This window comes from Streptomyces fradiae ATCC 10745 = DSM 40063, assembly GCF_008704425.1.
In the GTDB taxonomy this organism is placed as follows: domain Bacteria; phylum Actinomycetota; class Actinomycetes; order Streptomycetales; family Streptomycetaceae; genus Streptomyces; species Streptomyces fradiae.
In genome coordinates, this window is sequence record NZ_CP023696.1 from 5,949,571 (window position 1) to 6,005,749 (window position 56,179).

Consider the following 56,179-nt stretch of genomic DNA (forward strand, 5'->3'; position numbering starts at 1 on the left):
ACCCGCCGTCCCGGTCCTTGCCGAACCCGCCCCCGCCGAACACCGCGCCCGTCGGCACATCCGGTCCCGACGGCGGCCCGGCCCGTCACGTCCGGAGCCTCGACGCCCGCCGAGGCGCCGCCCCAGCCGCGGCCCCCGCCCCCACCGGAGCCCGTGCCCCCGCCAGGGCCCCGGCCCCGTCTGGGCACCGGCCCCCTCCGATGCCCCCGCTCCCACCGGGCCCGCCCCCACCGCTGCCCCGCCCCCATCCGGGTAACGCGCCCGTCGGAGCCGGGTCCCGCCGTGCCGGAAGCCCACCGGCCCGCCGGTGGCCCGCCCGAGCGACAGGGCCACGGACACCCCGCCGTGCCCGACCCGCCGCCTTCCGGGGACCCGGGCCCGCCCGGCCGGGCAGGATGGGGGCATGAAGCTGACCAAGAAAGCACACGCCTGCGTGCGGCTGGAGAAGGACGGACAGACCCTCGTCATCGACCCGGGCGGGTTCAGCGAGCAGGACGCGGCGCTCGGCGCCGACGCGATCCTCGTCACCCACGAGCACCCCGACCACTTCGACGAGGACCGCCTGCGCGCCGGGATGGAGGCGAATCCCGCCGCGGAGATCTGGACCCTGCGCAGTGTCGCCGACCAGCTCTCCGCCGCCTTCCCCGGCCGCGTCCACACCGTCGGCCACGGCGACACCTTCACCGCCGCCGGTTTCGAGGTCGAGGTCCACGGCGAGCTGCACGCCGTGATCCACCCGGACATCCCCCGCGTCACCAACATCGGCTTCCTGGTCGACGGCTCCGTCTTCCACCCCGGCGACGCCCTCACCGTCCCCGGCCGCCCCGTGGAGACCCTCTTCCTGCCGGTCATGGCCCCCTGGAACAAGATCTCCGAGGTGATCGACTACGTCCGCGAGGTGAAGCCGCTGCGGGCCGTCGACGTGCACGACGCGCTGCTCACCCCGCTGGCCCGGCCCATCTACGACCGGCACGTGGGCACCCTCGGCGGCACCGACCACCGCAGGCTCGCGCCGGGGGCGTACACCGAGCTGTGAGGGCCGCTGTCGGACCCCGCCGTTAGGCTGTCCGACATGCGCATCGCGACCTGGAACGTCAACTCGATCACCGCTCGGCTGCCCCGCCTCCTGGCCTGGCTGGAGAGCAGCGGCACGGACGTGCTGTGCGTCCAGGAGACCAAGTGCACCGCCGAGCAGTTCCCCGCCGCCGAGCTCCGCGAGCTGGGCTACGAGTCGGTGGTGAACGCCACGGGCCGGTGGAACGGCGTGGCCCTAATCTCCCGGGTCGGCCTGGACGACGTCGTCACGGGCCTGCCCGGGGGGCCGGAGTACGAGGGCGTGGAGGAGCCGCGCGCCCTCTCCGCGACCTGCGGCCCCGTCCGTGTCTGGTCGGTGTACGTGCCGAACGGCCGCGAGGTCGCCCACGACCACTACGCCTACAAGCTGCGCTGGCTGGAGGCGCTGCGGGCGGCCGTCGCCGACGACGCGGCGGGCCCCCGCCCCTTCGCCGTGCTCGGCGACTTCAACATCGCGCCCACCGACGACGACGTGTGGGACCGCTCCGCCTTCGAGGGCTCCACGCACGTCACGGCCCCCGAGCGGGCCGCGCTGGAGGGCCTGCGCGGGGCGGGCCTGAGCGACGTCGTGCCGCGCCCCCTCAAGTACGACCACCCGTTCACGTACTGGGACTACCGCCAGCTCTGCTTCCCGAAGAACCGCGGCATGCGCATCGACCTGGTGTACGGGAACAAGCCCTTCGCCGACGCCGTGCGGGACGGCTACGTCGACCGCGAGGAGCGCAAGGGCAAGGGCGCCTCCGACCACGCCCCCGTCGTGGTGGACCTGGAGGTCTGACGACGCCTCCCGGTCGTCCGGTGGGCCCGCGCGGCGGTGCCGGGCGGCGGACCGCCGCCGGTGCGCGAGCCCGGTGCGCGAGCCCGGTGGGCGGCCGGCCCGCGCACCGGGGCGCGGCCGGCCCGCGCGCCCTGTAGTACGGCGCCCCGACCGGTGTCACGCTGGGCCGTATGAAACTGCCTTTCCTGGACTCCTGGCGCAAGCGGCGCGACGGCGGGGCTCACCCCGCGCCCCTCGCCTCCGCCTTCGAGCGGGACCCGGAGGGCGTGGCGGAACTGCTCTCCGAGTGCTCCCTGCTGCGCGCCCGGGCCGAGGAGGCAGGGGTGCCGCTGGACGACACGCCGGGCTCCCTGGTGGCGCTGGACCAGCTGCCGCCGCGCTGGCGCGAGGACCCCGAGGAGCTGCCGTGGTTCGGCAACGACGCGGGGCTGTACCTGGGCACCGTGGTCGTCCGTACCGTGCCCGGTGCCGCGTGGGACGTGCTGCCCGGCGGGCGGGCCGTGGTGCGGCTGGCCTCGGGGCGGGAGATCGACGTCGTCGGCGCCGGCCTGGACTGGGCGATCACCGGATCGCCGCAGCTCTCCCAGACGTACGGCGAGGCGGCCGAGGGGCGTTGACGCCGTCGGCCCGGCGCGCGTCCGCGGGGACCGGTACCACCGGGCCCCGCGGACGTGACGCTTCATCATGAAATACCGCTATTGCCCCGTTTCCGTGTCGGGGTGTGAAGTGCCGTTCCGCGCTGGATAGTTTGCGCAGGCCCAGGCATTCGCGCGGGGCAGGAGGGCTCCCAGCACGGTCCGGCGGCGGCCGGAGATCACTCCGCGCGCAGCGGCACCGACAGGTACGAGGGGTCGGACGGCGGCGAGGAGAAGGTCAGCCGCGCGCCGGCCGGGTTGTGCTCGGTGTAGAGCGGGTCCGCCGCGTCGACCACCAGGGCGAGCCGGTGCCCCGCGGGAACGTCGTACGCGGTCGAGAACAGCTCCAGGTCCACCGTGAACGGCTCGCCCGGCACCCTCCCGTGGAAGGTGTACGGGGCGTGGCTCACCAGCTTGCCGACGCCGAGCGGCCCCACGTCGTACAGGTACGCCACCAGGGTGCCGCCGGCCGCCGTCGGCGTGACCGTGGTGTGCAGCCTCGCCGTGCCGCGCACCCGCTGCGCGGTGGGGTACCGCTCCGACTGCCAGACGGCGGCGTACGAGCGGGGGAGCAGCGGCACGGAGACGGTCGGGGGCAGCCCCAGGAACTGGTCGAGGGCGTTGGAGAGCAGGACCACGCCGCCGTTGGCGCCGGAGTCGAGGCCCGTGCGGATGCCCCGCTCGCCGCCGAGGGCGAGGCGCCGCTCGCGGGTGCCGACGGAGGCCCAGTCGGGGTAGTCCTCGTAGCCGCCGGAGGTGCGGGACCTGAGCCGCACGGGCTGTTCGCGGTCGACGCCGTTGTCGACGCCCCGCAGGTGGTGGTCGAGCCAGCGCCGGGCGCTGGTCCAGGTGTCGTTGGGCAGGCCGAGCAGGCCGGTGGCCTCGGCGGTGGCGTGGTCGCCGGGGCGCAGCTCCAGCCGCTTGGGGCCGGTGAGCTTCTCGTAGAACGAGGCGTACTGGTTGGGCGGGAAGAAGGTGTCGCCCCAGGCGTTGCCGAGCATGACGGCGGTGCCGTTGGCGTTGAGGCGGTCCACGTGGGTGGCGGGGGAGCGCTTGCGGCCCCAGTCGATCATCTCCTGCTCGCGGGAGAGGTCGGAGGAGAGGAACCCGTCCAGGACGCGCCGCAGTTCGGCCCCGGGGCGGCCGGTGAGCTGCCCCGTGCCGCCGAGGAAGGCGGCGGCCTGGCGGTGCTGGGTGCGGCCGCTGTAGATGGAGTCGATCAGGTCGGCCCAGCCGCTGAGCGCCACGACGGCCTTGATCCGCCGGTCGTGCGCGGCGGCGAGGAGGCTGATGCCGGCGCCGTACGAGACGCCGGCCATGCCGACGCGGTCGGGGTCGGCGGGGGTGTGGGCGAGGGCCCAGTCGATGACCGCGGAGGCGTCGGCGATGTCGGGCGGGCCGGCGACCTCGATCTCCCCGCCGGACTGCCAGAAGCCGCGCGAGTTGTACGTGACGACGACGTACCCGGTGCCGGCGAGGGCGCGGGCCTGGGCGAGGTACTCGATCTGCGGCGTCGCCCAGCTCGTGGGCAGCACGACGAGCGGGTGGCGGTCGGCCGGGCCGGTCCCGGCGGGGGTGACGACATTGGCCTTGAGCACGGTGCCGCCGTCCCCGGCGATGTCGACGAACCGGACGCCGGCGGTCGCGGAGGTCGCGGAGGTCGCGGCGGGCCCTGCGGTGTCGGCGACCGCGGCGGTTGCGGCGGCATCGGGGGCTTGGGGCGCCTGGGCTGCTCGGGCTGCCTGGGCGGAGGCGGCGGGGGCGGGCCCGAAGGCCGCCCCCGTCGCCAGGACGGCCGCGGCCGTGCCGACGGCCGCCGTCCGCACGGCGGTGCGCGTGTGTCCCACGGGTCACTCCTCACTCGCGTGTCAGCGGTGGTGGAAGGTGACCCGACGGTAACCGCCATGACTTACCGAAGGTAACACCCTGGATGATCACGTCGCGGTAACGATGGCCGCGGGCTGCGTGCCGTCACGCCGCACCGCCCGGCCGGGCCCCCGGAAGGGACCCGGCCGGGCGGCGGCGGGGGCGTCGCGGCGGCGCGGGGAGGGGCGGCGGCTCAGCGCAGGGCGCTCTTCGCCTGCCACTCGCTCCAGGAGACGTTCCACGCGCCGTAGCCGTTGTTCACGGCCTGGGTGCCCTTGGCGTCGTCGCCCTCGATCTCGAACGGGTCGCCGACCTGGACCTGGCCGTACACCCACGCGGCGTCCGCGTCGGTCATGCCGATGCACCCCGAGCTGCGGTTCGCGTTGCCCATGTACCGGGCGTTCCACGGCGCCGCGTGGGCGTACATCCCCGACCAGGTGAGCCGCATCGAGTAGTCGACCATCTTGTCGTACGCGTCGCCGAGGCCGACGGTCTCGGAGCGCATGTTGATCGTGCCCTCCTTCGACATCAGCACCGTACGGCCGCGCCAGGAGGCCTTCTGGCCGCCGGGCGTGCCGCCCGACATGGGGACGTCCCGGACGACCTGCCCGTCGCGGACGAGCTTCAGCCGGTGGCCGTCCAGGTCGACCTTGACGACCTGGTTCTTCCCGACGGTGAAGCCGGTCAGGTAGTCGCGGACGAACCAGCCGCCGCCCGGCCCGGAGTCGACGCCGTTGAGGCGGGCGTCGAGCGTCACCTCGGTGCCCGCCTTCCAGTACTCCCTGGGCCGCCAGTCGACGCGGTCCTTGCCGGACCAGTCCTGCATCCAGCCCCAGGAGCCCTCGGTGTTGTCCGAGGTGGTGACCTTCAGGGCCTTCTCGACGGCGGCCTTGTTCTTGACCGGGTGGTCGAAGACGATCGACAGCGGCTGGGCTATGCCGACGGTGCTGTTCTTCCCGGGGGCGAGGCTCAGCTTGTTGACCTTCTCCGGCGGGGCGGTCGCGAAGCCGGCCTTCGCGGTGCCGCCGTCCGCGTCGCGCGCCTCCACCGTGTAGCCGGTGCCGGGGGCGGCGTTGCGGGCGGACGTCCAGGTGCGGCCGTCCGCGGACACCTTGCCCTCCAGGGTGGCGCCCTTGGAGTCGGTGACGGTGACCTGCGCCAGCCTGCCCTCCGCCAGGGTGACCTGGACGGGGGTGCCGGGCTTGGCCCGCTCGCCCGTGAGGTTCACGGTGATGCGGGTCTCGGGCTTGGCCTTGCCGTCCCCGGCGGCGTCGCCGGCCGAGGAGCCGCCGCCACCGCCCGAGCACGCGGTCAGCGCCGCGGTCAGAACCGCGGTACCGGCGAGGGCGGTGGTGCGGAGCAGGATACGGGCGTGTGTGCGGCTCAAGGGGACGACCTCCGTTGCGTTCTCTCGTCGCAGGGAGAGAGGGGGAACGGGGGCGCGGGGTTGCGAGGGACGTGAGAATTTCGCGGAAGTCGCGCGCGGCCCCCTCGCCGTGCGCTCTCTCGTGCACGGAGGTCCCGAACGCACCACGGCAAGAACTCGGCCGGGTAACGGATTTGAGGTGGCACCCCGGCATGCGGTTGAGTGGACATGATCAACAACATGGCCGAGGAAAGGAAGACCGGTGGCTGGTGCACAACGGGGGATCGTGGGGGCCGCGGCGCTGATGCTGGCCCTGACCGCGTGCGGTGGCGGGGGCGGCGACTGGACGGACGAGGACGGCAGGCCGCTGACCCTCGACGGGAGCCGGATGCTGATGGCGCTGCCGGGCAGGCTGTCCGCACCGGAGGGCTGGAAGGGGCGCGACCCCGAGGCCCTCACCGGGGAGCGGGCCCTGGACGCCTGCCAGGACGTGACGGCGTCCAACTGCGCCGGGCTCGCCGCGGCGGGCGGCGGCCGCTTTTCCAGCCAGGGCGGCACGGACCAGCGGATCCGGTACTACGTCTTCGCCTTCGACACCGTGGACAACGCCTCCGTCGCGATGAAGGGCACGCTCGCGGAGGACCGCGGGGACGCCGGGACGGTCCGGGAGCTGAAGGTCGACACCGGCGCCGAAGCGGCCGAGGCGTTCGCCGACACCGACGGGGACGCCGAGGTCGTGATGCGCGCCGGTGCCGTGGTCATCCGGATGCAGGGGTACGAGGTGGCCGACGAGAAGACCCTCGGCTCGTTCGCACGGCTCCAGGTGGAACGCGTCCGCGCCGCCGCGAACGGCCGGAACCCGGACGCCTGACGCCCCACCGGTCGAAGCCGGAGCGCCCCGGCACCCGCCCGGCCCCCGGTGTCACCGGGCCCGCGGGACCCCACCGCCCCTCCCGCCCCGGGGAGGAACCGGATCGCGGAGCGCCTTGCGCGCCTCGACCCGGTGGGCCTGGCCCCGAAGTCGTCGAGACGGCCGCAGAAGCCCCCGTGCGGAGCCCCGATCGCGAGCGGTGAATCCCCGGACGTCCGGCCGGGCGGGCCTGCCCGGCGCCGTGGGGGCCCGGGTGGCGGGAGGTCAGCGGCGGGGGCGGGGGCGGGGCGAGGCGCCTCTGGCGGGTGGCCGGGCGCTGCCCGCGGTGTCCGGCGCCTCGCGCCCGTCGGCTGCCGCGGCGGTGTCCGCGGCGGTGTCCGCGGCGGTGTCCGCGGCGGTGGCCGGGGCGTCCGCCGCGCCCGTCCCCTCCGCTCCGGGTGCCGCCGCGCCCGGAGCGGCTTCCGTCGTCCGCGCGTCGTCCGCCGGGGCGGCCGGGCGCGGGACGGGAGCGGGGGCCGGGCGGGTGGCGGCGTCGGTGACGTCGGCCACCAGCTCGACCACGTCCGGCCCGTACGCCTCCGAGTTCACCACCTTGAGCAGCAGCGCGAACGACCCGCGCTTGTGCCGGCGGGCCAGCTCCTCGTGGTGGCGGACCAGGTAGCGGGTGGCCGCCTGGTTGGTGATCGCCTTCTGCCCGCAGAAGAGGAACACCGGGCGCCGCCCCTCGCCCGCGGTGAGCCGCGCCAGCACCGCGTACTCGCTGACGCCGTGCTCCGCGCGGTAGGTCTCGCCGCCGATCCGGTACAGGTCCGGGCTGGTGCCGGGGCCCCGCTCCAGCACCAGCCCCGGCAGGAGGGTGCGCAGGTGCGCGGCCATCCGCTGGTTGGACATCGGCCCGCCCAGGCAGAACTCCGTACGGTCCCCGAAGCCCTCCACGGCCTGGTCGTGCCGGACGATCCGGGGCCTGGCGCCGCAGTCGCGGATCAGCGCGGACAGCTCCAGCAGGGCGAACACGTCGTGGCGGTGCACGCCCTCGCCGCCCGCCTCCCGGTTGACCACCAGCAGGCAGTCGGAGTCGTCGGGGAGCCCGAAGAACCCCTGCCTGCGGCGGAGCCTGCGGCGGGACAGCGCCGTACGGGCGAGCCATCCGAGTGACGCGCTGAGCCCACTGGCGGCCACGCCGAGCACGATGTTCCACAGGTCCTGGTCCATGGGCGCGCATGCTAGCGGTCCTGACGCGCCGCGTGCCGCGAAGTTACGCTGCGCGGACGGCCGTTGACTGGAGGTACCCGGATGCGTCGCCCCACCGTACGGAACGTCTCCCTCGCCGTCGTCGCCGCCGCGGCCGTCACCGCGGTGGCCGCCGCCCCGCCGTCCGCCGCCCCGCCCCACACCGTTCCGCCGTCCGCCGTCGAGCGGACGCGGACCGCCCCGGCCGCCCCGGCGGGCCCGCTCGCCGGGTCCGCCCCGGTGCCCGCCGCCCCCGCCAAGGTGCCGGTCGCCGCCGGGTACGGGGGCGCCGTCGCGAGCGTCGACCCGGACGCCTCGGCGGCCGGCGTCCAGGTCCTCCGCGCGGGCGGCAACGCCGTCGACGCCGCCGTCGCCACGGCCGCCGCGCTCGGCGTCACCGAGCCGTACTCGGCGGGCATCGGCGGAGGCGGCTACCTGGTCCACTACGACGCCCGCACCCGCACCGTCCACACCGTCGACGGCCGCGAGACCGCGCCCCGCACCGCGGACGCCTCCCTCTTCCTGGAGGACGGCGAGCCCGTCCCGTTCGCGCAGGCCATGACCAGCGGCCTCTCCGTCGGCACGCCCGGCACCCCCGCCACCTGGGATGCCGCGCTGCGGGCCTGGGGCACCAGGCCGCTCGGGGAACTGCTGGCGCCGGCCGTCCGGCTCGCCCGGGACGGCTTCGTCGTCGACGAGACGTTCCGCGCGCAGACCCGCGCCAACGAGGAGCGGTTCCGCGACTTCCCGGCCAGCGCCGCGCTCTTCCTCCCGGACGGCGCCCCACCCGCCGTCGGCACCGTCCTGAAGAACCCCGACCTGGCCCGCACCTACGAGGAGCTCGCCCGCCACGGCGCCGGAGCCCTCTACCGGGGCGCCCTCGCCCGCGACATCGTCCGCACCGTGCGCAGGCCCCCCGTCCGCCCCGGCGCCGACCGCATCGTCCGCCCCGGCGACCTGACGGTCCGGGACCTCGCGCGGTACGAGACGGTGGACCGGCGCCCCACGAAGGTCACCTACCGGGGCCTGGACGTCTACGGCATGGCGCCCTCCTCGTCGGGCGGCACCACCGTGGGCGAGGCGCTCAACATCCTGGAGGGCACCGACCTGCGGCGCGCCACCCCGAGGACGTACCTCCACCGGCTGATCGAGGCGAGCCGCGTCGCCTTCGCCGACCGGGGCCGCTGGGTCGGCGACCCGGCCTTCGAGGACGTGCCGGTGCGGGGCCTGCTCGCCCAGCGGTTCGCGGACGCGCGGGCCTGCCTCATCCGCGACGACCGCGCGCTGACCAGCCCGCTCGCCCCCGGCGACCCGCGCGCACCGCGGCCGTGCGGCACGTCGGGCCGGGCGGCGCCGACGACGTACGAGGGCGAGAACACCACCCATCTGACGACCGCCGACCGGTGGGGCAACGTCGTCTCGTACACCCTCACCATCGAGTCGACCGGCGGCAGCGGCATCACCGTGCCCGGCCGGGGCTTCCTCCTCAACAACGAGCTGACCGACTTCTCCTTCGCCCCGGCCGACCCGGCGGTCCACGACCCGAACCTCCCCGGCCCCGGCAAGCGCCCCCGCTCCTCCATGTCCCCGACGATCGTCCTCGACCGGCACGCCCGGCCCGTGCTCGCGCTCGGCTCGCCCGGCGGCGCCACGATCATCACGACCGTCCTGCAGACCCTCACCGGGGTCGTCGACCGGGGCCTGCCGCTGGTCGACGCCATCGCCGCGCCCCGCGCCAGCCAGCGCAACCAGCCCGTCACCGACCTCGAACCGGCCCTGTACGACAGCCCCTTGCGCGCCCGCCTCGCCGCCCTGGGCCACACGTTCCGCGAGACCCCGGAGATCGGCGCCGCGACGGGCGTCCAGCGGCTTCCGGACGGCCGCTGGCTCGCCGCGGCCGAGACGGTACGGCGGGGCGGCGGCTCCGCGATGGTGGTCCGCCCGGCGGGCTGAGGCCGGGCGGGCCCTTCCCCGGGCCCGCCCGGCGCCGGGGCCCGCACCCGGGCGCGGCCCTTCCCGGGGCGCGGCCCCGTACCCCCGGCGCGGCCCCCGCGACCCCGGCGTGCGGGCGCCGCATACGCGCCCGCCCGCCCGCACGCCCGCGTCGCGCGCCGGGCAACCGCGCGCCGGGCAACCGCGCGCCGGGCAGCGGTGAGCCGGGCAGCCTCGTGCACACCCGGTCCCCGCGGCGCACCTTGTGGACCAGTCGGGTGTGAAACGTGATCGAGTCCGGCGGCAGGCGGCGGCGATCTCGGCTTCCGGGGTGTGACGGGGCGTACCTTCTCCTCCTACTCACCGCTCTCCATGCGCACAGGCTCTCCGCCGCCGAGCCGAAGGAGCACCCGCATGCCCCCGATCGTGCGTGCCGCGCTGGTCCAGGCGACCTGGACCGGCGACACCGAATCGATGATCGCCAAGCATGAGCAGCACGCCCGCGACGCCGCCGAGCGGGGCGCGCGGATCATCGGCTTCCAGGAGGTGTTCAACGCCCCGTACTTCTGCCAGGTCCAGGACGCCGCGCACCACCTCTGGGCCGAGCCGGTCCCCGACGGTCCCACCGTGACCCGCATGCGCCGGCTGGCCCGCGAGACGGGCATGGTCGTCGTCGCCCCCGTCTTCGAGAGCGAGGGGCCCGGCTTCGCCTACAACACCGCGGCGGTCATCGACGCCGACGGCACCTACCTCGGCAAGTACCGCAAGCACCACATCCCCCAGCTCGACGGCTTCTACGAGAAGTTCTACTTCCGACCCGGCAACCTCGGCTGGCCCGTCTTCGACACCGCCGTCGGCCGCGTCGGCGTCTACATCTGCTACGACCGCCACTTCCCGGAGGGCTGGCGCCAGCTCGGCCTCAACGGCGCCCAGCTCGTCTACAACCCGTCCGCCACCCACCGCAGCCTCTCCGCCCACCTGTGGCGGCTGGAGCAGCCGGCCGCCGCCGTCGCCAACGCCTACTTCGTCGCCGCCATCAACCGGGTGGGCCGCGAGGAGTACGGGACCAACGACTTCTACGGCACCAGCTACTTCGTCGACCCGCGCGGACACCTCGTCGGCGACCCCGCCTCCGACCGCGAGGAGGAACTCCTCGTGCGGGACCTCGACTTCGGGCTGATCGACGAGGTGCGCAGGCAGTGGGCCTTCTACCGGGACCGGCGCCCCGACGCGTACGAAGGGCTGGTACGACCGTGACCGGACAGCACCATCTCCACGCCCACCGCCACCTCCACGACCGCCACCGCGCCGTCCTGCCCGACTGGCTCTCCCTCTACTACGACGAGCCCATCGAGATCACCCACGGCGAGGGCCGCCACGTGTGGGACGCCGAGGGCAACCGGTACCTGGACTTCTTCGGCGGCATCCTCACCACCATGACCGCCCACGCCCTCCCCGAGGTCACCAAGGCCGTCACCGAGCAGGCCGGGCGCGTCATCCACACCTCGACGCTCTACCTCGACCGCCCCATGGTCGACCTGGCCGAGCGGATCGCCGCGCTCTCCGGCATCCGCGACGCGCGGGTCTTCTTCACCACCTCCGGCACCGAGGCCAACGACACGGCGCTCCTGCTCGCCACCGCCTACCGCCGCAGCAACCAGGTCCTGGCGATGCGCAACAGCTACCACGGCCGGTCCTTCTCCGCCGTCTCCGTCACCGGCAACCGCTCCTGGACCACCACGGGCCTGTCCGGTCTGCACACGCTGTACGTCCACGGGGCCGTGCGCCGCCGGGGGCCCTTCGCGCACCTGCCCGACGCCGAGTTCACCGCCGCGTGCGTCGCCGACCTGGAGGACCTGATCGGCCACACCGGGGACGTCGCCGCACTGATCGCCGAGCCGATCCAGGGCGTCGGCGGCTTCACCTCCCCGCCGGACGGGCTGTACGCGGCGTTCCGCGAGGTCCTCGACCGGCACGGCATCCTGTGGATCAGCGACGAGGTGCAGACCGGCTGGGGCCGTACCGGCGACCACTTCTGGGGCTGGCAGGCGCACGCCGCGAGCGGGCCGCCGGACATCCTGACCTTCGCCAAGGGCATCGGCAACGGCATGTCCGTCGGCGGGGTCGTCGCCCGCGCCGAGGTGATGAACTGCCTGACGGCCAACTCCATCTCCACCTTCGGCGGCTCCCCGGTCACCATGGCCGCCGCGCTCGCCAACCTCTCGTACCTCCTCGAACACGACCTCCAGGGCAACGCCCGGCGCGTCGGCGGCCTCCTCGCCGAACGGCTCCGCGCCGTCGCGGCGGGGGTCGACCGGGTACGGGAGGTGCGCGGACGCGGTCTGATGATCGGCGTCGAGCTGGCCGACCCGGCGACCGGCGCGGCCGACCCGGACGCCGCAGCCGCCGTACTGGAGGCGGCCCGCGCGGAAGGGCTGCTGATCGGCAAGGGCGGCGGCCACGACACCAGCGTCCTGCGCGTCGCCCCGCCGCTCTCGCTCACCGTCGCCGAGGCCGAGGAGGGCGCCGCCCTCCTGGAACGGGCCCTGCGCGTCCTGCGGTAGGCGGGACAGGCGGGACAGGCGGGCAGACGGACGGGGAGGGCAGGCGGACGGGGCGGGCAGGCGGGCAGGCCGGTGGGCCGGTACGCCCGCCCGCGGCCACCTCCCCGCGTGGCCGGCCCGCAGCGCCCTCCCCGGGCCCCCTTCGGTCGGCCCGCCCGCAGCGCCCCCGCGCCCCCACCCCACCCCTCCGCGCCCCACCCCACCCACCCCGCCCGGGACCCGCAGCGGTCCTCCGGTACGCCACAGCAAGGGCCGACACACCATGAGCACCCGCACCCTCGTCCGGGGCGGCCTCGTCGTCACCGCCGCCGAGGAGACCCACGCCGACGTCCTCGTGGAGGACGGCCGGATCGCCGCGCTCGCCGCCCACGGCAGCGAGGCCGCCGCGGCCTGGACCGCCGAGCGCGTCATCGACGCCACCGGCAGGTACGTCCTGCCGGGCGGTGTCGACGCCCACACCCACCTGGACTTCCCCTTCGGTGGCACCTTCGCCTCCGACGACTTCGAGAGCGGCACGCGCGCCGCGGCCTGGGGCGGCACCACCACCGTCGTGGACTTCGCCGTCCAGAGCGTCGGCCACACCCTGCGCGAGGGCCTCGACGCCTGGTACGCCAAGGCCGACGGCAAGTGCGCCGTCGACTACGCCTTCCACATGATCCTCTCCGACGTGGACGGCTCGTCGCTCAAGGAGATGGACCTGCTGGTGGAGGAGGGCGTGACCTCCTTCAAGCTGTTCATGGCGTACCCCGGCGTGTTCTACAGCGACGACGGCCGCATCCTGCGGGCGATGCAGCGGGCCGCGCTCAACGGCGGGCTGGTCATGATGCACGCCGAGAACGGCATCGCCATCGACGTCCTCGTCGAGCAGGCCCTCGCCCGCGGCGACACCGACCCCCGCTTCCACGGCGAGACCCGCCACGCCCTGCTGGAGGCGGAGGCGACCCACCGCGCGGTCCAGCTCTCCCGCGTCGCGGGAGCGCCGCTGTACGTGGTGCACGTCTCGGCGCGGGAGGCCGTCGCCGAACTCGCCGCCGCCCGCGACCTGGGCCTGCCCGTCTTCGGCGAGACGTGCCCGCAGTACCTCTTCCTCTCCGCCGACAACCTGGCGGAGCCCGGCTTCGAGGGCGCCAAGTACGTGTGCAGCACCCCGCTGCGCCCGCGCGAGCACCAGGCGGCGCTGTGGCGGGGGCTGCGCACCGACGACCTCCAGGTGGTCTCCACCGACCACTGCCCCTTCTGCTTCCGCGGCCAGAAGGAGCTGGGCCGGGGCGACTTCTCCCGCATCCCCAACGGCCTGCCGGGTGTGGAGCACCGCATGGACCTCCTCCACCAGGCGGTCGTCGACGGGCACATCTCGCGGCGCCGCTGGATCGAGATCGCCTGCGCGGCCCCGGCCCGGATGTTCGGCCTCTACCCGAAGAAGGGCACCCTCGCGCCCGGCTCCGACGCCGACCTGGTGGTGTACGACCCGGCGGCCGTGCAGACCCTGTCCGCCCGCACCCACCACATGAACGTCGACTACTCGGCGTACGAGGGGCGCACCGTCACCGGCCGGGTCGAGACGGTCCTGTCGCGCGGCCGGGTCGTCATCGACCGCGGCATCTACACGGGCCGTGCCGGGCACGGCGTGTACACCCCCCGTTCCACCTGCCAGTACCTCGGCTAGGAGCCCCCGCATGGACTTCGGACTCGTCCTGCAGACCGACCCGCCCGCCTCCCGCGTCGTCGCCCTGATGCGCCGCGCCGAGCGCAACGGCTTCCGCTACGGCTGGACCTTCGACTCGGCCGTGCTGTGGCAGGAGCCGTTCGTCATCCACAGCCGCGTCCTGGAGCACACCGCGCGGCTGACGGTCGGGCCCATGGTCACCAACCCGGGCACCCGCGCCTGGGAGGTGACCGCCTCCACCTTCGCCACGCTCAACGACATGTACGGCAACCGGACGGTGTGCGGCATCGGCCGCGGCGACTCCGCGATGCGCGTCGCGGGCCGCAGGCCGAACACCCTGGCGCGGCTGGGCGAGGCCATCGACGTCATCCGCGACCTGGCGGAGGGCCGCGAGGCGGTCGTGGACGGCACCCCGATCCGCATCCCCTGGATCCGCGACGGCCGGCTGCCGGTGTGGATGGCCGCCTACGGGCCGAAGGCCCTCGCCCTCGCCGGACGGAAGGCGGACGGCTTCATCCTCCAGCTCGCCGACCCCTTCCTGACCGAGTGGATGGTGCGGGCGGTACGGCGGGCCGCCGAGGAGGCGGGCCGCGACCCCGCGTCGGTCACCGTCTGCGTCGCGGCGCCCGCGTACGTCACGGCCGACGACTCGCCGTCCGCGCTGGCCCACGCCCGCGACCAGTGCCGGTGGTTCGGGGGCATGGTCGGCAACCACGTCGCGGACCTCGTCGCCCGCTACGGCGAGCACTCCGACCTGGTGCCCGAGGCCCTCACCGCGTACATCAAGGACCGCCGGGGATACGACTACAGCCACCACGGCCGCGCCGGGAACCCGTCCGCGGACTTCGTGCCCGACGAGATCGTCGACCGCTTCTGCCTCCTCGGCCCCGCCGAGGCCCACGTCGAGAAGCTCCGCCGCCTCCGCGACCTCGGCGCCGACCAGTTCGCCGTCTACGCCATGCACGACGCCAAGGAGGCCACCATCGACGCCTACGGCTCCCACGTCATCCCGCCGCTCGGCTGAGCGCGGTACGTCCCGGCGGGACGGCGCTCGCGGGCGGACTGCCGCCGGGAGCCGCGAACGGGCTGCCGGGGGCGGTCAGTGGCCCGTGAGCTGTCCGGCCAGCCTGCCGTGCATCTCGGCACTGGGCTGGTCGAGTCCGATGAGGGTGACCTTCTTGCCGCGCTGGGCGTACTTGGTCTCTACCGCGTCGAGGGCGGCGACCGAGGAGGCGTCCCAGATGCGGGCGTCGGACAGGTCGATGACGACGTCGTCCGGGTCGTCCTGGTAGTCGAACCGGTGGACGAGGTCGTTGGAGGAGGCGAAGAACAGCTCGCCGGTGACCGCGTAGACCACCTGCTTGCCGTCGGGGCCGACGACTCCGGTGACCTCGGCCCTGTGGGCCACCCGCCGAGCGAACACGATCATGGCGATGATCGAGCCGGCGATGACGCCGACGGCCAGGTTGTGGGTGGCGACGACGACGGTGACCGTGGCGACCATGACGGTGGTCTCGCCCAGCGGCATCCGCTGGAGGGTCTTCGGCCGGACGGAGTGCCAGTCGAAGGTGGCGACCGACACCATGATCATGACGGCGACGAGGGCGGCCATGGGGATGTCGGAGACGACCGGTCCGAACACGACCACGAGGACGATCAGGAAGACGCCGGCGAGGAAGGTGGACAGACGGGTGCGGGCCCCGGACACCTTCACGTTGATCATCGTCTGGCCGATCACCGCGCAGCCGCCCATGCCGCCGAAGAAGCCGGTGACGATGTTGGCGACGCCCTGGCCGATGGACTCGCGGGTCTTGTCGGAGCGGGTGTCGGTGATGTCGTCGACGAGCTTGGCCGTCATCAGCGACTCCATCAGTCCCACCAGCGCGAACGCGAAGGCGTACGGGGCGATGGTGGTCAGGGTGTCCAGCGTGAACGGCACGTCCGGCAGCCCCGGCACCGGCAGGGACGAGGGCAGCTCGCCCTTGTCGCCCACGGTCGGCACGGCCAGGCCCGCGCCGACGGTGAGGACGGTGAGCACGGCGACGGAGACCAGGGGGGCGGGTACGACGGTGGTGAGCCTCGGGAGGAAGACCATCATGAGCAGGCCGGCCAGGACCAGCGGGTAGACGGGCCACGGCACGTCGCGCATCTCCGGCACCTGGGACAGGAAGACCAGGAGGGCGAGGGCGTTGACGAAGCCGACCATGACGCTGCGCGGGACGAACCGCAGGAGCCTGGCGACGCCGAGCGCGCCGAGGACGATCTGCATCAGGCCGCCGAGGATGACGGTCGCGATCAGGTGGCCGAGGCCGTACTCGCGGTTCAGCGGGGCGATCACCAGCGCTATGGCGCCGGTGGCGGCGGAGATCATCGCCTTGCGGCCGCCGACGACCGAGATGACCACGGCCATGGTGAAGGAGGCGAAGAGCCCGATGGCCGGGTCGACACCGGCGATGATCGAGAACGAGATCGCCTCGGGGATCAGCGCCAGGGCCACGACCAGCCCGGCGAGGACCTCGGTGCGGAAGACCTCGGGGGAGGCGAGCCAGTCCGGCCGGGACGGCTTGGGCACAGCGGCGAGCGGTGAGGACATGCAACCGTTTCCGTGTCGGGCGCATGCGCCCGACCGCTGGACGCACCCGCGCTTCGTACTCGTTCCACACCGGGCGGGAGCCCCGGCGGCACGGCCTTCTGGGCGGGGGCCTCGCCGGACAGGTCGGCACCGTGTGGCTGCCGGTCGGGCATCATGGCCCGGAAGTCGTCGTGTGCCGCCGGGACCCGGTCGGGCCCGCTTCGGCGGGTTCGCCGGCCGCCGCGCGGCGGGCGGCGGGGGCGGTCGGACAGAAGACTCTACCCTGACGTGAGGGCAGAGTGTGGCCTGGGGGTCGCGGGGGGCGGGTCGACGCACCCCGTGTCCTGTGAGTGATGCACATCCCCTGGGCCCCTCCGGCACCGCAACGGGTGTGCACCGGATAGGGGAGACGTGTCGATGAGTGAGCGGCGGATGCAGATCGGTGAGGTCGCTGAGAGGACCGGTTTGTCGCTGCGCACGATCCGGCACTACGAGGAGGTGGGACTGGTGACCCCGTCCGCCCGCAGCAAGGGCGGGTTCCGGCTGTACACCGATCGCGACGTGGACCGGCTGATGGTGGTCCGCCGGATGAAGCCGCTGGACTTCTCGCTGGAGGAGATGCGGGAGCTGCTGGAGCTCATCGACCAGGCCGCCGACACGCGGGCGGCTGCGCTGTCGGAGGACGAGCGGGCCCGCCTGACGGAACGGCTCGAGGCCTACCGCGAGGTCATGGACGCCCGCTGCGAGGCGTCGCGGGCGCGGCTGGAGATGGCCGAGGACTTCGCCGCGACGCTGCGCCGTCGTGTGCGGGAGGTCGGCGCGCAGCGCGCGTAGGCGGTACCGAGCCCGGACGGCTGCCCGGAGGTCGCCCCGGTGGCGTCCAGGGCGCCAGGCCCCTCAGCCCGCCTCCGTACGGGTGTGCGTGCGGGCCACGTAGACGGTGTTCGACGAGGTGCCGCCCTGGAGGGGGTTGGGGAAGTCCACGACCGCGGCCTCCGCCTCCGCGAAGACGCCCGCGAGCACGGTGGTGAACGCGTCGTCCGGCGGGTCGTTCGACCACAGGGCGAAGACCCCGCCGGGATGGAGGCGCTCGGTGAGGGCGCGGAGCCCGGCGGGCTCGTAGAGCGCGGCGTGCCGGGGGTGCAGCACGTGGCGCGGTGAGTGGTCGACGTCCAGCAGGACGGCGTGGAAGCGGCGCGCCGGCGCCTGGGGGTCGAGACCGCCGGAGTCCGCAGCCATGGCGAAGAAGTCGCCGTGCACGAACCGGCAGCGGGCGTCGGAGGCCAGGCCGGCACCGAGCGGTACGAGTCCGCGCCGGTGCCAGTCGATGACCTCGCCGAGCGCCTCGACGACGAGCAGCGAGCGGACCCGGGGGTCCTCCAGCGCCGCGCGGGCGGTGTAGCCGAGTCCGAGACCGCCCACGACGACGTCCAGCCCGGCCGCGCCCGGCCCGGTGGCGGGCAGCCGGGCCAGGCCGAGGCGGGCGAGCGCGATCTCGCCGGCCGTGAAGAGGCTGGACATCAGGAACTCGTCGCCGAGCTTCACCTCGTGGACGTCGGTCCCGGACACCGGGTCCCGCCGGCGCCGCAGACTGATGTCCCCCATGGGCGTCGGACGCCAGTCGATCTCCTCGAAACGCATGGTCATCCGGAAGTCGCCTTTCCCGCGTCACGGGACCGGCGGGTGCGCACCCGGAGCCGTCGCGGTGGAGAGGGGGACGGGCTGGCCGAAGGGAACGGGCCGGGGCCGTCAGGCGTCGATGATGACGGGGATGATCAGGGGCTTGCGGCGGTAGCTGCGGAAGGCCCAGTTCGCGACGGCCCGTGCGATGAGCTGCTCCAGTTGGTGCGCGTCTCCGATGCCTTCCTCCGCCGCTGCCGCGAGGGCCTTCTCGATGACGGGGACGGCTGCCTCGAAGGTGGCCTGGTCGTGCACGAATCCGCGGGCCAGGAAGTCGGGCGGCTCGGCCAGGGCGCCGGTGTCGGCGTCGACGATGGCCACGACCGTGACGACGCCCTCCTCGGCGAGGGTGCGCCGGTCCTTCAGGGACGCCTCGGTGGCGCCGCCCACCGTCATGCCGTCCACGTAGACGTAGCCGGCGGGCACCTTGCCGGTGATGGAGGCGCGGCCGTCGACCAGGTCGACGACGACGCCGTCCTCGGCGATGACGACCCGGTCGGGATCGACCCCGGTCCGGATGGCGAGGTCGGCGTTGGCCCGCAGGTGCTTCCACTCGCCGTGCACGGGCATGACGTTGCGCGGCTTGACGATGTTGTAGCAGTAGACGAGTTCACCGGCGCTGGCGTGCCCGGAGACGTGCACCTTCGCGTTGCCCTTGTGGACGACGTTGGCGCCCCACCGGGTCAGGCCGTTGATCACCCGGTAGATGGCGCTCTCGTTGCCCGGGATGAGGGAGCTGGCGAGCAGGACGGTGTCGCCCTCGCCGATGCGGATCATGTGGTCCCGGTTCGCCATGCGGGACAGCGCGGCCATCGGCTCGCCCTGGGACCCGGTGCACACCAGGGCGATCCGGTGGTCGGGGAGCTTCTCCAGCTCCTTCGTCTCCACCACGAGACCGGGCGGGACGGTGAGGTATCCCAGTTCGCGGGCGATGCCCATGTTGCGGACCATCGAACGGCCGACGAAGGCGACCTTGCGGCCGTTCTGCTGGGCGGCGTCCAGGACCTGCTGGATGCGGTGCACGTGGCTGGCGAAGCTGGAGACGATGACGCGCCGCGGGGAGGTCCGCATCACCTGCTCGATGGCCGGGTTCAGCTCGCGCTCGGAGGTGGTGAAACCGGGGACCTCCGCGTTGGTGGAGTCCGTCAGGAACAGGTCGACGCCCTCCTCGCCGAGCCGGGCGAAGGCGCGCAGGTCGGTGATCCGGTCGTCGAGCGGGAACTGGTCCATCTTGAAGTCACCGGTGTGCAGCACGAGGCCCGCCGCCGTGCGGATCGCCACCGCCAGCCCGTCCGGGATGGAGTGGTTGACCGCCACGAACTCGCAGTCGAACGGCCCGAAGCGCCGCCGCTCGCCTTCCTTCACCCGCACCGAGCGGGGCTGGATGCGGTGCTCCTTCAGCTTGGCCTCCAGGAAGGCCAGCGTCAGCTTCGACCCGACGACCGGGATGTCCCGCCGCTCCCGCAGCAGATACGGCACGCCGCCGATGTGGTCCTCGTGCCCGTGCGTCAGCACCACCGCCACGATGTCGTCCAGGCGGTCCCGGATGGAGGTGAAGTCCGGCAGGATCACATCCACGCCCGGTTGCGTCTCCTCGGGGAACAGCACCCCGCAGTCGACGACGAGCAGCTTGCCGGCGTGCTCGAACACGGTCATGTTCCGGCCGATCTCGCCCAGGCCGCCCAGGGCGACGACCCTGAGCCCTCCCTCGGGCAGCGGCGGCGGGGGCTTCAGCCCGGGATGCGGATGACTCATACCCTCACGTTACCGGAGGGTGCGCCGCGGTGATCTCCGGACCCCTCCGGAGCACCCCCCTGACGCACCCTCCTGGGCGCCCCGCAGCCGGCCTTCCGGCCACCCGGGTGAGGGGAGCCGCCGTACGGCATCGGCTCCGCCGAGGAGCGGCGGAACCCGAACGGCCGGGGCGCCTCGCCGGCGTGAGGGCCTTCTCCGACGGCCACCGGCACGACCGGCGGGGACGCCGCGAGGACGCCGGAAGGTGCCGCGCGCCCGGGTCGGGCGGCCTGGCGACCGCGAACGGCGCGGGGGCCGTCCCGGCCCCCGGACCGACGGCCGGGTGACCCCGGGATGCGGGCCCGGGGAACGGCCGTCAAGGTGGAAGCCGGACGCACACCCCGCCAGGCGAGGAGGAACGGTCCATGGCGAAGTCGACAGGCGCCTCGGGCGAGGGCAGGCCGTCGAAGGGCGACCAGCCGTCGAAGGGCGACAAGGTCGCCTGGCGCAGCCACGGCGGCGAGGCGGAGGGCGTCGTCGAGAAGAAGATCACCAAGCGGACCAAGGCGTCCGGCCGCACCGTGGACGCCTCCCCGGACGACCCGCAGTACGAGGTGCGCAGCGAGAAGTCGGGCAGGACGGCCGTGCACAAGCCGTCCGCGCTCAAGAAGCGGACGTAGCGGAAGCAGCGGGTCCGCGGGGCCGGCCGCGAGCCGCCGCCCCGTGCCCCGGCGGTATCCCCCCGGCCCGACGGACGATCCGGCCCCCGGCCGTACCCAGGTGAGGAACAGGATGGACATGACACAGCTGGCCGAGGCCACCGCCGGTCACCTCGGCGAGGGGCGGCGGCTCGGAGTCGAGGACGTGCAGCAGACGCTCGACGTGCTGTTCGGCACCGTCGAGTATCCCGGAACCGTCGCCGAGGCGCTGCGCCGGGGCGAGACGGTGCTGCTGGGCAGCTTCGGCAGCTTCCACAGCGAGGGCAAGAGCGCCGTCTTCCGCCCCGGCAAGGCGCTCGACGAGTATCTGCGCGGCCTGGTCGGCTGAGGGAGGCGCCTGACGGCCCCGCCCCGCCACGGCGCCCCGCTACGGCAGGGCGTAGAAGCGCACCGGTGAGTTGGGGCGCAGGCCGATCCGGGTGTAGACGGGGGCTCCCGCGCTGGTCGCGTGCAGGGTGGCGCGGGCCAGCCCGGTGGCGCGGGCGGCCTCGTACAGCGCCTTGCGGGTCACGGCCTCGCCGTAGCCCCGCCGCTCCCATCGGGGGTCCGTCGCGACCAGGGCGACGAAGAGGCGCCCTTCGGCCTCCACCGCCCCGGCGCAGGTCACCGGGGTCTCGCCGCGCAGGCCCAGGTACGCGTGGACGGTCTCCTTCCACAGCGCCGAACCGTCGAGCCCGTCGCGGCCCTGCTCCGGTGCGAAGCCGTAGGCGCGGGAGTTCAGGTCGGCGTACCGGCGCAGGTGCTCGTCGGTCGCCACGCGGACGAAGGTGAGGTCGGGGTGGCGCGGCTCGGGCAGGGCGGGCAGGTCGCCGGCCATGCCGGTGCCGGGGAAGGCGTACGCGAGACCGGCGCGTCCGGCCGCCGCGTCGAGGGCGGGCAGGGCGGCGGGGTCGAGGAGGTCCTCGAAGACCCACAGGAAGCCGGGCAGGCGCTTCGCGCGCATGATCTCCGCCGCCTCGGCCAGCCGCCGTGCCACCAGTGCCGGGTCCGCCCCGACCTCGGTCAGCGCCAGGCAGTTCCAGAACGGGAACCGGCAGTCGGCCCAGCGCACGGCGATCCCCGGCAGGTCCCGCACGTCGGCGCGCCCGTCCCGGTCGAGCACCATGCGCCGCCAGACGGTGACGAGCTGCTCCATCGACTCCACCGACTCCCCGAGACGGTCCACCGCGACCACCACTCCTCCGCTGTCGGCTGACGGCCGTCCGTCGCCTTGTTCGCTGCCTGTTGCCCGCTGCCCGCTGCCCGCTGCCCGCTGACCGGGTGCTGCGGCGGAGCCGTCCGAGGGACAACGAGGCGGGGGCCACCCGGTTGCGGCCTCCACGGCGGTGGGGAGGGGCCGGTACGGGGGAGGGACCGGGGCCGCGGGCCCTCCTGACAGGTGGGTTACCCGGCGGTAGGCTCCGCCGGCATGACCACCGAAGCCACCCCCGCCGACCTCGGACTCGTCGAGCAGGCGCGGCGGTTGAGGGAAGGACTCACCACCTCCACCGCGCTGGTGCGCGCCTCCGTCGAACGCGTCGAGGCGACCCGCACCACCCTCAACGCCTTCCGCTGCGTCCGCGCCGACGACGCCCTCGCCGAGGCCGCGGAGGCCGACCGGCGCCTCGCGGCGGGGGAGCGCGCCCCGCTGCTCGGGGTGCCGGTCGCCGTCAAGGACGACACCGACGTCGCCGGTCTGCCGACCCGCTTCGGCTGCTCCGGCGACATCGCTCCGGCCCGCGCCGACGGGGAGGCCGTCCGCCGCCTGCGCGCCGCCGGGGCCGTCGTCGTCGGCAAGACCAACACCTGCGAGCTGGGCCAGTGGCCGTTCACCGAGGGCCCCGCCTTCGGCGCCACCCGCAACCCGTGGAACCCCGGCCACACGCCGGGCGGTTCCTCCGGCGGTTCCGCCGCGGCCGTCGCCGCCGGACTCGTCCCCGCCGCCCTCGGCTCCGACGGCGCCGGCTCCATCCGCATCCCCGCGGCCTGGACGCACCTGGTCGGCATCAAACCGCAGCGCGGCCGTGTCTCCGTCCATCCGTACGACGACTGCTTCGAGGGCCTGACCGTCAACGGCCCCCTCGCCCGTACCGTCGCCGACGCGGCCCTCCTCCTCGACGCCGCCGCCGGACCGCACCCCCGCGACAGGCACCGGCCGCCCGCCCTGGACGCCTCGGCCGCCGCCCGCCGCGACCCCGGCCGGCTGCGCGTCGCCCTGGCCTGGCGCCCGCCCTTCACCGCGGCACCGGCGCCGCTGCACCCCGGCATACGCCGCGCCGTCGGATCCCTCGCCGAGGCACTCGCCCGGCTGGGCCACACCGTCGAGGAGGCCCGTCCCCGCTACGGGCTCATCGGCCTGGGCTTCCTGCCGCGCGCCACGGCCGGCATCGCCGCGTACGCCGACCGGCACCCCGACCCCGCGCTCCTCGACCCCCGCACCCGGGGCGCGACCCGCGTCGGCCACCTGCTGGGGGGACGGGCCCTGCGCGCCGCCCGCGCCCGCGAACGGCACCAGCACCGCAGGGTCGGCGCGCTCTTCGCCTCGTACGACGTGGTCCTCACGCCCACGACCGCCGCACCGCCCCCGAGGGTCGGCGCCTTCGACGGGATGTCCGGCCGGCGCACCGACCTCGCGATGGCGGCGGCCTGCCCGTACGCCTGGCCGTGGAACGTCCTCGGCTGGCCCGCCGTCAACGTCCCGGCCGGCTTCACCGGCGGCGGGCTGCCCGTCGGGGCGCAGCTGCTCGGCCCGAGCGGTGGGGAGGCCCGGCTCATCTCGCTCGCCGCCCAGCTGGAGGACGCCCTCCGCTGGTACGAGCACCGCCCGCCCGCGCCGCCGCCCCGGCCGTCGTGAGGCCGGGGCGGCGGGAGGAGACGGGGGTGACGGGGCGGGGCCCGAGGCCCGGCGCCAGGACGGGGCGGGAGCCGGAACCCGGCGCCAGGGGCGGGAGCCGGAACCCGGCGCGCGGGACGGCGCCGCGGCGGGGCGAACGGGTGGGGAACGGCGGGTGACACCCCGGGCCGCCCGTGCCACCGTGCGACACCCGGCGTGAACCCGGCGTGTCAGCACGGCGTGGTGTGATGGACACATGATCGATGAACTGCTGGACGACACCGGGTTCCTCTCCGCCGCCGAGGACGCGGTCCGCGCGGCCGCCGCCGACGAGGTGATGCCGCGCTGGCGGCAGCTCGCCGCGCACGAGGTGGTCCAGAAGTCGGGCCCGCACGACCTGGTCACCACCGCCGACCGGGAGGCCGAGGCGCATCTGACGCGCTCCCTGACGGCGCTGCTGCCCGGCTCCGTCGTCGTCGGCGAGGAGGGCGTCCACGCCGACCCCGCCGTGTACGGCGCGGTGCGCGGCGACGCGCCCGTGTGGATCGTCGACCCGGTCGACGGCACCCGCCAGTTCGTGCACGGCGAGCCGGGCTTCTGCACCCTCGTCGCCCTGGCCCACCGCGGCGAACTGCTGGCGTCCTGGACGTACGCGCCCGCGCTCGGCGAGATGGCCGTCGCCGTACGCGGCGCCGGCGCCCGGCTGAACGGCGCCCCCCTGCGCGCCGGGGCGCCCGCCCCCGGCGCGGTGCTGCGGGTCGCCACCGCGCACCCCGACTACACGACACCGGCCGAGAAGCACGCCCTGGCGGGCCTCGCCGTCGAGGGCGTCGACCCCCGGCCGTGCGGCTCGGCCGGCCTGGCCTACCTCGCGGTGGCGCGCGGCGACTCCGACGCGGTCGCCTTCACCTGGGAGTACGCCTGGGACCACGCGGCCGGCGTGCTCCTCGTCGCCGAGGCGGGCGGCGCCCACCGCACGATCGGCGGGGAGCCGTTCCGCGTCACGGGCGGCAACACGCTGCCGTTCACGGCGGCCAGGGACCACGGGACGGCCGTCCGCGTCGCCTCGCTGCTGCGCCACCAGTGACGCCCCTGCCGCGCCACCGGTGACGCCCCCTGCCGCGCCACCGGTGGCGCCCGCCGCCGGGCGGCCTGGGGCGGCGCCCTATCCTGGGCTGTCCTGGCCGTCGGCAGACGAAGGAGTCCGAAGGTGCCGTCGATGCTCGATGCCGTCGTCGTGGGGGCGGGCCCCAACGGGCTGACCGCCGCCGCCGAGCTGGCCCGCCGCGGCCTCTCCACGGCCGTGTTCGAGGCGAAGGGCACGGTCGGGGGCGGAGCCCGCACGGAGGAGCTGACCCTCCCCGGCTTCCGCCACGACCCGTGCTCCGCCGTGCACCCGCTCGGCGTCGGCTCGCCCGCCTTCCGCGCCATGCCGCTCGACCGGTACGGCCTCGAATGGCTCCACCCGCCGCTGCCCATGGCGCACCCGTTCGACGACGGCACGGCCGCCGTGCTGTCCCGCTCCGTGGCCGAGACGGCGGCCTCCTTCGGGCCGCGCGACGCGGGGGCGTACCGGCGCCTCGTCGCCCCGTACACCGGCCGGTGGGACACGCTCGCCCGCGACTTCATGTCGCTGCCGCTGACCGCGCCGCCCCGCGACCCGCTCACCCTGGCCCGCTTCGGCGTGGCCGGGCTCCCGCCCTCCACCTGGCTGATGCGCCGCTTCCGCGACGACCGCGCCCGCGCCCTCTTCGCCGGGCTCGTCGCCCACGTCATCGCCCCCCTCGGGGGCCTGGCGACCGGGGCCATCGGCCTCGTCTTCGCGCTCGCCGCGCACGCCCACGGCTGGCCCCTGCCGCGCGGCGGCTCCCAGTCCATCTCCGACGCCCTCGCCGCGTACCTGAAGGACCTCGGCGGCGCCGTCCACACCGACTACGAGGTCAAGCGGCTCGACGACCTGCCGCCGGCCCGCGCGTACGTCTTCGACACCTCGCCCACCGCGCTCGCCCGGATCGCGGGGCTCGGCGGCTTCTACGACGGCTACCGGTACGGCGCCTCCGTCTTCAAGATCGACTACGCGCTGGACGGGCCCGTGCCGTGGACCGCCGAGGAGCCGCGCCGCGCCGGCACCGTCCAGGTCGGCCCCTCCACCCGCGAGATCGGCACCGCGCTGCGCCAGGCGTCCGGCGGTACGGCCCCGGACACACCGTTCCTGATCACCGCTCAGCCCAGTGTGGTCGACCCCGGCCGCGCGCCGGAGGGCAAGCACGTCTTCTGGGCGTACGGCCACGTCCCCAACGGCTGGCAGGGCGACCTCACCGAGGCGATCGAGCGTCAGATCGAGCGCTTCGCCCCGGGCTTCCGCGACCTCGTGATCGCCCGCGCGACGGCGGGCCCGCGCGAGATGGCCGCCCGGAACGCCAACTACGTCGGCGGGGACATCGCCTGCGGCGCCGCGCGCGGCCTTCAGCTGGTGCTGCGCCCGCGCCTCACCCTGCGCCCGTACCACACGCCGCACCCGGCGGTCTTCCTCTGCTCGTCCGCGACCCCGCCCGGACCCGGTGTCCACGGCATGTCGGGCCACAACGCCGCCAAGGCGGTCTGGCGCCACCTGCGGCGCACCGCCCGCTGAGCCGGGGGCGGCTCCGGTGCGGAGCCCGCACCGGCCGGGGGCGGTGCGGCCCGGCCGCCGAGCCGGCCGGCCGCCGTCCGGGGCCCCACGGGCTCCGGGGCACCGGCGGGCGCCGGTCGGCATGATGGGCGTATGACCGAACCGACCGCGGTCCTCGGCGACATCACGCGCCGGCACGCCGACGCGATCGTCAACGCTGCCAACTCCTCCCTCCTCGGAGGCGGGGGAGTCGACGGAGCCATCCACCGCGCCGGCGGCCCGGAGATCCTCGCCGAGTGCCGCTCCCTGCGCGCCTCCCGCCTCGGCCGGGGACTCGCCACCGGCCAGGCCGTCGCCACCACCGCGGGCCGCCTGCCCGCCCGCTGGGTCATCCACACGGTCGGCCCGGTGTACGGGGCGTCCCCCGACGGCCCCGCGCTCCTCGCCTCCTGCCACCGCGAAGCCCTGCGGGTCGCCGACGGACTGGGCGCGCGGACGGTCGCCTTCCCGGCCGTCTCCACGGGGGTCTACCGCTGGCCGCCGGACGAGGCCGCCCGGATCGCGGTGGAGACGGTGCGGCGGACGGAGACCGCGGTCGAGCAGGTCGTGTTCGTCCTCTTCGACGAGCGCGCGTACGAGGCGTTCGCCGAACGGATCGAGGCGACCCGGCCGTGACGGCGCCCGCGGCTCCCCGCCGCACGCCGCGCCGCGCACCACCGCACGGCCACCCGCGGCGCACCGCCGGAGCGCGCGGCAGGGCTCGGACCGTGCCCGGGGCGGGCCCGTGGGGGTGAGCCGGGAGGACGGTGCCTCGGCGGCGGGGGCCCGCCCACCGCCGGACGGCCCGCCCGCCGGGTGGGGGCGTGCCGCCGTACGGGCGGATCGGCGCCGTACGCGGGGGATCGGGGCCGGGACGTGGTACGTCCCCCGCACAGGACCTCCACGCGGCAGGAGCCAGGGTGCGGCGCATTCTCGTCATCGACGGCCATCCGGACGCCGGCAGCTACTGCGCGGCGCTGGCCCACGCCTACACGGAGGGCGCCAGGGCGGGCGGGCACGAGGTGCGGCTGCTGAAGGTCAGGGACCTGCGCTTCGACCCGATCCTCCACGGCGGCTTCACGCACCCCCAGCCGCTGGAGCCCGACCTCGTCGAGGCGCGGGACGCCGTCCGCTGGTGCGAGCACCTCGTGATCGTCACCCCGTGCTGGTGGTGGCACGTCCCGGCGCTGCTGAAGGGCTTCATCGACCGGCTCTTCCTGCCGGGCGTCGGGGTCGACTACCTGGAGCGGCCGCCGTACATCCGCAAGCTCCTGAAGGGGCGCTCGGCGCGGGTGGTCTACACGCAGAACTCCCCGCAGGCCCTGGCCGTCCTGGCACGTGAGGACCTGTTCTGGCGGAACATGCGCCGCGCCTTCCTGCGCCACTGCGGCTTCCGCCCGGTCCGGCGCACCCTCATGGCGGGCATGCGGTCGGCTGACCGCGGGCGGCGGGAACGGTGGCTGCGGGAGGTCCGCGCCCTGGGGATGGCGGGCCGCTGAGGTCCACGTGCCGCCTGCCGGCGGCGGGGGCGCGCCGCCGCCGGTCGCGCGGGTGCGACCGGGGCGGCCGCGGCCGGATCGGCCCGAACCGCTCGGGTGGTCAGGTCGTGGGCGGCGGCGCCAGCAGCCTGCCCATGGCCGCCAGGACGGACGGCTCGACCCGGTAGTAGACCCAGGTGCCGCGCCGCTCGGAGGTGAGCAGCCCGGCCTCCTTGAGCTTCTTCAGGTGGTGGGAGACGGTCGGCTGGGAGACGCCGACGTCGGAGATGTCGCACACGCACGCCTCCCCGCCCGCGTGGGAGGCCACGGCCGAGAAGAGGCGGAGCCGCACCGGGTCGCCGAGCGCCTTGAACATCGGCGCGGCCGTCTCGGCCTCCTCGGCGGTCATCGGGCGCTCGGCCAGGGGAGCGCAGCACGGGGCCGGGCCGTGGCCGTCGGCTTCGAGCAGGGGCAGCGCCTTCGCGATCGACATGCGTCTATGTTGACACATGTCGAACCAGAGGGTCCGGGTCGTGCGCGTGCGGTCGCGCGGGCGGGGTCAGCGGCTCCGCAGCCGCCCGGCGAGGAGGCGGGCGACACGGGCCGCGTCCCGCCCCACCCCGCGCAGCGAGTTGGAGGACGGGGAGCGCTGCCACTCCAGTCCGGTGAACGCCAGTCCCGGCACGGCGAGCGCGGTCCCACCCCGGTGTCGTGGGCGCCCGGCGCGGTCGAGTGCGCCGGGCGTGCCGGAGAGGTACGGCAGGTCGGGGCGGTATCCGGTGGCCAGCAGGATCGTGTCGACCTCCTCCCTGCCGCCGTCGGCCCACCGGACCTCCGCCCCGTCGGCGCCGGTGAAGAGGGCCCGCAGGTCGGGAGCCCCCTGGGCGAGCGCGGCGCGGTAGCGGCCGTCGTCGAAGACGGGCTGGCTCGGGGGCTCGCGCAGCAGGGTGCCGAGCGGGACGGTGTCCAGGCCGGTGAGCCGCAGCCAGAAGTGCAGGTCGCGGCCGGCGATCCGCTGGGGGGCGAAGCGCACCGGCGCGCGGCCGGCGAGCGTGACCCGGGCGACCCCGGCGAGCTCGGCGGCGATCTGCACCGCGGAGTTCCCCGTGCCCACCACGACGACCCGCCGGCCGGCGAAGGGCTCCGGCCGCCGGTACTCGGCGGCGTGCAGCACGGTGCCGGTGAAGCCGTCCAGGCCGGGCAGGTCGGGGCGGTGGGGGTGGCCGAAGGTGCCGGACGCCGCGACCACGGCCCGAGCGTGCAGCGCGCCGCCGCCCGCCAGCTCCACCACGAAGCCGGCCGCGCCGGCCCGCCGTCCCGGACCGCCGTGGAGGGGGCCGCCCGGCCGCCCCGAGGCGCCTTCGCGCGCGGAGCCGTCGGCGGGCCGCACGCGGGTGACCCGGTGGCCGGTCCGGATGTCCGCGTCCAGCCTGGCGGCGTACGCGGCCAGGTAGGCGGCGACCTCGTCCCGGTGCGGGTAGCGGTTCGGGTCGCCGCCCGGGAAGGGCATGCCGGGCAGGGAGCTGTACCGGGCCGGGGAGAACAGGGTCAGGCTGTCGTAGTACCGGGGCCAGGAGCCGGCCGCCCGGCCGGACGCCTCCAGCACCACCGGCCGAAGGCCCCGGCCCAGCAGGGCGCGCGCGGTGGCGAGTCCGGACTGCCCGCCGCCGACCACTGCGACGTCGACGTGCTCCATGAGCGCACCTCTTCATTTCGATGGACGTCTATGTTGATGTCTATCAATGCAGGCTGCGCGTCCGGCGGGCAAGTCATCGATGGGTGTCAAAGCGAGCTGGTGAACGCGGTCGCCAGGCCGACCTGCCCGTCGTGCCCGAAGGGCCCCACCGGGTGGAGACCGCCCGCGCCGCGCGGGAGCGCACCCGCGACCGCCTGGCGCGCGAGGGCCGGCGGCCGTTGCCGCGGGCCGGACGCGGTCAGGGCCTGCCCGGCCTCCCTGTCGAGCACCCGCGGACCGGCGACCGGGTGACCGTGGTAAGGGGACACGAGGTCCTTCGGTGTGGACCGACACCCCGTGCGGCCGGCTGCCCGACGGGTTCGACGAGTTCGACTGGCCGCGAGCCGCGTGGGAACCGCCCGCGGCCGGGCAGGGCGCGGCCCGGCGACCCGCGTCAGCCGACGCCCGGGGCGTGGCCCCTCCCCCCGCGTCGGTCGCCGCCCGGGGCGTGGCCCCTCCCCCCGCGTCGGTCGCCGCACGGGGCGTGGCCCCTCACCCCGTGCCACCCGCCCGCGTGACACACCCCGCCCCGCGTCACCCGCCCCCGTGAGTCGCCGCGTCCGGTGTGCCGGACACCTCCAGCAGGACGACCTCCAGGGTGCGCGGCCCGTGGACGCCCTCGACCCGCTCCAGCTCGATGTCGCTCGTCGCGGACGGCCCCGAGATCCAGGTCAGCGGGCGGCGCGGGTCCAGCCGCTCCAGCGCCTCCGGGACCGAGGCGACGACCTGGTCGGGGACGCGGACCACGCAGACGTGGTGGTCCGGCAGGAGGCTGATCCGCCGCCTGCCCTGGGCGGGCCCGCCGTCCAGGACGAGGGTGCCGGTCTCCGCGACGGCCACCGCGCAGCCCGTCACGACGCTGTCGACGGCCTCCAGCTCCCGCGCCGTCGACGCCGCCAGGTCGTCCACCCGCCGCGCGTCGACGGCGGCCGTCCAGTGCGCCGGCAGCCCCGCCGGCACCAGCACCGAGGCCGCGCCCCGGCGGGCCAGCAGCGTCCTCAGCAGTCCGGGCAGGCCGTCCTGCGCGGTGCGGTGGACGACCGCGCGGTACTCGGCGAGGTTCGCGGCCAGCAGGGCCACCGTCTCCTCGGCGGTCCGCTCCCCGTGGGCCCGCCGGTAGGAGCGGTCCACGGGCACGTCGCCGGGCCGCTCCCCGCGCGGCACGTCCGCCAGGGCGCGGCGCACCCGCGCCAGCACCCGGTCCCTGCCGTCACTCACCGCGCGTCTCCCCGAGTCCGCCGCCACCAGTCCCGGAACGGCTCCGGCGGCACCTCGGGCAGCTCCCGCGCGTCCGTCCAGGCACGGCCGGGACCCGGCAGCCGCGCGGGGTGCAGCCGCCGGGTCCGGGACACCAGCCGCTGCCCGGCGCGCAGGGCGGCGGGGTGGTCCAGCGCCCAGCGGGCCGCGCGCATCGCCGCCCGCTCGGCCGCGTGGCCCTTGGCGGGGCGCAGCCGCACCCGTACCCCGTTCCGGGTCGCCTCGCCGCCCTGGACGACGCGTTCCCGCAGGTGGATGAGGACCTCGGGGAAGTCGATGGCGACGGGGCAGACGTCGGTGCAGGCCCCGCAGAGCGAGGAGGCGTACGGCAGGGAGGCGTCGACCGCGCTGCCGGTGCCGCGCAGCTGCGGGCTGAGGATGGCGCCGATCGGGCCGGGGTACACGGAGCCGTACGCGTGGCCGCCGGCCCGCTCGTACACCGGGCACACGTTGAGGCAGGCGGAGCAGCGGATGCAGCGCAGCGCCTGGCGGCCCACCTCGTCGGCGAGGGTGTCGGTGCGCCCGTTGTCGAGGAGCACCAGGTGGAAGGCGCGCGGCCCGTCCCCGTCGGCCGTGCCGGTCCACATCGTCGTGTACGGGTTCATCCGCTCGGCCGTCGAGGAGCGGGGGAGGAGCTGGAGGAACACCTCCAGGTCCCGCCAGGTCGGCACGACCTTCTCGATGCCGACGACGGAGATCAGCGTCTCGGGCAGGGTCAGGCACATGCGGCCGTTGCCCTCGGACTCGACGACGACGAGCGTGCCGGTCTCCGCCACCATGAAGTTGGCGCCCGAGATGCCGACCCCGGCGCGCAGGAACTTCTCGCGCAGGTGGAGGCGCGCGGCCTCGGCGAGGTCGGCCGGACGGTCGGTCAGCCCGTCCGGGGCGGGCCGTCCCCAGGCGGCCATCTCGCGCGCGAACACGTCGCGGATCTCGCCCCGGTTGCGGTGGATCGCCGGGACCAGGGTGTGCGAGGGGCGGTCCCGGCCGAGCTGCACGATCAGCTCGGCGAGGTCGGTCTCGTAGGCGCGGACGCCCTCCGCCTCCAGTGCCTCGTTGAGCCCGATCTCCTGGGTGGCCATCGACTTGACCTTGACGACCTCGCGCTCCCCGGTCGCCTTGACCAGGCCGGTCACGATCCGGTTGGCCTCGGCGGCGTCGGCCGCCCAGTGCACCGTTCCGCCCGCCGCCGTGACCGACCGCTCCAACCGCACCAGGTAGTGGTCGAGGTGGCGCAGCGTCCGGTCCTTGATCGCCTTCCCGGCCGCGCGCAGCTCGGCCCAGTCGTCCAGTTCGGCGACCGCGCGCGCCCGCTTGCCGCGGATCGTGCGGGTGGCGTGGCGCAGGTTGCCGCGCAGGGTCCCGTCGCGCACGGCGTCGCGCGCGGCCTCGGGGAAGGCGGGCGTGCCCGGCTGCGTACCGCTCATCCGTGGGGCTCCTCCTCCGTGGCGGCCAGGATCTCGGCGAGGTGCACGGCCCGGACCCGCGAGCCGCGCCGGGCGAGGACGCCGCCGATGTGCGCCAGGCACGAGTTGTCGACGGCGCACACCGCCTCGGCGCCGGTCGCCTCGACGGCCCGCGCCTTGTCGGCGCCCATCGCCGCGGAGACGTCCGGGTTCTTGACGGCGAACGTCCCGCCGAAGCCGCAGCACTCCTCCGCTCCGTCCAGCTCCCGCAGCTGAAGGCCGCGCACCCGGGACAGCAGGCGGCGCGGGCGGTCGCCGAGGCCGAGCGCGCGCAGGCCGTGGCAGGTGGGGTGGTAGGTGACCGTGTGCGGGAAGCAGGCGCCGACGTCGGTGACGCCGAGCACGTCCACCAGGAACTCGGTCAGCTCGTACGTCCGGGGCACGGCCCGCGCCGCCGCCTCCGCCGCCTCCGTGCCCCGGCCCTCGGCGGCGGCCTCGGCGCCGATGCGCGGGTAGGCGTCCCGCACCATCGCCGCGCACGAACCGGACGGGGTGACCACGTACTCGTATCCCGCGAACGCCCGGTCGAAGCGGCGGACGAGGGGCTCGGCCTCCCGGCGGTAGCCGGTGTTGTACTGCGGCTGGCCGCAGCAGCTCTGCTCCGCGGGGAAGCCGACCTCGACGCCCAGCCGCTCCAGCAGCCGCACCACGGCCCTTCCCGTGCGCGGGTACAGCGTGTCGTTGACGCAGGTGACGAAGAGCGCCACGCGCATGCCCCGCCCTCCTTCCGGCCGGTGGGTCGCGGCCGTCGGGTCCGGTCCGCCGCCCGTCGCCGGGCGGCGCGGTCACCTGACGGATCGTAGTACGGCCGCGGTCCCGTGGCAGGGCCTTGGGGAAGTCCCGGGGCCCGCGGTCCCGATGCGCCGATCCGCCGGTGGCCCGAGGTCCCGCCGGCCTCGCGCCGCCCGGCGGGGTCAGCGCGCCTCGGCCGGCAGCATCCGCGCCACCAGGTCGTGCCAGCCCGCCTCCACCCGGCTCAGGGGCAGACCGCGGCCGGACAGCAGGTACCGGACGAGGCCGGGGTCGAGGTAGCCGAGCAGGGTCTGCGCGGCGAGCTCGGGGTCGGCGTCCGTGCCCGCCTCCCGCAGCAGCGCCGCCAGGTGCGCGAGCCGCACCCGGCGGGCGGGCACGGTGTGCCGCCGTACCGGGTCGGGCTGGGCGGCGGCCAGGTAGAGGTCCCGGTGGGCGTCCTCGTGGCGCAGGACGGCCGGGCCGAAGGCGTGCAGCCGCTCGGCGGCGGGCGCCCCCGGCCCGAGCGGCGCCGGCCCGGCCATGAACGCCGCCTGGAACCGCTCCTCCTCCCGGTCGAGCAGGGCCAGCAGCAGCCCGGAGCGGTCCCCGAAGCGGCGGAACACCGTGCCCTTGCCCACCTGGGCGGCGCAGGCCACCGCCTCCATGGTCAGGTTGGCGGCGCCGTGCTCGGCGGCCAGCCGGGCCGCGGCCTCCAGGAGGCGGGCGCGGTTGCGGGCGGCGTCGGCGCGCAACTGCGTCGGAGCCTCGACGGGGGTGAGGGGCAGCTCCGTACGGCCGGGAGGGGGCGGGGAGGTCATGGCGGCCAGCCTAACGCCTCGGGAATGAAAGTGGACCGCGGTCCGGTTATCTGGTACAACTTTCAACGGACCTCGGTCCGGTTAGTTCGCCCGCAGCTCCTCCGCGGAGCCGCCACACCCCTCGGGAGTCACCATGTCCGTCCGTATCCTCGCGCTCGTCGGCAGCCTCCGCGCCGGTTCGCACAACCGCCAGCTCGCCGAGGCCGCCGCCGGTCTCGCCCCCGAGGGCGTCACGGTGGAGGTGTACGACGGCCTGGCCGAGGTGCCCTTCTACAACGAGGACACCGACACCGCGGCCGGCGCCCCCGAGCCCGCCGCCCGGCTGCGTGCCGCCGCCGAGGCCGCCGACGCCGTGCTCCTGTTCACCCCGGAGTACAACGGCACCATGCCGGCCGTGCTGAAGAACGCGATCGACTGGCTGTCCCGCCCGTACGGGGCCGGCGCCCTCAAGGACATGCCGGCCGCCGTGATCGGCACCGCCTTCGGCCAGTACGGCGGCGTGTGGGCGCAGACCGAGGCCCGCAAGGCGCTCGGTGTCGCCGGGGCGCGGGTGCTGGAGTCCGTCGAGCTGGCCATCCCCGGCTCCGTGACCCGCTTCGCCGACACCCACCCGTCCGAGGACGCCGAGGTCATCACGGGCCTGTCCGCCGCGCTCCAGCAGGTCGCCGAGGCCGTCGCCGCCCCCGCCGGGACGGCTTCCTGACCCGCGGCCCCTTCCCGGCCCCCCGGGCCGCCCGGCCCCCCGGCCCCCGGTCCGGCCCCCAGGCCCCGGCGAGGCCCGGCCCCAGGCCCCGGCCCCGGCCCGGCCCCCCCCCAGGCCCCGGCCCCGCCCCCCCAGGCCCCGGTCCGGCTCCCAAGGCCGGCTCTCCCGCCCCACGGCCGCCCCGCCCCCCGGCAGGGCGGCCGTCCCGCGTCCACCGCCCGCTGCCGCACCCCACCCGGCGGCGGCCCGACGCCCACCCGGCGCCCCACCACCCCGGCCCGCACGCCTCACCACCCCGGCCCGCACGCCCCACGGACGGCGACACGCCCCGCCGCAGGCAGCCCCAGGCTCATGTCGGATTTCCGCCAGCGACCACCCGTGCGCCTCGCCCATGCTGGAGGCATGCACACCGACACCGAGCGCTGCGTGCGGGCCGTCCGGTCGAAGGACGCCCGCTTCGACGGCTGGTTCTTCACCGCCGTCCTCACCACCCGCATCTACTGCCGCCCCAGCTGCCCGGTCGTGCCTCCCAAGCCGGAGAACATGGTCTTCTACCCGAGCGCCGCCGCCTGTCAGCAGGCCGGTTTCCGGGCCTGCAAGCGGTGCCGCCCCGACACCAGCCCCGGCTCCCCGGAGTGGGACGTCCGCGCCGACACCGTCGCCCGGGCCATGCGCCTCATCCGCGACGGGGTCGTCGACCGCGAGGGCGTCCCCGGACTCGCCGCCCGGCTCGGCTACTCGACCCGCCAGATCGAGCGGCAGCTCCTCGCCGAGCTGGGCGCCGGACCGCTCGCCCTCGCCCGTGCCCAGCGCGCCCAGACCGCGCGGGTGCTCATCGAGACCACGGCCCTGCCCATGGCGGACGTGGCGTTCGCCGCCGGGTTCTCCTCCGTGCGGGCCTTCAACGACACCGTGCGCGAGGTCTTCGCGCTCGCCCCGACCGAGCTGCGCGCCCGCGCCGCCGGTCGGCGGGGCGCCCCGGTCCCCACCCCCGGCGTGATCGCGCTGCGGCTGCCGTACCGCACCCCGCTCGACCCGTCCAACCTGTTCGGCCACCTCGCGGCGACCGCCGTCCCCGGCGTCGAGGAGTGGCGCGACGGCGCCTACCGGCGCACCCTCGCCCTCCCGTACGGGCACGGCATCGCCACCCTCGCCCCGGCCACCGACCACATCTCCTGCCGCCTCCACCTGACCGACCCGCGCGACCTGGCCCACGCCATCAGCCGCTGCCGCTGGCTCCTGGACCTCGACGCCGACCCCGTCGCCGTGGACGAGCAGCTGCGCGCCGACCCCGTCCTCGCCCCGCACGTCGACCGCGCCCCCGGCCGCCGCGTGCCCCGCACGGTCGACGCCGCCGAGTTCGCCGTCCGCGCCGTGCTCGGCCAGCAGGTCTCCACGGCCGCGGCCCGCACCCACGCCGGGCGCCTCGTGACGGCGCACGGCACCCCCGTCGAGGACCCGGACGGCGGGCTCACCCACCTGTTCCCCGCGCCCGAGGCGCTCGCCGCGCTCGACCCCGGCGCCCTCGCGCTGCCGCGCAGCCGCCGCGCCACGCTCACCACGCTGGTCGGCGCCCTCGCGGACGGCCGCCTCAAGCTCGGCCCCGGTACGGACTGGGACGAGGCCCGCGCCGGACTCCTCGCCCTGCCCGGCTTCGGCCCGTGGACGGTGGAGGTCGTCGCGATGCGGGCGCTCGGCGACCCCGACGCCTTCCTCCCCACCGACCTCGGGGTCCGCCGCGCCGCGGCGGGGCTCGGCCTGCCGTCCACCCCCGCGGCCCTCACCGCCCGCGCCGCCGCCTGGCGCCCCTGGCGCGCCTACGCCGTGCAGTACCTGTGGGCGACCGGCAGCCACCCCGTCAACCACCTCCCCGCCTGACCCCACCCGCCCTTCCCGCCGGTCCCCCCGCCCCCTTCCCACCACGCCGCCCAGGCCCGCACCCCGGCAGCCGGCCCCGCCACCCCACCGCCCGCCCCGCCACCCCACCGCCCGCCCGGCCACCCCACCGCCCGCCCGATCACCACACCGCCCCAGCCGAGGACCCCGCCATGAACCGGCAGCACACCGTCGTCGACAGCCCCTACGGCCCGCTCACCCTGGTCGCCACCGACGGCGTCCTCAGCGGCCTCTACATGACCGGCCAGCGCCACCGGCCCCCGGAGGAGAGCTTCGGCGAGCCCGACCCGCGCCCCTTCCGCGAGGCCGCCCGCCAGCTCGACGCCTACCACGCCCGCGAACTGACCGACTTCGACCTGCCGCTGCGCCTCGCCGGGACCCCGTTCCAGCAGCGCGTGTGGGAGCTGCTGCGGACCATCCCGTACGGGGAGACCCGCACCTACGGCGAACTGGCCGCCGCCCTCGGGCAGCCCACCGCCTCCCGCGCGGTCGGCCTCGCCAACGGCCGCAACCCGGTCGGGATCATCGTCCCCTGCCACCGGGTGATCGGCGCGAGCGGCGGGCTCACCGGCTACGGCGGCGGCCTGGACCGCAAGCGCCGCCTCCTCGCCTTCGAGAGCGGCACACCGGCCGCCGCGCTGTTCTAGGAGCCGCCCCGCAGCCGCCGCAGCAGGGCGGGGAGCGCCGTGCCGATCGGCTCGCGCACCACCTCGTCGGCGAGGGCGTCGTAGGGGGTGGGCTCCGCGTTCACCACGACCAGCCGCGCCCCGTGCCCGGCGGCGACGCCCGCCAGCGACGCGGCCGGCTGGACCCGGAGCGACGAGCCGACCGCGACGAAGACCTCGCACGCCCTGGCGATCTCCACGGCCCGCCCCAGCACCTCGGGGTCCAGCCGCTCGCCGAACATCACGGTCGCCGACTTCAGGACCGAGCCGCAGACCCGGCAGGCCGGGTCGTCCTCACCGGCCGCCACCCGCTCCAGCGCCTCCTCCATGGGCGACCGGGCGCCGCAGCCGGTGCACACGACGGCCCGCGCCGTGCCGTGCAGTTCGAGCACCTTGCGGTCGGGCATGCCGGCCATCTGGTGCAGCCCGTCCACGTTCTGCGTGAGCACCCGCACGGCGAAGCCGGGCGCGCGGTCCAGCTCGGCGACCGCCGTGTGCGCGGCGTTCGGCCGGGCGCGCAGCACCGGGCCGTCGAGCCGCATCCGCCAGGACCGGCGGCGGATCTCCGGGTCGGCCATGTAGTACGCGTACGTGACGAGCTTCTCGGCCTCCGGGTCGCGCCGCCACAGCCCGCGGGGCCCCCGGTAGTCGCCGATGCCCGAGTCCGTGGAGACGCCGGCACCGCTGAGGATCGCCACCATCGTCATACACCGAGCGTACGAGGCGGTTCGCGCGACCGGCGAACAGACATACGCCCGCCCCTGTAGGGTCCTGGCCATGGCGAAGGTGAACATCGCGCTCGACGCCGAGCTCGTCGTGGAGGTCATGGTCCTCGCGGGCGTCGGCAACCCGCAGGACGCCGTGGAGCTGGTCGTCCGCGACTACATCCAGCGCGGGCACCGCACCGAGGCGCGCGTCGTCCCCCGCGAGGACGACGCGCGCCGCCCCGAGCCCAGGCCGCAGGACCACCAGGGCTGAGCGCCGCCCGCAGCCACGGCGCGGTCACCGCGGCGAACAGCCCGAACAGGGCGAGCCGCAGGAGCCCGCCCGCCCCGGCCGGGTCGCCGTGCCGCAGCACGGCGAGGGCGTACGCGTTGGCCGCCACGTCCGTCGCCATCACGGCGCACAGCAGGTCGACGCCGAGCCGCGCCCCCAAAGGAGCAGGACCAGGGCGAGCGGATCGAGCACGGCCAGGGACGTCCAGTAGGCGTCGAGCCACCAGGGGGCGAACGCGGCGTGCGGGCGCAGACCACCGGTGACCAGGTCGGAGACGTGTGCGACCGTACCGAAGGCCAGCGCCGCGCAGTGCACGGCGACGACCGCGGCGACCGCGCCCCGGCGGCCGGGGCTCACCGTGCCGGGAGGCCGTTCTCCAGCTCCGCCGGACCGCGCCCCGCGTCCAGGGCCTCCAGCGCCGCCCGCACGCGCGGGCCGAGGGCGCCCGGCAGGTGGGCGGGGACCTCCTCGCGGGTGATCAGCTTCCACGACAGCAGCTCCGCCTCCTGGAGCCGGATCGCGCCGAGCGCCGCGTCGTCCAGGACGCCGCCGTCGTACACGTACGCCACCAGCGGCGGGCGGGCGGCCCCCGGCACCCAGTCGACGGCGAGCAGCGGGCCCGGCGCCACGTCCAGGCCGATCTCCTCCCGCGTCTCGCGGCGGGCCGCCTGACGGGGCGTCTCGCCCTCGTCGGACTCGATCGTCCCGCCCGGCAGCGTCCAGCCGTCGCGGTAGTTCGGCTCCACGACCAGGACCCGGCCCGCGCCGTCCCGCAGCAGCATGGCGGCGGCCGCGAGCACCCGTGGCAGGCCGGCGATGTACGTGGCGTAGTCGGTGGTGGTCATCCGGTCAGCGTAGACGCCCACCGGCCGGTCACCCGCGGCGCCCCCGGACGGCGCCCGGCGGCGCTCACGCCGGGCCGCCGTCCCCGCCCGTGCCGTCCTCCGACTCGGTGCGCGCCCGCGCCGCCCGCCGCAGCCGGTGGTGGCGCGTCGGACCCTGCTCGCTCACCGCGTCGCCGACCATCGTCCGTACGACGTCCTGCAACCCGTGCAGCGCGTGGTGCCGCACCAGCCCGGCGCCCGGATCCTCCCTCAACTCCTTCAGCAGCGCCCAGCACAGGCAGAGCATCACCACCACGAACGGCAGCGCCACCAGGATCGTCGCCGTCTGCAGCGAGCTCAGCCCGCCCACGACCAGCAGCACCGCCGCCACGGACGCCATCAGCACGCCCCAGCCGACCACCAGCCAGTTCGGCGGATGCAGCGCGCCGCGGCTGGTCAGCGAACCCATCACCAACGACGCCGAGTCGGCGCTCGTCACGAAGTACGTCATCACCAGCACCATCGCCACGAACGACGTGATCGTGCCCAGCGGCAGCGCGTCGAGCATCGCGAACAGCGAGGCCTCCGCGCCCTCCTCCACCGCGCCGGCCAGGTCCGCCTCCCCGGTCGACTGGAGCCGCAGCGCCGAGCCGCCCATCACGGAGAACCACACCACCGTCGCGCCGCTCGGCACCAGCAGGACGCCGACCAGGAACTCGCGGATCGTCCGGCCGTGCGAGATCCGGGCGATGAACGTGCCCACGAACGGCGCCCACGACAGCCACCACGCCCAGTAGAAGATCGTCCACGCGCCGAGCCAGGCCTGGTCGGAGAACGCGCCGGTCCGCGTCGCCATCGGCAGCAGGTCCTGCAGGTAGCCGCCGACCGACGCGGGGATCGAGTCCAGGATGTACACGGTCGGCCCGAGGAGGAAGACGAACACCATCAGGGTCGCCGCGAGAATGATGTTCAGCGTGGACAGCCACTTGATGCCCCGGTGCAGACCGGAGAAGGCCGACAGCACGAACGCCGCCGACAGCACCGCGATGATCACCAGCTGACTGGTGCGGCTCGCCGTCAGACCCGTCGTCAGGTCCAGGCCCTCGGCCACCTGCAGCGCGCCGAGCCCCAGGCTGGTCGCCGTGCCGAACACCGTCGCGAAGACGGCCAGCAGGTCGATGAGCCGCCCCGGCCAGGACTCCGCCCGCCGGGCGCCGATCAGCGGCACGAACGCCGCGCTCAGCCGGTTGCCGCGGCCCTTGCGGAAGCCCGCGTACGCCAGGGCGAGGCCGGCGATGCCGTAGATCGCCCACGGGGTGAGCGTCCAGTGGAAGAACGAGTACTCCATCGCCGTGCGGGCCGCCTCGCCCGACTCGGCCCGCACCCCGGTCGCCGGCGGCGGGGCCAGGTAGTGCGTCAGCGGCTCCCCGACCCCGTAGAACATCAGGCCGATCCCCATGCCGGCGCTGAACATCATCGCGATCCAGGCGAGGTTGCCGAACTCCGGCCGCGCGTCGTCGGCACCCAGCCGGATCCGGCCGAACCGGCTGAAGGCGATCACCAGGCACAGGACGAGGAACACGTCCGCGGCCACCACGAACAGCCATCCGAAGTTGTCCAGCACCCACGACAGGGCCGTGGTCGACGCGCTGTCGAAGGACCGGTCGCCGAGCCACGCCCACAGCACCAGCACCAGGACGACCGTGAAGCCGACCGCCACGACGGCGGGGTCGGGGGAGGTACGGCGGGTGTCGCCCGGGGGAGCGCCGGGGTCTGGCTGTTCAGTCGTTTCCGTGCTCATGCCGCAACACTATGGTCCTGCTCCGAGCGCGGCGGAGGGGTGGCACGCCGTCCGGCGCTGCGGATAGGGTCGCCCCGGCGCGACTGCCTGTTCGAACAGCAAGGGATGCAAGGGTGACGGACGGAGCAGTTAACAAGGCCGCGCACGTGCTCGTGGCGGCCGACAAGTTCAAGGGGTCCCTCACGGCCGCGCAGGTCGCGGAGCGGGTCACGGCGGGGCTGCGGCAGGTGGTGCCCGGTCTCCGCGTGGAGGCCCTGCCCGTCGCCGACGGCGGGGACGGCACGGTGGCGGCCGCGGTGGCCGCCGGATTCGAACGCCGCGAGGTCCCGGTCACCGGCCCGCTCGGCGAGACCGTCACGGCGGCCTTCGCGCTGCGCGGGGGCACGGCGGTCGTGGAGATGGCCGAGGCGTCCGGCCTGCGGCTGCTGCCCGGTGGCGTCCCCGCGCCCCTGACGGCCACCACGTACGGCACCGGCGAGCTGCTGCGCGCCGCGCTGGACGCGGGGGCCCGCACCGTCGTCCTCGGGGTGGGCGGCAGCGCCACCACGGACGGCGGCGCCGGGATGCTCGCCGCGCTCGGCGCGCGGTTCCTCGACGCGCACGGCGAGCCGGTCGGCCCCGGCGGCGGTGGGCTGCGCGCCCTCGCGACGGCCGACCTGTCGGGCCTGGACCCGCGCTTCGCCGACGTGGAGCTGGTGCTGGCGAGCGACGTGGACAACCCCCTGACCGGCCCGCAGGGCGCCCCCGCGGTGTTCGGGCCGCAGAAGGGGGCGGGCCCGCGCGACGTGGAGGTCCTGGACGCGGCCCTCACGCGGTACGTGGCGGTGCTCGTCGAGGCCGTGGGCCCGCGCGCCGCCGAGGCGGCGGGCTCGGCGGGCGCGGGCGGGGCGGGCGGCGTCGGCTACGGGGCGCTGGTCGGGCTCGGCGCGGTCTTCCGGCCCGGCATCGAGCTGATGCTGGACCTCCTGGGCTTCCGCGAGGCGCTCGGCCGGGCCACGCTGGTGATCACCGGCGAGGGCTCCCTGGACGAGCAGACCCTGCACGGCAAGGCCCCCGCGGGGGTCGCCGCGGCGGCCCGCGCGGCCGGGGTGGAGGTCGTCGCCGTCTGCGGCCGACTGGAGCTGACGCCGCAGGCCCTCCGGCGGGCGGGCATCAGCCGCGCCTACCCGCTGACGGACCTGGAGCCGGATCCGGCCCGGTGCGTCGCGCTGGCGGGCCCGCTCCTGGAGCGCGCCGCGGCGGCCCTCGCCCGCGACCTCCTCGCCTGACAGGCCGCCGCGCGAGCCGCCCCGTGCGGCCCGCGCGGCCCCCGCCCGGCGCAAGCGGCCCGGCGGCGCCACCCCGCCCACCCCGTGCGGCCCGCGCCGCCCTCGTCCGGCGCAAGCGGCCCGGCGGCGCCACCCCGCCCACCCCGTGCGGCCCGCGCCGCCCTCGTCCGGCGCGCGCGGCCCGGCGGCGCCCCCCTGTCCGCCCGCGCCACCCCGTCCGCCGGCACCGGCCCACCCGGGCTCCGTGGGCCCGTCCGCCCGCACCGGCCCACCTGGGCTCCACGGCCCGTCCGCCCGCACCGGCCCGTCCGCCCGCGTCGGCCTTGCCGGGACCCGCCGCCGGGATACCCTCCCCGCCGGCCTCCGGACCGCCCGGACGGGACCACGCCCCCGCGGGGACCCCGCGGACCACGCCGCCGCGGGGACCCCGCGCCTGCCGGGCCCCTGCGCCGACCGGGACCCCGCCCCCGCCGGAGCCCCGCGCAGACCGGAGCCCCGCGCAAACCGGGGTCCCGCGCAAACCGGGGTCCCGCGCCGGCCCGGCCAGGCCGCCCCCTGGCCGGGCCGGGGCGCCGGGCCAGGGCGGCCCCCGGCCCGGCGCCCGGGGGTTCACCGGGCCGCCGGGCCCCGCGGGACGGTCCGGACATCCGCGCGCAACACGGCGCTGCGATGATCCGCCCATGGACCTGGACCCCGGCACCCTCCGCATCGACCTCCTCGACGGCCCCGGCGTGCGGGCCGCCGCCGACGGCCTCGGCGCGCTCCTGGCGGACGCCGTGCGCGACGGGGCGTCCGTCGGCTTCCTCGCCCCGCTCGGCGACGCCGAGGCGGCCGGCTGGTGGCGGGACGCCGCCGCGCAGGCCGAGGCGGGCGTACGGACGGTGTGGGCCGCCCACGGGGCCGGCGGCGCCCTCCTGGGCGCCGTGACCCTCGTACGGGCCACCGCGCCGAACCAGCGGCACCGGGGCGACATCGCCAAGCTCCTGGTGCACACCTCCGCGCGGGGGCGCGGGCTCGGGCGGGCGCTGCTGGCCGCCGCCGAGGAGGGCGCGGCCGGGCTCGGGCTGACCCTGCTGGTGCTCGACACCGAGACCGGCAGCCCCGCCGAGCACCTGTACCGCTCCGCCGGCTGGACCAGGGCCGGCACGATCCCCGGCTACGCCGCCGACCCGGCGGGACGGCCCCGCCCCACCACGTACTACTACAAGACCCTGGCCTGACGGCGGACGGAAGGCCCGGACACGAGAGAGGGGCCCCGGACACGAGAGGCGCCCGGACACGGCTGGCCCGGACACGAGAGGGGCCCGGACGCGTCACGCGTCCGGGCCCCTCTCGTGTCATCCGCCCTACGGCAGCTGCGCCGCCCGCGCCTCCCGGCTCTCGCGCCGGTTGTCGCGGAAGGTGTTCACCCGCCGCGCGGTCGCGAAGAGCGGGATCACCGCGCCCAGCACCACCTGGAGCGCGCAGCCGGTCTGGAGCAGGAGCTGGCCGCCGGGCGCGTCGAACGCCCACGCGGCGAGCAGCCCCATCGCCGCGACGATCCAGCTCAGCATGGCCACGGCCAGGGCGCCCCGCGGCTTGGGGTACTCGACGCGGCTCACCATCAGCCACGCCGTGCCCACGATCGCCAGCAGCGTCGGGATGAACGGCAGCTCCAGCAGCACGATCGACACGACCGTCAGCGCGCCGAACGGGCTCGGCATGCCCTGGAACATCCCGTCCTTCATCGTGACGACCGAGAATCTCGCCAGTCGCATCACGACGGCGAGCAGCACCACGATGGCGGCCACCGCGGACACCCGCTGGTGCGCGTCGTCCGCGACCATCCCGTACACGAGGACGAAGTACGCCGGGGCCAGACCGAAGCTGATCAGGTCCGACAGGTTGTCCAGCTCGGCGCCCATCGGGGACGAGCGGAGCTTGCGCGCGACGAGCCCGTCGAACAGGTCGAAGATCGCCGCGCAGAGCATCAGGATCACGGCCGTCGCGGCGGAGTGCCGCGCCATGCCGGTCTCCTCGCTCCCCGTGAGGTGCGGGATGAGGATGCCGGTGGTGGTGAAGTACACCGCCATGAAGCCGCACGTGGCGTTGCCCAGCGTGAGGGTGTCCGCTATCGACAGGCGGAGGGACAGGGGCATCTCCTCCTGCTCCTCCGCGGGGGCGGCGCCGGGGGCGTCCGCCTCGCCGTCGGCGACCCAGCCGGCGGGCCGCTCCGGGTCAATCACGGTCAATGCGAGTCACCCCCGCGGTCGTGGTCTGACCGACCTCGACGGCGACGTCCACACCTTCCGGGAGGTAGATGTCGACCCGCGAGCCGAAGCGGATCAGACCGATCCGGTCGCCCTGCTCGACCTTGGCGCCCTGCGCCAGGTACGGCACGATGCGCCGGGCCACGGCGCCGGCGATCTGCACCATCTCGATGTCGCCGAGCTCGGTGTCGAAGTGCCAGACGACGCGCTCGTTGTTCTCGCTCTCCTTGTTGAACGCCGGCACGAAGCCGCCCGGCACGTGCTCCACGGACGTCACGGTGCCGGCCATCGGGGCGCGGTTGACGTGGACGTTCAGCGGGCTCATGAAGATGGCGACGCGGGTGCGCCCGTCCTTCCACGGCATGATGCTCTGCACCACGCCGTCGGCGGGCGAGATGACCCTGCCCTGCGCGATCTCGCGCTCGGGGTCGCGGAAGAACCACAGCATGCCGGCCGCGAGCGCGGTGGCCGGGACGGCGAGCGCCGCGGCCCGCCGGGAGCGGCGGGCGCGGACGAGGCTGGCTGCTGCGGTGGCGACGGTCGGCAGAAGCCACGGCGACGCTCCGCGCGCGAGGCGAACTCCGGCGAGGCCGGCGCGAGGTGCAGAGGTTTGGCTGTGGGGCATGGATGACCTTCGTAGCGGATGGTGCCGCGTTCGGGAACGGGGGACGGCGGCGTTTCGGCGATGCTATCGGTTGCGGGCCGCAACTGGGCAAGCCAGAAGCCGAGTCGACGGCCGGAAGAAGATGACTGGATGTGATCTTCTTCGCGGCCGAATCATCCCAAGCCCGACAATCAGCCCTGGAACCGGTACTCCTCGAGCAGGCGACGCCCGATGATCATCTTCTGGATCTCGGCGGTGCCTTCACCGATGAGCAGCATCGGGGCCTCCCGGTAGAGGCGCTCGATCTCGTACTCCTTGGAGAACCCGTAGCCCCCGTGGATGCGGAAGGCGTCCTCCACGACCTCCTTGCAGTACTCCGAGGCCAGGTACTTGGCCATGCCTGCTTCGAGGTCGTTTCGTTCCCCTGAGTCCTTTTTGCGAGCTGCGTTCACCATCATGGCATGAGCGGCCTCGACCTTGGTAGCCATTTCGGCCAGCTTGAACTGAATGGCCTGGTGCTGGGCGATCTGCTTGCCGAACGTCTGGCGCTGCTGCGCGTACCGGACACCCAGTTCAAACGCACGCTGAGCGACGCCGCAGCCACGGGCCGCCACGTTCACCCGGCCCACCTCGACGCCGTCCATCATCTGGTAGAAGCCGCGCCCGGTGACGCCGCCGAGCACCCGATTGGCCGGAACACGCAGCCCGTCCATGATCAGCTCGGTGGTGTCGACGCCCTTGTACCCCATCTTGTCGATCTTGCCGGGGATGGTCAGGCCGGGGCGGACCTCGCCGAAGCCCGGCTCCTTCTCCACCAGGAAGGTCGTCATCGACTTGTGCGGGGCCGTGCCCTCGGGGTGTCCTTCGTCACTGCGCACCAGGACGGCGACGAGCGTGGACGTGCCGCCGTTCGTCAGCCACATCTTCTGGCCGTTCAGGACGTACTCGTCGCCGTCCTTCACCGCCTTCGACGTGATGGCCGACACATCCGAGCCGAGGGCCGGCTCCGACATCGAGAACGCGCCGCGCACCTCGCCGGCGGCCATGCGCGGCAGGAAGGTGTCCCGCTGCTCCTGGGTGCCGTGCTGCTTGAGCATGTACGCGACGATGAAGTGGGTGTTGATGATGCCCGAGACCGACATCCAGCCGCGGGCGATCTCCTCCACGCACAGCGCGTACGTCAGGAGGGACTCGCCCAGACCCCCGTACTCCTCGGGGATCATCAGGCCGAAGAGGCCCAGCTCCTTGAGCCCGTCGACGATCTGCTGCGGGTACTCGTCGCGGTGCTCCAGCTCCGTGGCGACGGGGATGATCTCCTTGTCCACGAAGTCGCGGACGGTGGAGACGATCTCCTGCTGGACGTCCGTGAGGCCGTGGGTCTGCGCGAGTCGGCTCATGGCTCTACTTCTCCGTCTTTTCCGAAGGGGCGTTCAGCTCCGGGCGGCCGGGCTGCTCGCCGCCGCGCTCCTTGATGTACGTCGCGGTGGGGACCATCACCTTGCGGCGGAAGACGCACACGAGCGTGCCGTCCTGCTTGTACCCCCTGGTCTCGACGTGGACGATCCCGCGGTCGTCCTTCGACCTCGACGGCCACTTGTCCAGGACCGTCGTCTCGCCGTAGACCGTGTCGCCGTGGAAGGTCGGCGCCACGTGCCGCAGCGACTCGATCTCCAGGTTGGCGATGGCCTTGCCGGAGACGTCCGGCACGGACATGCCCAGCAGCAGCGAGTAGACGTAGTTCCCGACGACGACGTTGCGCCCGAAGTCGGTCGTCTTCTCCGCGTAGTTCGCGTCCATGTGGAGCGGGTGGTGGTTCATGGTGAGGAGGCAGAAGAGGTGGTCGTCGTACTCGGTGACCGTCTTCCCGGGCCAGTGCTTGTACACCGCCCCGACCTCGAACTCCTCGTAGGTGCGTCCGAACTGCATCTGCCTCACGCCTCCGGGGCTTCGAACTTCGAGGTGCGCCGCATCCCCGCGGCCCGGCCCTTGCCGGCGATGACCAGGGCCATCTTGCGGCTGGCCTCGTCGATCATCTCGTCGCCGAGCATCGCGGAGCCCTTCTTGCCGCCCGCCTCGGACGTGCACCACTCGTACGCGTCCAGGATCAGCTCGGCGTGGTCGTAGTCCTCCTGCGACGGGGAGAACACCTCGTTGGCCGCCTCGACCTGGCCGGGGTGGAGCACCCACTTGCCGTCGAAGCCCAGCGCGGCGGCGCGGCCGGCGACCGCGCGGAAACCGTCCACGTTCTTGATCTGGAGGTACGGGCCGTCGATCGCCTGGAGGTCGTTGGCGCGGGCCGCCATCAGGATCTTCATCAGGATGTAGTGGTAGGCGTCGGCCGGGTAGCCGGGCGGCTGCTCGCCGACGACCAGCGACTTCATGTTGATCGACGCCATGAAGTCGGCCGGGCCGAAGATGATCGTCTCGATGCGCGGCGACGCCTGCGCGATCTCGTTGACGTTGTTCAGGCCGCGGGCGTTCTCGATCTGCGCCTCGATGCCGATCCGGCCGACCTCGAAGCCCATCGTCTTCTCGATCTGCGTCAGCAGCAGGTCGAGGGCGACGACCTGCGAGGCGTCCTGCACCTTCGGCAGCATGATGCAGTCCAGGTTCGGGCCGGCGCCCTCGACGACCGTGACGACGTCCCGGTACGTCCAGTGGGTCGTCCAGTCGTTGACCCGGACCACGCGGGTCTTGCCGGTCCAGTCGCCCTCGTTGAGGAACTTCACGATGGTGTGCCGCGCGTCGGGCTTGGCGAGCGGCGCGCAGGCGTCCTCCAGGTCGAGGAAGACCTGGTCGGCGGCGAGGCCCTGGGCCTTCTCCAGGAAGCGGGGGTTCGAGCCCGGCACCGCCAGGCAGGAACGGCGGGGACGCAGCCGGTTCACCGTACCGGCGGGCGTGGTCTCGGTCATGCGGGGACCTCCGTGCTTTCGAGAGGGTCGAGCTTGCTGGCTTTGCGGATCTCGTCGACGATACGGCCGATGATCTCCGTGATCCCGAAGTCCTTCGGGGTGAAGACGGCGGCGACACCCGCGCGCCTCAGTTCGGCGGCGTCGGCGTTCGGGATGATCCCGCCCACGACGACCGGGATGTCGGCGGCGCCGGCCTCCCGCAGCCGGTGGAGCACGTCCGGCACCAGCTCGGCGTGCGACCCGGACAGGATGGACAGTCCCACGCAGTGCACGTCCTCCGCGAGGGCGGCGTCCACGATCTGCTCCGGGGTGAGCCGGATGCCCTGGTACACCACCTCGAAGCCCGCGTCCCTGGCCCGTACGGCGATCTGCTCCGCACCGTTGGAGTGGCCGTCCAGACCCGGCTTGCCGACGAGCAGCCGCAGCCGCCCCGCGCCCAGCTCGGCGGCCGTCCGGGCGGTCTTCTCCCGGACGGCCGCGAGCGGGGTGCCCTCCTCGGCCGCCACCGCCACGGGGGCGGACGAGACGCCGGTCGGCGCGCGGAACTCGCCGAACACGTCGCGCAGCGCCCAGGCCCACTCCCCGGTCGTGACCCCCGCACGGGCGCACTCCAGGGTGGCGGCGAAGAGGTTCCCGTCCCCGGCGGCCGTCGCCTTGAGGGCGGCGAGGGCTTCCTGGGCGCGGGACTCGTCGCGGTTGTCGCGCCACTCGTGCAGCGCGGCGACGACCCGTGCCTCGTTGGCCGGGTCCACGGTCTGGATCGCCGTGTCCAGATCCGCGGTGAGGGGGTTGGGCTCGGTGGACTGAAAGCAGTTGACGCCGACGATCTTCTCCTCGCCGGTCTCGATCCGGGCCCGCCGCTCGGCGTGCGAGGCGACGAGCTGCGACTTGAGGTAGCCCGACTCGACGGCGGCCATGGCGCCGCCCATCTCCTGGATCCGGTCGATCTCGGCCAGGCACTCCTCGACCAGGGCGCTCACCTTGGCCTCGATCACGTGCGAGCCGGCGAAGATGTCCTCGTACTCCAGCAGGTCGCTCTCGTGCGCCAGGACCTGCTGGATGCGCAGGGACCACTGCTGGTCCCAGGGCCGGGGCAGGCCCAGCGCCTCGTTCCAGGCCGGCAGCTGCACGGCGCGGGCCCGGGCGTCCTTCGAGAGCGTCACGGCCAGCATCTCCAGGACGATGCGCTGGACGTTGTTCTCCGGCTGCGCCTCGGTCAGGCCGAGCGAGTTGACCTGCACACCGTAGCGGAAGCGCCGCTGCCTGGGGTCCTCGATCCCGTACCGCTCGCGGGTGATCTTGTCCCAGATGCGGCCGAAGGCGCGCATCTTGCACATCTCCTCGACGAAGCGGACACCCGCGTTCACGAAGAACGAGATCCGGGCGACCACGTCGCCCCTGCGCTCCTCGGGCACCTGCCCGGAGGCGAACACCGCGTCGAGCACGGCGATCGCCGTGGACATGGCGTAGGCGATCTCCTGCACCGGTGTGGCGCCCGCCTCCTGCAGGTGGTAGCTGCAGATGTTGATCGGGTTCCACTTGGGGATGCGGTTCACCGTGTAGGTGATCATGTCGGTGGTCAGCCGCAGGGACGGACCGGGCGGGAAGACGTGCGTCCCGCGCGACAGGTACTCCTTCACGATGTCGTTCTGCGTCGTCCCCTGGAGTTTCGAGATGTCCGCGCCCTGCTCCTCCGCGACCACCTGGTACAGCGCCAGCAGCCACATGGCGGTGGCGTTGATGGTCATGGACGTGTTCATCTGCTCCAGGGGGATGTCCTGGAACAGCCGCCGCATGTCGCCGAGGTGGGAGACCGGCACGCCGACCCGGCCGACCTCGCCGCGGGCGAGGACGTGGTCCGGGTCGTAGCCGGTCTGCGTGGGCAGGTCGAACGCGACCGAGAGGCCGGTCTGCCCCTTGGCGAGGTTGCGCCGGTACAGCTCGTTGGACGCCTCCGCCGTGGAGTGGCCGGCGTACGTCCGCATGAGCCAGGGGCGGTCCCGCTTCCTGCCCGCCTCCGCCTCCGGGCGCAGGGGGCCGGTGCCGGCGTTCCCCGGCCCGCGGTCGCCGCGCTCCCTCGTCTTCGTCCCAACCGGCGCCGGCGCGCCCTCGGGCGCCGGCGGGGTCTTGCGTTCCGTCATGACGGTGGTGTCGCCTCTCGGACGTTCCGGTCAGATGTTCCGAAAGCGGTTGATGGCGTCGACGTGCTGGGCGCGCATCTCCGGGTCCCGCACGCCCAGGCCCTCCTCGGGGGCGAGGCACAGGACGCCGACCTTGCCCTGGTGGAGGTTGCGGTGGACGTCGTAGGCGGCCTGGCCGGTGTCCTCCAGGGCATACACCTTAGAGAGGGTGGGGTGGATCTTCCCCTTGGCGATCAGGCGGTTGGCCTCCCACGCCTCGCGATAGTTGGCGAAGTGCGAGCCGATGATCCGCTTCAGCGACATCCACAGGTAGCGGTTGTCGTACTCGTGCATGTAGCCCGAGGTGGAGGCGCAGGTGGTGATGGTGCCGCCCTTGCGGGTGACGTAGACGCTCGCGCCGAAGGTCTCGCGGCCGGGGTGCTCGAAGACGATGTCGATGTCCTCGCCGCCGGTGAGCTCGCGGATGCGCTTGCCGAAGCGCTTCCACTCCTTGGGGTCCTGGGTGTGCTCGTCCTTCCAGAACTTGTAGCCCTCGGCGTTGCGGTCGATGATCGCCTCGGCGCCCATGGAGCGGCAGATGTCCGCCTTCTGCGGCGAGGAGACGACGCAGATCGGGTTGGCGCCGCCGGCGAGGGCGAACTGGGTGGCGTACGAGCCGAGGCCGCCGCTGGCGCCCCAGATGAGGACGTTGTCGCCCTGCTTCATGCCGGCGCCGTTGCGGGAGACGAGCTGGCGGTAGGCGGTGGAGTTGACCAGGCCGGGCGCCGCCGCCTCCTCCCAGCTCAGGTGGCCGGGCTTGGGCATCAGCTGGTTGGACTTCACCAGCGCGATCTCGGCGAGGCCGCCGAAGTTGGTCTCGAAGCCCCAGATGCGCTGCTCGGGGTCGAGCATCGTGTCGTTGTGGCCGTCGCTCGACTCCAGCTCGACGGAGAGGCAGTGCGCGACGACCTCGTCGCCGGGCTTCCAGGAGTTGACGCCGGGTCCGGTGCGCAGGACGACGCCCGCGAGGTCGGAGCCGATGATGTGGTACGGCAGGTCGTGGCGCTTGGCCAGCTCGCTGGTGCGGCCGTAGCGCTCCAGGAAGCCGAAGGTCGAGAGCGGCTCGAAGATCGAGGTCCACACCGAGTTGTAGTTGACGGAGCTGGCCATCACGGCGACGAGGGCCTCGCCGGGGCCGAGCTCGGGCAGGGGCACCCGGTCGAGGTGGAGCGACTTGCGCGGGTCCTTCTCGCGGGTGGTGAGCCCGGCGAACATCTCGGTCTCGTCCTTGTGGACGGTGACCGCGCGGTAGGACTCGGGCAGCTTGATGTGGGCGAAGTCCTCGGACGTGGAGTCCGGCGACTGGATCGCGTCCAGGATGTCCTTCACGGTGGTGCCTCCGGCGATGCATGCGTCTTCGGGGGGACGCTGAGGGGGTACGTCGGGGTGCTGCTGCTGGGAGGTGCCGTCGGTTCGGCCGGTGGTGCGGGGCGGCGCGTGGGTGGTGCGCGAAGTGCCTGTGACGCAGGCGTCCGGGCGCGCGGCCGGGAAGGGCCGAGGGGACAGCCGGCGTACGAGTGTCCTCTGCACGCCGGCCGCCCGGACGACATCAACGTATGGCACGCCGTGCCAGGTGACAAGACACTGCGTGCCAGGAATTTCTCTCACTTGCCCGTGAGGGCGCTCGGATGAGCGATGATCGATCGTTGTCCGCGGCGGGTGGGCGATTCGGCCCGGTTCGGGGCGATCGAACGAGGGTGTGTGGGGGCGCGGGAGGTGCGCACATGCGTCGGGGGCGGACGGCGTCGACGCGCGTCCGCCCCCGAAGGGCGTGCCCGGCGACCTCGCGCCGGTACGGGAAGGGGCCCGGCCGTCAGTCCGCGTCGCGGCCGAGGGCCCGGGTGATGGTGGCCATCACCTCGTCGAGCGGCGCGTCCGTCCGGGCCACCGCCACCAGCACCCCGCCCTCCGCCGACGCGGTGACCGCGCCCGCCCCGCCGCCGGTCGCGGCGCCGGTCCGGGGCGCCGTGGACCGGCCCGCGCCGATGCCCGTGCCGAACGTGCGCCGGACGATCGCGAACGCGTGGTCGAGCTGCGCCTCCACGTCGCCCTCGCCGCCCGCCCGCAGCCAGCGGCGCAGCACGTGGTTGTGGGCCGTGACGACCGCGGACGCGGCCACCTCCGCCAGCAGCGGGTCGTCGTTGCCGTCGTGGTGGTCGCGCTCGTCGAAGTGGCCCAGCAGGTAGCGGGTGAACAGCCGCTCGTAGCGCGCCACCGAGGCGATCTCGCGCTCCCGCAGCGTGGGCACCTCGCGGGTGAGCCGGTAGCGCGCGACCGACACCGAGGGCGAGGCCGCGTACATCTTCATGACTTCCTTGATGCCCCGGCACACCGTGTCGAGCGGGTGCTCGTGCGCGGGGGCGGCGTTGAGCACCGCCTCCGCCCGGACCAGCGTGTCGTCGTGGTCCGGGAAGATCGCCTCCTCCTTGGAGCGGAAGTGGCGGAAGAACGTCCGCCGCGCCACACCCGCGGCGGCGGCGATCTCGTCGACCGTCGTCGCCTCGTACCCCTTGGCCGCGAAGAGCTCCATCGCGGCGGCGGCCAGTTCGCGGCGCATCCTGAGCCGCTGGGCGGCGGCACGGCCGCCCGCGGCGCTCTCGGCGCCCTCGGGCGCGGTGCCGGCACGGGGTGTCTTCACGGGCTGGGACATGCCCCGAACGTACTCCATCGGCGCGGGGGCCCGCGCCCGAGGGGGAGAGCCGCCAGGGGACCCGAGCAGCCCGCCCCACCCGTCGTACGGCCCGTGTGGCCCCGGGCCGTACGTCCGGCCGGGCTCAGCGCCGCGCATACTCGCGGAAGCCGCGCCCCGTCTTGCGGCCCAGGCAGCCCGCCGCCACCAGGTGCTCCAGCAGCGGCGCCGGGGCCAGCCCGGGCTCCCGGAACTCCTCGTGCAGGACCCGCTCGATGGCCAGCGACACGTCCAGGCCGACCACGTCGAGCAGTTCGAACGGGCCCATCGGGTAGCCGCCGCCCAGCTTCATCGCGGCGTCGATGTCGTCGAGCGTCGCGTAGTGCTCCTGGACCATCTTGACGGCGTTGTTCAGGTACGGGAAGAGCAGGGCGTTCACGATGAAACCGGCGCGGTCGCCGCAGTCCACCGGGTGCTTGCGGATCCTCGCCGTGACCGCGCGGACGGTGGCGTGGGTGTCGTCGGCGGTCAGGACCGTGCGGACGACCTCGACCAGCTTCATCGCGGGCGCCGGGTTGAAGAAGTGCATCCCGATCACGTCCTGCGGGCGCGAGGTGGCGCGGGCGCAGGCGACGACGGGCAGCGACGAGGTGGTGGTGGCCAGGACGGCGCCCGGCTTGCAGATCTTGTCGAGCGCGGCGAACAGCTGCCGCTTCACCGCCAGGTCCTCCGCGACCGCCTCGACGGCCAGGTCCACCTCGGCGAAGGCGTCCAGTGACCCGGCCGGGGAGATCCGCTCCAGGGTCGCGTCGCGCGCCTCCGGCGTCATGCGGCCCCTGTCGACGGACCGGGCGAGGGAGGTGGCGATCCGCGCCTTCGCCGCGTCGGCCTTCTCCTGGGAGCGGGCGGCGAGGACCACGCCGTACCCCGCCTTCGCGAAGACCTCCGCGATGCCCGAGGCCATGGTGCCCGACCCGGCGACGCCGACCGAGCGGACCTCGCGCGGCTTCGCCCCGCCCTCGCCGCCGGGCGGCGGGGTCAGCGCGTCCGGGACCACCTCGGCGCTGTCCGGCGCCGCGTACGTGTAGAACCCGCGCCCCGCCTTGCGGCCGGTCAGGCCGGCCTCGGCGAGCTGCTTCAGGATCGGCGCGGGGGCGTGCAGCCGGTCGCGGGACTCGGTGTACATGGCCTCCAGGACCGTGCGGGCGGTGTCGACGCCGATCAGGTCGAGCAGCGCCAGCGGGCCCATCGGCAGGCCGCAGCCGAGCCGCATCGCCGCGTCGATGTCCTCGCGGGAGGCGTACTTCGACTCGTACATGGCGGCCGCCTGGTTGAGGTAGCCGAACAGCAGGCCGTCGGCGACGAAGCCGGGCCGGTCGCCCACGGAGACGGGCTCCTTGCCGAGCGCGTGCGCCAACTCCGTGACGGCGGCGACCGCCTGCGGGGCCGTCAGCACCGACGACACGACCTCGACCAGCTTCATCGCGGGGGCCGGGTTGAAGAAGTGCAGGCCCAGCACGCGCTCGGGGCGGGCGGAGTCGGCGGCGAGCCGTGTCACCGACAGGGCGTTCGTCCCCGTCGCGATGATCGCGGTGGGCCGGACGATGCCGTCCAGGGCCCGCACGACCTGCTGCTTCAGCTCATACGACTCGGGGACGACCTCGATGACGAGGTCGGCGTCGGCCGCGGCCTGGAGATCGGAGTACGTGCGGAACCGGGCGAGGATGTCGCGCCGCTCCTCCTCGGTGATCCGCTCGCGGGACACGGACCGGGCGGTGGAGGCGGCCAGCGCGGCGACCGCGCGGCGGGCGGCGGCCTCGCTGACGTCGATGCCGACGACCTCGCGGCCGGCGCGGGCCAGGACCTCGGCGATACCGGCACCCATGGTGCCGAGGCCGACGACGGCGATGGTGGAGAGAGGGGTGTCCATCACGGGACTCCAGGGATGAGTGACGGCTGGTGAGGGTGAGGGGCGCGGCGGCCCGGCGCACGCGCGCGGGGCGAGAGGGGGCGTACCGCGCGGAGGGCGCCGCACGGGGCGCCGACGGCCGCAGGGGTGCCGAACGGCGGCCGCGCGGAGCGTCCACGGCCGGGCCGGGCGCGGCGGGTACGGGCAAGGCCCGCGCGTCGCGCCGGAGAGGATCGACGGGCCCTGTCCCGGGGCCGCGTCGGGTGAAGTGGTGCCGAACCGACTGCACTCGGGGCGGCTGCGTCACCAGGCCGCCCGAGGGGGAGCGGGGGGTTGGCCCCGCTCACCTGAGGTTAACCGGTGGGTAATGAGCGCGCCAGACCCCGGGGCGGGCCGCCCGGTGTGATCTGGATCGCGGACCCGGCCGTCGCTACCCTGGCCGCCATGGACCCCGACTTCGGCTCCCTCACCGACCGGCTGGAGGGCGAGGCGGGGGACGACCCCGCCTACCGGCGGCTCCTCGCGACGGACGACCGCGACGAGCTGGCCGCCGTCCTCACCGCGCCCCGCATGCCGCTGTGGGCGCGGGAGCTGGCCGCGTTCCGGCTGGGCACCGCGGGCGACCGGCGGGCCTTCGAGGCGCTCGTCCTGCTGCTCAACCACCGCGACCCCGAGCGGTGCGTCGGCGCCGCCCACGCGCTGACCGTGCTGGGCGACCCCCGGACCGCGCGCGCCGCAGCCGCGCTCGCCACCAACGAACTGCGCGTCGCCTACGCCCTCGTACCCGTACGGCTCCTGACCGCGCTGCGCGCTCCCGAGTCCGTCCCGGCGCTCGTCACCGTGCTGGGCCGCCGACTGGCCCCGGGCGACCCGTACTGGCGCGTCGGCGTCGCCTGCGCGGAGGGGCTGGGCGCCCTGGCCGACCCCCGCGCCCGCCCCGTCCTGGAGGCGGCCCGCCCCCACCCCCGCATCGGCCCGGCCGCCGCGACCGCGCTGATCAGGCTGCCGGCCACGTCCTGACCGGGCCGCCGTGCCCGTCCGGCCCCGCCGTGCGCGTCCCCGCCGGCCGCCGTGCCCGTCCCGGCCGGTCGCGGAGGCCGGCCCGCCCGCTTACCGGGCCGGGCGCCCGGGCCCGGGCGCCCGGCCCCGGCCGCCGCCGTCCGCTCCGGCAGCCCCGGCCGCCGCTGCCACGCCCGCCCGCTCCGGCCGCCACCGCCGCTTCGCCCCGCCCCGGCCGGGGCCGTCCACCCCGGGCGCCCGGCCCCGGCCCATACGCCCAGGCGCTGCGGGCCGGCCACGCGCGGGCCGCTACAGGCCCTTCGCGTACCGCACTTCCACCACCGTCGCGCCGCCGACCTCCCACGGCTCGCTCGCCCCGTCCGGCGCGAACCCGGCCTTCGCGTAGAAGCGGCGGCCCCGCGCGTTGCCCTCCAGGACCCACAGCGACAGCCGCCCGTACCCCAGCGCCGCCGCCCGTGCCGCCACCTCGTCCGCCAGCGCGCGCCCCACGCCCGTCCCCACCACGTCGGGACGGACGTACAGCGCGTACAGCTCCCCGTCGCCGGGGCCCGCGCCCGGCGACCGGTCCGGCCCGAAGGCCGCCCAGCCCACCACCTCCCCGGCGCGCTCCGCCACCAGGTGCGCCCCCCGCTCCCCGGCGCGCGCGAGCTGCTCGCGGTGGGCCGAAGCGCCCTCCTCGGGGCTCATCGCCGCCAGGTACGCCTCGGGCAGCAGCCCCCGGTAGGCGAACCGCCACCCGGCCACCCGCACCCCGGCGACCGCCGCGCAGTCGGCCTCCGTCATCCCCCTGACCAGCACCGTCATGGCCGCGACCCTTCGGGGACGAGCGCGAACGCCTCGACCTCCAGCAGCAGTTCCGGCCGGAACAGGGCGGTGACCTGCACGGCC

General features: G+C 75.0%; 51 protein-coding genes and 1 pseudogene (1 of these 52 cut by a window edge). 24 read left to right on the plus strand and 28 right to left on the minus strand.

Annotated elements, in window-relative coordinates; all coding sequences use genetic code 11:
* The first annotated feature begins 403 nt into the window (after positions 1-403).
* From CP974_RS25975 to CP974_RS25985, 3 genes are all read left to right on the plus strand, one after another.
* Entirely contained in the window at positions 404-1,036 is a 633-nt protein-coding gene (locus tag CP974_RS25975) for an MBL fold metallo-hydrolase (protein ID WP_031128475.1), read from the plus strand.
* Positions 1,037-1,072: 36 nt separating this feature from the next.
* Positions 1,073-1,852, plus strand: coding sequence for an exodeoxyribonuclease III (locus tag CP974_RS25980; protein WP_031128473.1), 780 nt, complete (start codon positions 1,073-1,075; stop codon positions 1,850-1,852).
* Positions 1,853-2,022: 170 nt separating this feature from the next.
* Entirely contained in the window at positions 2,023-2,469 is a 447-nt protein-coding gene (locus tag CP974_RS25985; protein ID WP_031128472.1) for a DUF6278 family protein, read from the plus strand.
* Between the two features lie 197 nt (positions 2,470-2,666).
* Here the strand turns inward: CP974_RS25985 and CP974_RS25990 are convergent, their stop codons facing one another.
* Entirely contained in the window at positions 2,667-4,334 is a 1,668-nt protein-coding gene (locus tag CP974_RS25990; RefSeq protein ID WP_031128471.1) for an alpha/beta fold hydrolase, read from the minus strand.
* Between the two features lie 212 nt (positions 4,335-4,546).
* Complete coding sequence (locus tag CP974_RS25995) at positions 4,547-5,740, minus strand: L,D-transpeptidase family protein (protein WP_031128470.1); 1,194 nt, start codon at positions 5,738-5,740, stop codon at positions 4,547-4,549.
* A gap of 241 nt (positions 5,741-5,981) precedes the next feature.
* Here CP974_RS25995 and CP974_RS29800 point away from each other — a divergent pair, with 241 nt between their 5' ends.
* On the plus strand, positions 5,982-6,590 hold the full coding sequence (locus CP974_RS29800; RefSeq protein ID WP_158935935.1) for a hypothetical protein: 609 nt from the start codon (positions 5,982-5,984) through the stop codon (positions 6,588-6,590).
* 504 nt (positions 6,591-7,094) lie between these two features.
* Here the strand turns inward: CP974_RS29800 and CP974_RS26005 are convergent.
* Positions 7,095-7,802, minus strand: a pseudogene (locus tag CP974_RS26005) (hypothetical protein); the annotation flags it as partial.
* Positions 7,803-7,883: 81 nt separating this feature from the next.
* On the opposite strand from CP974_RS26005, the gene ggt reads away from it, so the two are divergent.
* The 5 genes from ggt to CP974_RS26030 all read left to right on the plus strand — a co-directional run bounded on the left by ggt (position 7,884) and on the right by CP974_RS26030 (position 15,006).
* Positions 7,884-9,773 (plus strand): gamma-glutamyltransferase, encoded by a 1,890-nt coding sequence (ggt, locus tag CP974_RS26010; RefSeq protein ID WP_031136196.1) that lies wholly within the window; start codon positions 7,884-7,886, stop codon positions 9,771-9,773.
* A gap of 393 nt (positions 9,774-10,166) precedes the next feature.
* Positions 10,167-11,009, plus strand: coding sequence for a nitrilase-related carbon-nitrogen hydrolase (locus tag CP974_RS26015; protein ID WP_031136197.1), 843 nt, complete (start codon positions 10,167-10,169; stop codon positions 11,007-11,009).
* Entirely contained in the window at positions 11,006-12,316 is a 1,311-nt protein-coding gene (locus CP974_RS26020) for an aspartate aminotransferase family protein (RefSeq protein WP_051840017.1), read from the plus strand. The genes CP974_RS26015 and CP974_RS26020 overlap by 4 nt, the downstream gene beginning before the upstream one ends.
* A gap of 262 nt (positions 12,317-12,578) precedes the next feature.
* On the plus strand, positions 12,579-13,982 hold the full coding sequence (gene hydA / locus CP974_RS26025; protein WP_031130732.1) for a dihydropyrimidinase: 1,404 nt from the start codon (positions 12,579-12,581) through the stop codon (positions 13,980-13,982).
* 10 nt (positions 13,983-13,992) lie between these two features.
* Positions 13,993-15,006, plus strand: a complete 1,014-nt coding sequence (locus tag CP974_RS26030) for a TIGR03842 family LLM class F420-dependent oxidoreductase (RefSeq protein ID WP_031130730.1) — start codon at positions 13,993-13,995, stop codon at positions 15,004-15,006.
* Positions 15,007-15,081: 75 nt separating this feature from the next.
* Here the strand turns inward: CP974_RS26030 and CP974_RS26035 are convergent, their stop codons facing one another.
* On the minus strand, positions 15,082-16,575 hold the full coding sequence (locus CP974_RS26035) for a SulP family inorganic anion transporter (protein ID WP_031130728.1): 1,494 nt from the start codon (positions 16,573-16,575) through the stop codon (positions 15,082-15,084).
* A gap of 396 nt (positions 16,576-16,971) precedes the next feature.
* Here CP974_RS26035 and CP974_RS26040 point away from each other — a divergent pair, with 396 nt between their 5' ends.
* Positions 16,972-17,388, plus strand: coding sequence for a MerR family transcriptional regulator (locus CP974_RS26040; RefSeq protein ID WP_031130726.1), 417 nt, complete (start codon positions 16,972-16,974; stop codon positions 17,386-17,388).
* Positions 17,389-17,451: 63 nt separating this feature from the next.
* On the opposite strand, the gene CP974_RS26045 is transcribed toward CP974_RS26040, so the two are convergent.
* Both CP974_RS26045 and CP974_RS26050 read right to left on the minus strand, forming a co-directional pair.
* The gene (locus CP974_RS26045; protein ID WP_031130724.1) at positions 17,452-18,201 is read right to left on the minus strand and encodes a polyamine aminopropyltransferase; all 750 of its coding nucleotides are present in this window, start codon (positions 18,199-18,201) and stop codon (positions 17,452-17,454) included.
* 102 nt (positions 18,202-18,303) lie between these two features.
* The gene (locus CP974_RS26050; RefSeq protein ID WP_031130722.1) at positions 18,304-19,989 is read right to left on the minus strand and encodes a ribonuclease J; all 1,686 of its coding nucleotides are present in this window, start codon (positions 19,987-19,989) and stop codon (positions 18,304-18,306) included.
* Positions 19,990-20,393: 404 nt separating this feature from the next.
* Here CP974_RS26050 and CP974_RS26055 point away from each other — a divergent pair, with 404 nt between their 5' ends.
* Complete coding sequence (locus tag CP974_RS26055) at positions 20,394-20,648, plus strand: hypervirulence associated TUDOR domain-containing protein (protein WP_031130721.1); 255 nt, start codon at positions 20,394-20,396, stop codon at positions 20,646-20,648.
* 112 nt (positions 20,649-20,760) lie between these two features.
* Positions 20,761-21,015: an HU family DNA-binding protein gene (locus CP974_RS26060; protein WP_031130719.1), complete on the plus strand. Its 255-nt coding sequence runs from the start codon at positions 20,761-20,763 to the stop codon at positions 21,013-21,015.
* Positions 21,016-21,054: 39 nt separating this feature from the next.
* On the opposite strand, the gene CP974_RS26065 is transcribed toward CP974_RS26060, so the two are convergent.
* The gene (locus tag CP974_RS26065) at positions 21,055-21,852 is read right to left on the minus strand and encodes a GNAT family N-acetyltransferase (RefSeq protein ID WP_174887754.1); all 798 of its coding nucleotides are present in this window, start codon (positions 21,850-21,852) and stop codon (positions 21,055-21,057) included.
* A 243-nt stretch (positions 21,853-22,095) separates the two neighbouring features.
* Between CP974_RS26065 and CP974_RS26070 the strand changes: the two genes are divergently transcribed.
* The 5 genes from CP974_RS26070 to CP974_RS26090 all read left to right on the plus strand — a co-directional run bounded on the left by CP974_RS26070 (position 22,096) and on the right by CP974_RS26090 (position 27,648).
* Complete coding sequence (locus tag CP974_RS26070; RefSeq protein WP_031130715.1) at positions 22,096-23,520, plus strand: amidase; 1,425 nt, start codon at positions 22,096-22,098, stop codon at positions 23,518-23,520.
* Between the two features lie 235 nt (positions 23,521-23,755).
* Positions 23,756-24,586, plus strand: a complete 831-nt coding sequence (locus tag CP974_RS26075; RefSeq protein WP_031130714.1) for an inositol monophosphatase family protein — start codon at positions 23,756-23,758, stop codon at positions 24,584-24,586.
* Between the two features lie 123 nt (positions 24,587-24,709).
* A complete protein-coding gene (locus CP974_RS26080; protein WP_031130712.1) occupies positions 24,710-26,131 on the plus strand; it encodes a phytoene desaturase family protein in 1,422 nt (473 codons plus the stop codon).
* 132 nt (positions 26,132-26,263) lie between these two features.
* Complete coding sequence (locus tag CP974_RS26085) at positions 26,264-26,785, plus strand: O-acetyl-ADP-ribose deacetylase (RefSeq protein WP_031130710.1); 522 nt, start codon at positions 26,264-26,266, stop codon at positions 26,783-26,785.
* A 284-nt stretch (positions 26,786-27,069) separates the two neighbouring features.
* A complete protein-coding gene (locus CP974_RS26090; protein ID WP_031130708.1) occupies positions 27,070-27,648 on the plus strand; it encodes an NAD(P)H-dependent oxidoreductase in 579 nt (192 codons plus the stop codon).
* Between the two features lie 100 nt (positions 27,649-27,748).
* Here the strand turns inward: CP974_RS26090 and CP974_RS26095 are convergent, their stop codons facing one another.
* The 6 genes from CP974_RS26095 to CP974_RS26120 form a co-directional block, all read right to left on the minus strand.
* Positions 27,749-28,120, minus strand: coding sequence for an ArsR/SmtB family transcription factor (locus CP974_RS26095; protein ID WP_031130706.1), 372 nt, complete (start codon positions 28,118-28,120; stop codon positions 27,749-27,751).
* Between the two features lie 66 nt (positions 28,121-28,186).
* A complete protein-coding gene (locus CP974_RS26100; protein ID WP_031130704.1) occupies positions 28,187-29,323 on the minus strand; it encodes a flavin-containing monooxygenase in 1,137 nt (378 codons plus the stop codon).
* A 573-nt stretch (positions 29,324-29,896) separates the two neighbouring features.
* On the minus strand, positions 29,897-30,580 hold the full coding sequence (locus CP974_RS26105) for a LutC/YkgG family protein (protein ID WP_037937634.1): 684 nt from the start codon (positions 30,578-30,580) through the stop codon (positions 29,897-29,899).
* Positions 30,577-32,046, minus strand: a complete 1,470-nt coding sequence (locus CP974_RS26110; protein ID WP_031130699.1) for a lactate utilization protein B — start codon at positions 32,044-32,046, stop codon at positions 30,577-30,579. The genes CP974_RS26105 and CP974_RS26110 overlap by 4 nt, the downstream gene beginning before the upstream one ends.
* Complete coding sequence (locus CP974_RS26115; protein ID WP_031130697.1) at positions 32,043-32,798, minus strand: (Fe-S)-binding protein; 756 nt, start codon at positions 32,796-32,798, stop codon at positions 32,043-32,045. The genes CP974_RS26110 and CP974_RS26115 overlap by 4 nt, the downstream gene beginning before the upstream one ends.
* Before the next feature lie 201 nt (positions 32,799-32,999).
* Positions 33,000-33,635, minus strand: coding sequence for a TetR/AcrR family transcriptional regulator (locus tag CP974_RS26120; RefSeq protein ID WP_031130695.1), 636 nt, complete (start codon positions 33,633-33,635; stop codon positions 33,000-33,002).
* 133 nt (positions 33,636-33,768) lie between these two features.
* On the opposite strand from CP974_RS26120, the gene CP974_RS26125 reads away from it, so the two are divergent.
* The 3 genes from CP974_RS26125 (at position 33,769) to CP974_RS26135 (ending at position 36,881) form a co-directional block, all read left to right on the plus strand.
* Positions 33,769-34,338, plus strand: a complete 570-nt coding sequence (locus CP974_RS26125) for an NAD(P)H-dependent oxidoreductase (RefSeq protein ID WP_031130694.1) — start codon at positions 33,769-33,771, stop codon at positions 34,336-34,338.
* Positions 34,339-34,740: 402 nt separating this feature from the next.
* Entirely contained in the window at positions 34,741-36,216 is a 1,476-nt protein-coding gene (locus tag CP974_RS26130) for an AlkA N-terminal domain-containing protein (protein ID WP_031137247.1), read from the plus strand.
* 170 nt (positions 36,217-36,386) lie between these two features.
* Positions 36,387-36,881 (plus strand): methylated-DNA--[protein]-cysteine S-methyltransferase, encoded by a 495-nt coding sequence (locus CP974_RS26135; RefSeq protein ID WP_031131431.1) that lies wholly within the window; start codon positions 36,387-36,389, stop codon positions 36,879-36,881.
* Here CP974_RS26135 and CP974_RS26140 read toward each other — a convergent pair.
* Positions 36,878-37,606: an SIR2 family NAD-dependent protein deacylase gene (locus tag CP974_RS26140; protein ID WP_031131434.1), complete on the minus strand. Its 729-nt coding sequence runs from the start codon at positions 37,604-37,606 to the stop codon at positions 36,878-36,880. The two genes, CP974_RS26135 and CP974_RS26140, sit on opposite strands and share 4 nt — an antisense overlap.
* Positions 37,607-37,676: 70 nt before the next feature.
* Here CP974_RS26140 and CP974_RS26145 point away from each other — a divergent pair, with 70 nt between their 5' ends.
* Positions 37,677-37,877 (plus strand): type II toxin-antitoxin system VapB family antitoxin, encoded by a 201-nt coding sequence (locus tag CP974_RS26145; RefSeq protein WP_031131436.1) that lies wholly within the window; start codon positions 37,677-37,679, stop codon positions 37,875-37,877.
* Positions 37,878-38,015: 138 nt separating this feature from the next.
* On the opposite strand, the gene CP974_RS26150 is transcribed toward CP974_RS26145, so the two are convergent.
* From CP974_RS26150 to CP974_RS26160, 3 genes are all read right to left on the minus strand, one after another.
* Positions 38,016-38,252: a hypothetical protein gene (locus CP974_RS26150; protein WP_051839373.1), complete on the minus strand. Its 237-nt coding sequence runs from the start codon at positions 38,250-38,252 to the stop codon at positions 38,016-38,018.
* Positions 38,249-38,740: an NUDIX domain-containing protein gene (locus tag CP974_RS26155; RefSeq protein ID WP_031131438.1), complete on the minus strand. Its 492-nt coding sequence runs from the start codon at positions 38,738-38,740 to the stop codon at positions 38,249-38,251. The genes CP974_RS26150 and CP974_RS26155 overlap by 4 nt, the downstream gene beginning before the upstream one ends.
* 64 nt (positions 38,741-38,804) lie before the next feature.
* Positions 38,805-40,520 carry a BCCT family transporter gene (locus CP974_RS26160; protein ID WP_031131440.1) on the minus strand — a complete coding sequence of 572 codons (1,716 nt, stop codon included), beginning with the start codon at positions 40,518-40,520 and terminating at the stop codon, positions 38,805-38,807.
* 113 nt (positions 40,521-40,633) lie between these two features.
* On the opposite strand from CP974_RS26160, the gene CP974_RS26165 reads away from it, so the two are divergent.
* Both CP974_RS26165 and CP974_RS26170 read left to right on the plus strand, forming a co-directional pair.
* Positions 40,634-41,788, plus strand: a complete 1,155-nt coding sequence (locus CP974_RS26165) for a glycerate kinase (protein ID WP_031131442.1) — start codon at positions 40,634-40,636, stop codon at positions 41,786-41,788.
* A 680-nt stretch (positions 41,789-42,468) separates the two neighbouring features.
* Positions 42,469-43,008 (plus strand): GNAT family N-acetyltransferase, encoded by a 540-nt coding sequence (locus tag CP974_RS26170; RefSeq protein WP_085921644.1) that lies wholly within the window; start codon positions 42,469-42,471, stop codon positions 43,006-43,008.
* Between the two features lie 126 nt (positions 43,009-43,134).
* On the opposite strand, the gene pssA is transcribed toward CP974_RS26170, so the two are convergent.
* The 9 genes from pssA to CP974_RS26215 form a co-directional block, all read right to left on the minus strand.
* A complete protein-coding gene (pssA, locus tag CP974_RS26175) occupies positions 43,135-44,019 on the minus strand; it encodes a CDP-diacylglycerol--serine O-phosphatidyltransferase (RefSeq protein WP_069978844.1) in 885 nt (294 codons plus the stop codon).
* Positions 44,006-44,662, minus strand: coding sequence for a phosphatidylserine decarboxylase (locus CP974_RS26180; protein WP_031131446.1), 657 nt, complete (start codon positions 44,660-44,662; stop codon positions 44,006-44,008). The genes pssA and CP974_RS26180 overlap by 14 nt, the downstream gene beginning before the upstream one ends.
* Positions 44,663-44,832: 170 nt before the next feature.
* On the minus strand, positions 44,833-46,038 hold the full coding sequence (locus CP974_RS26185; RefSeq protein WP_031131448.1) for an acyl-CoA dehydrogenase family protein: 1,206 nt from the start codon (positions 46,036-46,038) through the stop codon (positions 44,833-44,835).
* A gap of 4 nt (positions 46,039-46,042) precedes the next feature.
* Positions 46,043-46,567, minus strand: coding sequence for a MaoC family dehydratase (locus tag CP974_RS26190; RefSeq protein WP_031131449.1), 525 nt, complete (start codon positions 46,565-46,567; stop codon positions 46,043-46,045).
* Between the two features lie 5 nt (positions 46,568-46,572).
* Complete coding sequence (locus tag CP974_RS26195; protein ID WP_031131451.1) at positions 46,573-47,553, minus strand: HpcH/HpaI aldolase/citrate lyase family protein; 981 nt, start codon at positions 47,551-47,553, stop codon at positions 46,573-46,575.
* Complete coding sequence (locus CP974_RS26200) at positions 47,550-49,694, minus strand: ethylmalonyl-CoA mutase (RefSeq protein WP_223844648.1); 2,145 nt, start codon at positions 49,692-49,694, stop codon at positions 47,550-47,552. The genes CP974_RS26195 and CP974_RS26200 overlap by 4 nt, the downstream gene beginning before the upstream one ends.
* A gap of 30 nt (positions 49,695-49,724) precedes the next feature.
* On the minus strand, positions 49,725-51,062 hold the full coding sequence (ccrA, locus tag CP974_RS26205) for a crotonyl-CoA carboxylase/reductase (protein ID WP_031131454.1): 1,338 nt from the start codon (positions 51,060-51,062) through the stop codon (positions 49,725-49,727).
* A gap of 484 nt (positions 51,063-51,546) precedes the next feature.
* Complete coding sequence (locus CP974_RS26210; RefSeq protein WP_031131456.1) at positions 51,547-52,383, minus strand: TetR family transcriptional regulator; 837 nt, start codon at positions 52,381-52,383, stop codon at positions 51,547-51,549.
* A 124-nt stretch (positions 52,384-52,507) separates the two neighbouring features.
* Entirely contained in the window at positions 52,508-54,292 is a 1,785-nt protein-coding gene (locus CP974_RS26215) for a 3-hydroxyacyl-CoA dehydrogenase family protein (protein ID WP_031131457.1), read from the minus strand.
* Between the two features lie 423 nt (positions 54,293-54,715).
* Here CP974_RS26215 and CP974_RS26220 point away from each other — a divergent pair, with 423 nt between their 5' ends.
* On the plus strand, positions 54,716-55,291 hold the full coding sequence (locus CP974_RS26220) for a HEAT repeat domain-containing protein (RefSeq protein ID WP_085921645.1): 576 nt from the start codon (positions 54,716-54,718) through the stop codon (positions 55,289-55,291).
* Positions 55,292-55,579: 288 nt separating this feature from the next.
* Here CP974_RS26220 and CP974_RS26225 read toward each other — a convergent pair whose 3' ends face one another.
* Together CP974_RS26225 and CP974_RS26230 are read right to left on the minus strand one after the other, a co-directional pair.
* Positions 55,580-56,095: a GNAT family N-acetyltransferase gene (locus CP974_RS26225; RefSeq protein WP_031136781.1), complete on the minus strand. Its 516-nt coding sequence runs from the start codon at positions 56,093-56,095 to the stop codon at positions 55,580-55,582.
* A protein-coding gene (locus CP974_RS26230) for a RidA family protein (RefSeq protein WP_031136779.1) crosses the window boundary here: on the minus strand, positions 56,092-56,179 show its 3' portion. 326 nt of this gene lie beyond the right edge of the window; the window shows 88 of its 414 coding nt (coding positions 327-414); the start codon falls outside the window, past its right edge — the gene reads right to left on this strand; the stop codon is at positions 56,092-56,094. Before CP974_RS26230 ends, CP974_RS26225 begins: the two co-directional genes overlap by 4 nt.

Bases quoted from the DNA above. Each gene is read 5' to 3' on its own strand.
- CP974_RS26170 (WP_085921644.1), top strand. From the start codon at position 42,469: ATGGACCTGGACCCCGGCACCCTCCGCATCGACCTCCTCGACGGCCCC.
- CP974_RS26015 (WP_031136197.1), top strand. From the start codon at position 10,167: ATGCCCCCGATCGTGCGTGCCGCGCTGGTCCAGGCGACCTGGACCGGC.
- CP974_RS26070 (WP_031130715.1), top strand. From the start codon at position 22,096: ATGACCACCGAAGCCACCCCCGCCGACCTCGGACTCGTCGAGCAGGCG.
- CP974_RS25980 (WP_031128473.1), top strand. From the start codon at position 1,073: ATGCGCATCGCGACCTGGAACGTCAACTCGATCACCGCTCGGCTGCCC.
- ggt (WP_031136196.1), top strand. From the start codon at position 7,884: ATGCGTCGCCCCACCGTACGGAACGTCTCCCTCGCCGTCGTCGCCGCC.
- CP974_RS26200 (WP_223844648.1), bottom strand. From the start codon at position 49,694: ATGACGGAACGCAAGACCCCGCCGGCGCCCGAGGGCGCGCCGGCGCCG.
- CP974_RS26160 (WP_031131440.1), bottom strand. From the start codon at position 40,520: ATGAGCACGGAAACGACTGAACAGCCAGACCCCGGCGCTCCCCCGGGC.
- CP974_RS26060 (WP_031130719.1), top strand. From the start codon at position 20,761: ATGGACATGACACAGCTGGCCGAGGCCACCGCCGGTCACCTCGGCGAG.
- CP974_RS26155 (WP_031131438.1), bottom strand. From the start codon at position 38,740: ATGACCACCACCGACTACGCCACGTACATCGCCGGCCTGCCACGGGTG.
- CP974_RS26130 (WP_031137247.1), top strand. From the start codon at position 34,741: ATGCACACCGACACCGAGCGCTGCGTGCGGGCCGTCCGGTCGAAGGAC.
- CP974_RS26140 (WP_031131434.1), bottom strand. From the start codon at position 37,606: ATGACGATGGTGGCGATCCTCAGCGGTGCCGGCGTCTCCACGGACTCG.
- hydA (WP_031130732.1), top strand. From the start codon at position 12,579: ATGAGCACCCGCACCCTCGTCCGGGGCGGCCTCGTCGTCACCGCCGCC.
- CP974_RS26075 (WP_031130714.1), top strand. From the start codon at position 23,756: ATGATCGATGAACTGCTGGACGACACCGGGTTCCTCTCCGCCGCCGAG.
- CP974_RS26095 (WP_031130706.1), bottom strand. From the start codon at position 28,120: ATGTCGATCGCGAAGGCGCTGCCCCTGCTCGAAGCCGACGGCCACGGC.
- CP974_RS26185 (WP_031131448.1), bottom strand. From the start codon at position 46,038: ATGAGCCGACTCGCGCAGACCCACGGCCTCACGGACGTCCAGCAGGAG.
- CP974_RS26195 (WP_031131451.1), bottom strand. From the start codon at position 47,553: ATGACCGAGACCACGCCCGCCGGTACGGTGAACCGGCTGCGTCCCCGC.
- CP974_RS26125 (WP_031130694.1), top strand. From the start codon at position 33,769: ATGTCCGTCCGTATCCTCGCGCTCGTCGGCAGCCTCCGCGCCGGTTCG.
- CP974_RS26040 (WP_031130726.1), top strand. From the start codon at position 16,972: ATGAGTGAGCGGCGGATGCAGATCGGTGAGGTCGCTGAGAGGACCGGT.
- CP974_RS26120 (WP_031130695.1), bottom strand. From the start codon at position 33,635: ATGACCTCCCCGCCCCCTCCCGGCCGTACGGAGCTGCCCCTCACCCCC.
- CP974_RS26045 (WP_031130724.1), bottom strand. From the start codon at position 18,201: ATGACCATGCGTTTCGAGGAGATCGACTGGCGTCCGACGCCCATGGGG.
- CP974_RS26215 (WP_031131457.1), bottom strand. From the start codon at position 54,292: ATGGACACCCCTCTCTCCACCATCGCCGTCGTCGGCCTCGGCACCATG.
- CP974_RS26135 (WP_031131431.1), top strand. From the start codon at position 36,387: ATGAACCGGCAGCACACCGTCGTCGACAGCCCCTACGGCCCGCTCACC.
- CP974_RS26050 (WP_031130722.1), bottom strand. From the start codon at position 19,989: ATGAGTCATCCGCATCCCGGGCTGAAGCCCCCGCCGCCGCTGCCCGAG.
- CP974_RS26055 (WP_031130721.1), top strand. From the start codon at position 20,394: ATGGCGAAGTCGACAGGCGCCTCGGGCGAGGGCAGGCCGTCGAAGGGC.
- CP974_RS26225 (WP_031136781.1), bottom strand. From the start codon at position 56,095: ATGACGGTGCTGGTCAGGGGGATGACGGAGGCCGACTGCGCGGCGGTC.
- CP974_RS25975 (WP_031128475.1), top strand. From the start codon at position 404: ATGAAGCTGACCAAGAAAGCACACGCCTGCGTGCGGCTGGAGAAGGAC.
- CP974_RS26190 (WP_031131449.1), bottom strand. From the start codon at position 46,567: ATGCAGTTCGGACGCACCTACGAGGAGTTCGAGGTCGGGGCGGTGTAC.
- CP974_RS26035 (WP_031130728.1), bottom strand. From the start codon at position 16,575: ATGTCCTCACCGCTCGCCGCTGTGCCCAAGCCGTCCCGGCCGGACTGG.
- CP974_RS26220 (WP_085921645.1), top strand. From the start codon at position 54,716: ATGGACCCCGACTTCGGCTCCCTCACCGACCGGCTGGAGGGCGAGGCG.
- CP974_RS26180 (WP_031131446.1), bottom strand. From the start codon at position 44,662: ATGCCCCACAGCCAAACCTCTGCACCTCGCGCCGGCCTCGCCGGAGTT.
- CP974_RS26030 (WP_031130730.1), top strand. From the start codon at position 13,993: ATGGACTTCGGACTCGTCCTGCAGACCGACCCGCCCGCCTCCCGCGTC.
- CP974_RS26145 (WP_031131436.1), top strand. From the start codon at position 37,677: ATGGCGAAGGTGAACATCGCGCTCGACGCCGAGCTCGTCGTGGAGGTC.
- CP974_RS26110 (WP_031130699.1), bottom strand. From the start codon at position 32,046: ATGAGCGGTACGCAGCCGGGCACGCCCGCCTTCCCCGAGGCCGCGCGC.
- CP974_RS26085 (WP_031130710.1), top strand. From the start codon at position 26,264: ATGACCGAACCGACCGCGGTCCTCGGCGACATCACGCGCCGGCACGCC.
- CP974_RS26100 (WP_031130704.1), bottom strand. From the start codon at position 29,323: ATGGAGCACGTCGACGTCGCAGTGGTCGGCGGCGGGCAGTCCGGACTC.
- CP974_RS25985 (WP_031128472.1), top strand. From the start codon at position 2,023: ATGAAACTGCCTTTCCTGGACTCCTGGCGCAAGCGGCGCGACGGCGGG.
- CP974_RS26115 (WP_031130697.1), bottom strand. From the start codon at position 32,798: ATGCGCGTGGCGCTCTTCGTCACCTGCGTCAACGACACGCTGTACCCG.
- CP974_RS26210 (WP_031131456.1), bottom strand. From the start codon at position 52,383: ATGTCCCAGCCCGTGAAGACACCCCGTGCCGGCACCGCGCCCGAGGGC.